Annotated in this window: 38 protein-coding genes, 1 rRNA gene and 2 riboswitches (1 of these 41 cut by a window edge); of the genes, 20 read left to right on the top strand and 19 right to left on the bottom strand. The window is 71.0% G+C overall.

Features of this window, described 5'->3' with window-relative positions:
- Positions 1–79: ribosomal RNA gene (gene rrf, locus ACW9TB_RS30290) — 5S ribosomal RNA — on the top strand; the annotation flags it as partial.
- 229 nt (positions 80–308) lie between these two features.
- Here rrf and ACW9TB_RS30285 read toward each other — a convergent pair.
- Entirely contained in the window at positions 309–1,463 is a 1,155-nt protein-coding gene (locus ACW9TB_RS30285; protein ID WP_472751495.1) for a serine hydrolase domain-containing protein, read from the bottom strand.
- Between the two features lie 847 nt (positions 1,464–2,310).
- Here ACW9TB_RS30285 and ACW9TB_RS30280 point away from each other — a divergent pair.
- A complete protein-coding gene (locus tag ACW9TB_RS30280) occupies positions 2,311–3,480 on the top strand; it encodes a sugar phosphate isomerase/epimerase family protein (protein ID WP_472751494.1) in 1,170 nt (389 codons plus the stop codon).
- A gap of 180 nt (positions 3,481–3,660) precedes the next feature.
- Positions 3,661–6,996, top strand: coding sequence for a PQQ-dependent sugar dehydrogenase (locus ACW9TB_RS30275; RefSeq protein WP_472751493.1), 3,336 nt, complete (start codon positions 3,661–3,663; stop codon positions 6,994–6,996).
- 217 nt (positions 6,997–7,213) lie between these two features.
- On the opposite strand, the gene mctP is transcribed toward ACW9TB_RS30275, so the two are convergent.
- From mctP to ACW9TB_RS30250, 5 genes are all read right to left on the bottom strand, one after another.
- A complete protein-coding gene (mctP, locus tag ACW9TB_RS30270) occupies positions 7,214–8,848 on the bottom strand; it encodes a monocarboxylate uptake permease MctP (RefSeq protein ID WP_472751492.1) in 1,635 nt (544 codons plus the stop codon).
- Positions 8,849–8,852: 4 nt separating this feature from the next.
- Complete coding sequence (locus ACW9TB_RS30265; protein ID WP_472751491.1) at positions 8,853–9,065, bottom strand: DUF3311 domain-containing protein; 213 nt, start codon at positions 9,063–9,065, stop codon at positions 8,853–8,855.
- A gap of 467 nt (positions 9,066–9,532) precedes the next feature.
- On the bottom strand, positions 9,533–10,087 hold the full coding sequence (locus tag ACW9TB_RS30260; RefSeq protein WP_472751490.1) for a VOC family protein: 555 nt from the start codon (positions 10,085–10,087) through the stop codon (positions 9,533–9,535).
- Between the two features lie 34 nt (positions 10,088–10,121).
- Complete coding sequence (locus tag ACW9TB_RS30255) at positions 10,122–10,763, bottom strand: TetR/AcrR family transcriptional regulator (protein ID WP_472751489.1); 642 nt, start codon at positions 10,761–10,763, stop codon at positions 10,122–10,124.
- A gap of 42 nt (positions 10,764–10,805) precedes the next feature.
- Positions 10,806–11,999, bottom strand: coding sequence for a cytochrome P450 (locus ACW9TB_RS30250; RefSeq protein WP_472751488.1), 1,194 nt, complete (start codon positions 11,997–11,999; stop codon positions 10,806–10,808).
- A gap of 249 nt (positions 12,000–12,248) precedes the next feature.
- On the opposite strand from ACW9TB_RS30250, the gene ACW9TB_RS30245 reads away from it, so the two are divergent.
- The gene (locus tag ACW9TB_RS30245) at positions 12,249–13,163 is read left to right on the top strand and encodes an SDR family oxidoreductase (protein WP_472751487.1); all 915 of its coding nucleotides are present in this window, start codon (positions 12,249–12,251) and stop codon (positions 13,161–13,163) included.
- Positions 13,164–13,231: 68 nt separating this feature from the next.
- Here the strand turns inward: ACW9TB_RS30245 and ACW9TB_RS30240 are convergent, their stop codons facing one another.
- Both ACW9TB_RS30240 and ACW9TB_RS30235 read right to left on the bottom strand, forming a co-directional pair.
- Positions 13,232–14,347: a helix-turn-helix transcriptional regulator gene (locus ACW9TB_RS30240; protein ID WP_472751486.1), complete on the bottom strand. Its 1,116-nt coding sequence runs from the start codon at positions 14,345–14,347 to the stop codon at positions 13,232–13,234.
- Positions 14,348–14,481: 134 nt separating this feature from the next.
- Positions 14,482–16,125 (bottom strand): CocE/NonD family hydrolase, encoded by a 1,644-nt coding sequence (locus ACW9TB_RS30235; RefSeq protein WP_472751485.1) that lies wholly within the window; start codon positions 16,123–16,125, stop codon positions 14,482–14,484.
- Between the two features lie 323 nt (positions 16,126–16,448).
- Between ACW9TB_RS30235 and ACW9TB_RS30230 the strand changes: the two genes are divergently transcribed.
- The 3 genes from ACW9TB_RS30230 to thyX all read left to right on the top strand — a co-directional run bounded on the left by ACW9TB_RS30230 (position 16,449) and on the right by thyX (position 21,681).
- Positions 16,449–18,590 (top strand): anthranilate synthase component I, encoded by a 2,142-nt coding sequence (locus tag ACW9TB_RS30230; RefSeq protein WP_472751484.1) that lies wholly within the window; start codon positions 16,449–16,451, stop codon positions 18,588–18,590.
- A gap of 117 nt (positions 18,591–18,707) precedes the next feature.
- Positions 18,708–20,195 (top strand): amidohydrolase, encoded by a 1,488-nt coding sequence (locus ACW9TB_RS30225; protein ID WP_472751483.1) that lies wholly within the window; start codon positions 18,708–18,710, stop codon positions 20,193–20,195.
- Positions 20,196–20,268: 73 nt separating this feature from the next.
- A complete protein-coding gene (gene thyX / locus ACW9TB_RS30220) occupies positions 20,269–21,681 on the top strand; it encodes an FAD-dependent thymidylate synthase (RefSeq protein WP_472751482.1) in 1,413 nt (470 codons plus the stop codon).
- 82 nt (positions 21,682–21,763) lie between these two features.
- On the opposite strand, the gene ACW9TB_RS30215 is transcribed toward thyX, so the two are convergent.
- On the bottom strand, positions 21,764–22,093 hold the full coding sequence (locus ACW9TB_RS30215; protein ID WP_472751481.1) for a ubiquitin family protein: 330 nt from the start codon (positions 22,091–22,093) through the stop codon (positions 21,764–21,766).
- 509 nt (positions 22,094–22,602) lie between these two features.
- The gene (locus tag ACW9TB_RS30210) at positions 22,603–23,718 is read right to left on the bottom strand and encodes a globin domain-containing protein (protein WP_472751480.1); all 1,116 of its coding nucleotides are present in this window, start codon (positions 23,716–23,718) and stop codon (positions 22,603–22,605) included.
- 488 nt (positions 23,719–24,206) lie between these two features.
- Between ACW9TB_RS30210 and ACW9TB_RS30205 the strand changes: the two genes are divergently transcribed.
- Both ACW9TB_RS30205 and ACW9TB_RS30200 read left to right on the top strand, forming a co-directional pair.
- Positions 24,207–24,893 carry a gamma-glutamyl-gamma-aminobutyrate hydrolase family protein gene (locus ACW9TB_RS30205; protein WP_472751479.1) on the top strand — a complete coding sequence of 229 codons (687 nt, stop codon included), beginning with the start codon at positions 24,207–24,209 and terminating at the stop codon, positions 24,891–24,893.
- A 279-nt stretch (positions 24,894–25,172) separates the two neighbouring features.
- Entirely contained in the window at positions 25,173–26,087 is a 915-nt protein-coding gene (locus tag ACW9TB_RS30200) for an alpha/beta hydrolase (protein ID WP_472751478.1), read from the top strand.
- 92 nt (positions 26,088–26,179) lie between these two features.
- On the opposite strand, the gene ACW9TB_RS30195 is transcribed toward ACW9TB_RS30200, so the two are convergent.
- Both ACW9TB_RS30195 and ACW9TB_RS30190 read right to left on the bottom strand, forming a co-directional pair.
- The gene (locus ACW9TB_RS30195; protein ID WP_472751477.1) at positions 26,180–27,361 is read right to left on the bottom strand and encodes an acyl-CoA dehydrogenase family protein; all 1,182 of its coding nucleotides are present in this window, start codon (positions 27,359–27,361) and stop codon (positions 26,180–26,182) included.
- A gap of 69 nt (positions 27,362–27,430) precedes the next feature.
- Positions 27,431–28,039, bottom strand: coding sequence for a class I SAM-dependent methyltransferase (locus ACW9TB_RS30190; RefSeq protein ID WP_472751476.1), 609 nt, complete (start codon positions 28,037–28,039; stop codon positions 27,431–27,433).
- 384 nt (positions 28,040–28,423) lie between these two features.
- Between ACW9TB_RS30190 and ACW9TB_RS30185 the strand changes: the two genes are divergently transcribed.
- Positions 28,424–28,843 (top strand): hypothetical protein, encoded by a 420-nt coding sequence (locus tag ACW9TB_RS30185; RefSeq protein ID WP_472751475.1) that lies wholly within the window; start codon positions 28,424–28,426, stop codon positions 28,841–28,843.
- A 97-nt stretch (positions 28,844–28,940) separates the two neighbouring features.
- On the opposite strand, the gene thiC is transcribed toward ACW9TB_RS30185, so the two are convergent.
- Positions 28,941–30,674 (bottom strand): phosphomethylpyrimidine synthase ThiC, encoded by a 1,734-nt coding sequence (gene thiC, locus ACW9TB_RS30180; protein ID WP_472751474.1) that lies wholly within the window; start codon positions 30,672–30,674, stop codon positions 28,941–28,943.
- A riboswitch (TPP riboswitch) is annotated at positions 30,667–30,779 on the bottom strand. Its footprint overlaps the gene before it by 8 nt.
- Positions 30,780–30,909: 130 nt before the next feature.
- Between thiC and ACW9TB_RS30175 the strand changes: the two genes are divergently transcribed.
- The 8 genes from ACW9TB_RS30175 to ACW9TB_RS30140 all read left to right on the top strand — a co-directional run bounded on the left by ACW9TB_RS30175 (position 30,910) and on the right by ACW9TB_RS30140 (position 40,780).
- Positions 30,910–31,470 carry a CDP-alcohol phosphatidyltransferase family protein gene (locus tag ACW9TB_RS30175; RefSeq protein WP_472751473.1) on the top strand — a complete coding sequence of 187 codons (561 nt, stop codon included), beginning with the start codon at positions 30,910–30,912 and terminating at the stop codon, positions 31,468–31,470.
- A gap of 3 nt (positions 31,471–31,473) precedes the next feature.
- Positions 31,474–33,975 (top strand): sugar phosphate nucleotidyltransferase, encoded by a 2,502-nt coding sequence (locus ACW9TB_RS30170; RefSeq protein ID WP_472751472.1) that lies wholly within the window; start codon positions 31,474–31,476, stop codon positions 33,973–33,975.
- Between the two features lie 253 nt (positions 33,976–34,228).
- Entirely contained in the window at positions 34,229–34,741 is a 513-nt protein-coding gene (locus ACW9TB_RS30165) for an FHA domain-containing protein (RefSeq protein WP_436763237.1), read from the top strand.
- A 26-nt stretch (positions 34,742–34,767) separates the two neighbouring features.
- Positions 34,768–35,418, top strand: coding sequence for a transcriptional regulator FtsR (gene ftsR, locus ACW9TB_RS30160; RefSeq protein WP_472751471.1), 651 nt, complete (start codon positions 34,768–34,770; stop codon positions 35,416–35,418).
- Positions 35,419–35,497: 79 nt separating this feature from the next.
- Positions 35,498–35,968 (top strand): bifunctional nuclease family protein, encoded by a 471-nt coding sequence (locus tag ACW9TB_RS30155; protein ID WP_326639501.1) that lies wholly within the window; start codon positions 35,498–35,500, stop codon positions 35,966–35,968.
- Between the two features lie 144 nt (positions 35,969–36,112).
- On the top strand, positions 36,113–36,733 hold the full coding sequence (locus ACW9TB_RS30150) for a MerR family transcriptional regulator (RefSeq protein ID WP_472751470.1): 621 nt from the start codon (positions 36,113–36,115) through the stop codon (positions 36,731–36,733).
- A gap of 15 nt (positions 36,734–36,748) precedes the next feature.
- Positions 36,749–36,841, top strand: a riboswitch (glycine riboswitch).
- A gap of 185 nt (positions 36,842–37,026) precedes the next feature.
- Positions 37,027–39,882, top strand: a complete 2,856-nt coding sequence (gene gcvP / locus ACW9TB_RS30145; RefSeq protein ID WP_472751469.1) for an aminomethyl-transferring glycine dehydrogenase — start codon at positions 37,027–37,029, stop codon at positions 39,880–39,882.
- 115 nt (positions 39,883–39,997) lie between these two features.
- On the top strand, positions 39,998–40,780 hold the full coding sequence (locus tag ACW9TB_RS30140) for a hypothetical protein (protein WP_472751468.1): 783 nt from the start codon (positions 39,998–40,000) through the stop codon (positions 40,778–40,780).
- A gap of 77 nt (positions 40,781–40,857) precedes the next feature.
- On the opposite strand, the gene ACW9TB_RS30135 is transcribed toward ACW9TB_RS30140, so the two are convergent.
- Positions 40,858–41,208 carry a hypothetical protein gene (locus ACW9TB_RS30135; RefSeq protein ID WP_472751467.1) on the bottom strand — a complete coding sequence of 117 codons (351 nt, stop codon included), beginning with the start codon at positions 41,206–41,208 and terminating at the stop codon, positions 40,858–40,860.
- Positions 41,209–41,339: 131 nt separating this feature from the next.
- Here ACW9TB_RS30135 and ACW9TB_RS30130 point away from each other — a divergent pair, with 131 nt between their 5' ends.
- The gene (locus ACW9TB_RS30130) at positions 41,340–41,972 is read left to right on the top strand and encodes an alpha/beta hydrolase family protein (RefSeq protein ID WP_472751498.1); all 633 of its coding nucleotides are present in this window, start codon (positions 41,340–41,342) and stop codon (positions 41,970–41,972) included.
- Positions 41,973–41,978: 6 nt separating this feature from the next.
- Here ACW9TB_RS30130 and ACW9TB_RS30125 read toward each other — a convergent pair whose 3' ends face one another.
- Positions 41,979–42,170: a DUF5999 family protein gene (locus tag ACW9TB_RS30125; RefSeq protein WP_472751466.1), complete on the bottom strand. Its 192-nt coding sequence runs from the start codon at positions 42,168–42,170 to the stop codon at positions 41,979–41,981.
- Positions 42,171–42,597: 427 nt separating this feature from the next.
- Positions 42,598–43,185 carry a TetR/AcrR family transcriptional regulator C-terminal domain-containing protein gene (locus ACW9TB_RS30120; RefSeq protein WP_472751465.1) on the bottom strand — a complete coding sequence of 196 codons (588 nt, stop codon included), beginning with the start codon at positions 43,183–43,185 and terminating at the stop codon, positions 42,598–42,600.
- A 183-nt stretch (positions 43,186–43,368) separates the two neighbouring features.
- On the opposite strand from ACW9TB_RS30120, the gene ACW9TB_RS30115 reads away from it, so the two are divergent.
- Positions 43,369–43,770 (top strand): hypothetical protein, encoded by a 402-nt coding sequence (locus ACW9TB_RS30115; protein ID WP_472751464.1) that lies wholly within the window; start codon positions 43,369–43,371, stop codon positions 43,768–43,770.
- Between the two features lie 96 nt (positions 43,771–43,866).
- Here the strand turns inward: ACW9TB_RS30115 and ACW9TB_RS30110 are convergent, their stop codons facing one another.
- The 3 genes in view from ACW9TB_RS30110 to ACW9TB_RS30100 are tightly spaced (at most 47 nt apart) and all read right to left on the bottom strand, a layout consistent with a single transcriptional unit that may run on beyond the window.
- Positions 43,867–44,526 (bottom strand): isochorismatase family protein, encoded by a 660-nt coding sequence (locus tag ACW9TB_RS30110; protein WP_472751463.1) that lies wholly within the window; start codon positions 44,524–44,526, stop codon positions 43,867–43,869.
- 47 nt (positions 44,527–44,573) lie between these two features.
- On the bottom strand, positions 44,574–45,797 hold the full coding sequence (locus tag ACW9TB_RS30105; RefSeq protein WP_472751462.1) for an isochorismate synthase: 1,224 nt from the start codon (positions 45,795–45,797) through the stop codon (positions 44,574–44,576).
- A 20-nt stretch (positions 45,798–45,817) separates the two neighbouring features.
- Positions 45,818–46,142, bottom strand: the final stretch of a protein-coding gene (locus ACW9TB_RS30100; protein ID WP_472751461.1) for a 2,3-dihydro-2,3-dihydroxybenzoate dehydrogenase. 443 nt of this gene lie beyond the right edge of the window; 325 of the gene's 768 nt are visible here — the last part of the coding sequence; its start codon lies beyond the right edge, outside the window; it ends in the stop codon at positions 45,818–45,820.

The raw sequence follows: 46,142 nt of genomic DNA, 5'->3' as shown, positions 1-46,142 counted from the left end.
TCCGAACCCGGAAGTTAAGCTCTTCAGCGCCGATGGTACTGCACCGGGGACGGTGTGGGAGAGTAGGTCACCGCCGGACAATCTTTCACGAAGGGCCCCCACCACGCGGTGGGGGCCCTTCGTGCTTTCCTGAGCCTTTTCAGGCGTTCCAGGCTCTTCACTCCACGCTTCCCGGGGGCTCGTTTTCCCGGCGAGATCCCGGGGCCCCGGACTGTCGAGGGCTCTCAGGTAAGACTTCCGGGTTTCGTGGTTCATCGACACACTCGCGGCCTACCGGTACGTTCACTGCTTATCGACGCCTGCACGGTTCACCGGCACATGAGTCTTCCCGCCGCCGCGATCGCCTGGCCCGCAGCCGGGGAGTTGAGCTGGACCACCACCTGGCGTCGGCCGTCCTCGCTGCTCATGGCGATCCCCGAGTATCCGTAGACCATCCCGGAGTGGTTCCATACCCGGGTGCCGCACGGCAGCCTGTCGGCGAAGACGCCCAGGCCGCCCGCGCGCTTCAGCGCGACCCCCTCAGGCAACCGCTTCGGCGCCGGGCCCCCGGTGGGTTCGCCGTCGTGCGTGGCCCGTTTCGCGCCGAACAGGGCCTCGTAGAAGACGCCCACGTCTCCCGCGGTCGACACCAGCCCGCCCGCGGACCAGAAGATCGAGGAGTTCACGACCGTCGCCCCGGGACCGTCGCCCTGTCTCCCCGCGGCGAGCCCGGACGGCCGCAGATCTCGCGGCAGTTCGGTGTCGCGCAGTTTCAGCGGCTCGATGACGCGCTCGCGGAGCGCTTCGGCGTAGCTTTGCCCGGTGATCTTCTCGATGATGAGGCCGAGAAGGATGAAGTTGCCGTTGGAGTAGCGGTTCACCCCGCTCTTGCCGGGGCTGCCGCCGTAGCCGAGCAACTCCCGGGGTGGCCAGTCGCGCGTGTGCATGCCGCCGTCGACGATGGCGTCCATGAAGCGGGAATCGGTGAGATAGTCCGGTATTCCGCTGGTGTGGGTGAGCAGCTGCTCCACGGTTACCCGGTTGGCACCGGGAAGGACGCCGGGGAGCAGCTTGCCGAGCGTGTCGCGGAGGGCCAGCCGCCGTTCGCGTATCAGCTGGAGCGCGATCGTCGCGGTGAACGTCTTGGTGATGCTCGCGATCCGGAAGCGGTGGTCGACCCGCATCGGGGTGCGCGTCGCGGGATCGGCGAACCCGGAGGCGGCCTCCTGGACCCTTCCGTCGTCACGGACGTGCACGACGGCCCCCGGGGATCCGGACGCCATCACCAGATCGTCCGCGATCTTCTGGAGGGCGGAGGCCGAGCCGGGCGGCTTCGGCGTCGCGGGAGTGGGAGTGGGAGTGGGAGTGGGAGTGGAGGACGCGGGCACGGAACTCGTTCGCGAAGGAGAGGGAGACTCGAAGGCCGGGGTGCAGGCGGTCAGCGCGATCATCAGCGAGATGGCTCCGAGTCCGGTCGCGCGCATCCGGCGTTTCCCTTCTCGCTCCACGTGTTCCCCGCCGAGATCATCGATTCTCCCTGAACACGGACTGAACACGGAAACGAACGCGAAAACGACCGTGGAAACGAACACGGAAGCGAGTGCGAGTACGAACGCGGCGACCTCCGCCTCCGGGTGGGAAGGACTGGAAGGACGCTACAGGCACCGTAGCGAACGGGAAAGAACGAGAAAGGACGGGAAGGATAGCGAAGACGGGAAAGACGTAAGTCCGAAGCCTGGCCACGGCTCCCGCCCCTTCGCCCTCAGCCGCCCGACCCATCGACCCTTCTGTCGATTATGAGCGAAAGTTTCACGTTTCTCAACCAAAGTACGCGCCGAACGGGTCCGTGACCGTTCGGGGCGAGCGGGCTCGCGGGTTGGTCGGCGCGTCGCAGGTCCGGCCGGGTGGGGGCGTCGAGAGGGTCCGTCCGTTGGGACTATCTGCTCATATCGTTACAAACCCAGTCTATTGCCGCATCCCAGAGTCGGCCACCCCGATCTACCAGGGAAGATCCTCCGGTCGGGGGTGTGCCGGGGGCCGCTGGGCGGGGCTGTGTGCCGAGGCGACTTCGGGCGCTTGTCGTAGAAAGTTCAAGTGATCATGACAAAAGTTCTTCCAAAAAGGGCAGAAGACGCGTAACTTCCACGCCAAGTTCTCCGCACAACATCAAGAGGGCGAAGTGAGTCGGTCGGCGGCGTCCGAGGGCGGATCCCCTCGGAGGGACGATCCAGCGGACAGGGCCGCCGACCTGCGGCGGAAAGGAGTCGGCGGTCACCCGGCCGAGGCGTCGGGGATCACGGGCTCCGTCCCCCCACATGGAGGTAGGAAACCATGAGTGCACACGAAGAAGAGTTCGACGAGGTCTCGGTCGCGCTGCGCCGCAGGCTCGGGCTGAACCGCCGTCAGTTTCTCGCCGCCACGACGGGAGTCACCGCGGTGGCCGCCGTGTCCGCGGTGGGCCCGCTCGCGTCGGCCGCGTACGCGTCCCCCGGTGGCGAGCAGGAGCGCGGTCACGGCCGCGACCCCCTGGTGCCCGAGGCGAAGCGGGGCATCATCCTCTACACGGTTCGTGACGTGATCTCCCGCGACCCGGCGGCGAACCCGAACCTGCCGGCCGGTTTCCGGCGTGTGTTCGAGGAGCTCTCGCGGATCGGCTACAAGCAGGTGGAGTTCGCCGGTTACGGCCAGCACGCGAACGCCGAGGGCGGCGCGAACCTGGAGAACGTCGAGGGCGCCAGGCTGCTGCGCCGGTGGCTCGACGACAACGGGCTCAAGGCCCAGGGCAACCACGGCTTCATCCCCGGCTCGTGGCCGCTCACCCAGGCCGACCTCGACCGCTTCAAGCAGACCCTGGAAATCGCCAACATCCTCGGCATGGAGCACGTGGGCACCGGCGGCGACCCGACCAACAGCGCCTACAAGGCGGACTGGGACCTCGCCGCCCAGAAGTGGAACTTCCTCGGCTCGATCGCCTCGTCCGCCGGGATCAAGCTGTACACGCACAACCACGACGCGGCGTACGGCTTCCTGCTCGACACGGGCCCGCTCGACGAGCTCGGCCGGCCCACCCGCTCGTCGGGTGTCAGGAAGCTGGAGTACTTCCTCGACATCACCAGCCGCAGGCACGTCTACCTGGAGATGGACATCTTCTGGGCGCACGTGGCGCAGTACAAGCACCGCTCGTACGTCGCGCGCAACGGCTCCACCCGCACCGACATCTTCGACCCCCTGAAGCTCGTACGGCAGAACGAGAAGCGGTTCCCGCTGTTCCACGCCAAGGACGGGAAGACCAACACGGCCACCGGCAACGGCTACGACATGGTCCCGTTCGGCACCGGTGACATCGACTACGGCGCCTTCTTCTCCAAGCTGGACGTCGAGCGGCGCCACAACCCGATGTACGAGCAGGACAACGCGCCCGGAGGGGCCGAGGAGCCGGGCCGCTCGCTCCAGTACGCCGACCTCAGCTACAAGAACCTGGCCGCCCTGCGCCGCCGCTGAGAGAACCGCCCTGCCGTCGTCGCTGAGAGACCGGCGGACGATTAGGGGCCACCCCCTCACAACACCCCGGAGAAGGACCCGGCCGGGGTCGGCGGACCGCCACGTGATCGAAGCCGTTGCCGCGGCACGCGTGGCGGCCCGCCATGTCCTGACACCCCCCTGAAGAAGAGGCTCAGGAAGTTGAAGCGTACCCGCGCCATGCTCGGTGGAGCACTGGCCGCCCTGCTGTTTCCCCTGGCGGTGCCCGGCGCCGCGCCCGCGCAGGCCCAGGTCCTGGACGGGCCCACCGACTGGTCGAACTACGAGAAGATCACGCTGACCAAGAACGTCGGCGAGCCGATCGACCTGGCGGTCCTGCCCGACAAGCGGGTCCTGCACACCGCACGCAACGGCGACATCCGCCTGACCGACGGCGCCACCGGCGTCACCAAGGTCATCAACACGATCCCCGTCTACGCGAACTCCGAGGACGGTCTCCAGACGATCGCGATCGACCCCGGGTTCGCCGAGAACAAGTGGGTCTACGTCTACTACGCGCCGAAGACGATGACGGCGCCGTACCCGGCGACGACCCCCACCGGGTCGGCGCCCAACTCGCTGCCCGCGGGCGCGGACGAGTCGTACTGGAACCAGTGGAAGGGCTACAACCAGCTGTCGCGGTTCAAGTGGACCGGTGACGCGCTGGACCTCTCCACCGAGCAGGTCATCATCAAGGTCGAGACGCAGCGCGGGCAGTGCTGCCACGTCGCGGGCGACGTGGACTGGGACGCCGAGGGCAACCTCTACCTCGTCACCGGTGACAACACCCCCGCGGGCACGCCAGGGGCCAACGGCATGGCGCCCAACAACGACGCCCCCGGGATGAACCCCGGGCTCGACGCGCGGCGCGGCGCGGGCAACAGCAACGACCTGCGCGGCAAGATCCTGCGGATCACCGTACGGGACGACGGCACCTACACGGTCCCGGACGGCAACCTGTTCCCGCCGGGAACGGCCAGGACGCGCCCCGAGATCTTCGTGACGGGTGTGCGGAACGCCTTCCGCATGGACGTCGACGACGTGACCGGTACGGTCTCCTGGGGCGACTACGGCCCCGACGCCGGGGCCGCCGACCCCGCCCGCGGGCCCCTGGGCTACGTCGAGTGGAACGTCACCCCCATCGACAGGCCGATGAACAGCGGCTGGCCCTACTGCACCGGGAACAACTTCAACTACAACGACTGGAACTTCGCGACCTCGACGCCGCGCGAGTGGTTCGACTGCGCGGGAGGGCCGACGAACACCTCCCGCTGGAACACCGGCGTCGACAAGCTGCCGGCCGCGACCCCGGCGGACCTCTACTACGGCGACAACGCCACCCACCAGCCCGCGGAGTGGGCCGGGCTCACCGACTTCGAGCCGGCGGGTGGCCAGGGGCCGATGGGCGGTCCCGTCTACCACTACGACGCGGCGAACCCGTCGACGACGAAGTTCCCCGCGTACTGGGACAAGAAGTTCTTTTTCGGCGAGTTCTCCCAGGACTACCTCGCGGCGTTCACCGTGACGGGGGCGGACGGGCCGGTGACCAAGCTGGAGCACTTCCTGCCCAACAGCGCGCTGACCATGGCGGCGATGCCGATCACCGACAGCCCGATGGACATCGAGTTCGGCCCCGACGGGTCGCTGTACGTGCTCGACTACGGCGACGGCTTCTTCCGCGCGAACCCCGACGCGGGCCTCTACCGCATCGACTACGCCGAGGGGAACAAGACGCCGCAGGCGAGGATCGTCGCCAAGCCGACGTCGGGCAGCGCCGCGCCGCTCACCGTCGCGTTCAGCGCGGAGACGTCCACCGATGCCGAGCCGGGCGCGCTGACCTACGAGTGGGACTTCGACGGCGACGGCACCTTCGACGCCACCGGCGTGACGGCCTCGCACACCTACCCCGCGCTCGGGCAGTACGCCGCCAGGCTCCGCGTGACCGACGCGCAGGGCAGGTTCGGGCTCACCTCCACCGAGATCACCGTGGGCAACACCGCGCCCGAGGTGACCATCCAGACGCCGGGCGACGGCGCCTTCTTCGACTGGGGCGACGCGGTGCCGTTCCAGATCAAGGTCTCCGACAGGGAGGACGGCGACACCCCGGTGTGCGGCCGGGTGCAGTGGACCTTCGGTCTCGGGCACGACACGCACGCGCATCCGGAGACCCTCGGCTCGGGATGCTCGGGCGCGTGGCCGACACCGGCCGACGCCCCCGAGCACGGCGAGACCGAGAACATCTTCGGCGTCGTCGTGGTGAGCTACCGCGACAACGGCGCCGGTGACATCCCCGGAGCCCTCGGCGACGCCACGCTCATCCTCAACCCCAAGGAGCTGCAGGCCGAGCACTCGGACGCGAGCAGCGGCGTCACCAGGGTGGAGGACGAGGGCGCGTCCGGCCTGGCGAAGATCACGTCGTTCGACGCCGGTGACTGGATCGCGTACGACCCGGTGAACTTCGCCGGGGTCACCGGGGTGAGGACCCGCGCCTCCGGTGCGGGGACGCTGTCGCTGCGCTGGGGCTCGGAGACGGCGGAGCCGTTCGCCACCGTCACCGTGCCCGCCGGATCGGGCTGGCAGAGCGTGGACACCTCGCTCACCGGCGCCCCGGCCGGCAGCGGGAAGCTCTACGTCACCTCGACCGGCGGTGTGGAGGTCGACGGGTTCACCTTCCAGGGCGGCGGGGTCGCCGACGAGACGCCCCCGACCGTGTCGGCCACGCTCGCCCCGGCCGAGCCGGGCGGGGAGAACGGCTGGCACACCGGCAACGTCACGCTGACGGTCACCGCGACCGACAACGGCACGGTGGCGAGCCGCCAGTACTCGCTCGACGGCACGACGTGGCTGAACGCCAACAACCCGGTCACCCTGACCGCCGACGGGACGGCCGTCGTGCGCTACCGGGCGACCGACAACGCGGGCAACGTCTCGCAGGTCGGCACCGTCACGGCGAAGATCGACAAGACCGCCCCGGTCCTGTCCGTGAGCGGGGTGGAGCCCGGCAAGTACGGCGACTCCGCGTCCGTCACGCCCGTTTTCTCGGCGGCCGACGCGACGTCGGGGGTGGCGAGCGTGACGGCGGCCATCGGCGACCTGGAGGTGGTCTCCGGCGAGCCGCTCGCCCTGTGGAAGCTGGCGCTCGGCGCGCACACGCTGACCGTCACCGCGAAGGACAGGGCGGGGCACGTCACGAGGCGGACCGTCGCGTTCGAGGTCACGACCTCTGTCGCCGACGTGGAGAGGCTCATCGACCTCTTCGAGGCGGCCGGGCAGCTGTCGGCCTCCGGCGCCGCGAAGCTCCAGGACAAGATCTCCAAGGTCATGGTGTCCGAGGACAAGGGGCGCGAGCGCGACAAGAAGAAGATCGTCAAGAAGCTTGAGCGCTTCGTCGAAGCGGTCAACGACCCGAAGATCGTCTCCAACCCGGCGGTGAAGGCCACGCTCCTGCGTGATGCCAACGCCCTGATCGCGCAGTTCAGCGCTCCGGCCGCCGGATAACGCCGACGCGCTGACGCCGCCACGTTGACGGCGACGCGCTGATGCCGACGCGTTGACGCCGACGCGCTGACGACGCGGGGGGAGAGCCTGTCAGGCTCTCCCCCCGCGCTCGTTTCCGGGACCCGGTGGTGTGCCGGGAGGCTCGTGGCCACGTCGCCCGGGACCGGGGTCTCGGAGCCGGGGTGGGTACGGTCCGTGTGCCGGCCGATCCCGGAGCCTAGGGCTTGGGGCTTGGAACCGGATCCGTCCCGTGGGTTCCGGGGGCGGCGAGGTCGAGGTCCTTGATCCTGGGGTCGCCCTCGTCGGCGAAGTAGTGGTCGGGCTGGGTGGTGTCGACACCCTCGGCCGTCTTGGTGGCGCGGGCGATGACGGTGCCGAGCGCGGCGACGGCCAGGTTGGCCGCGAGCGCGAGGACGCCCGCGTAGATCGTCATCTTGGTGTCCAGGCCCAGCTTCTCCAGCGGGAACGCCGACCCGGCGAAGTGCAGCTTGCCGGTGACCGGGTTGCCGATGTTGTAGAGCAGGAGCATCCCGGCGCCCATCCCGGCGACCCATCCGGCGATCAGGCCGCCGGGGTGGAACCAGCGGGTGTAGAGGCCGAGCGCCACCGACGGGAGCGTCTGCAGGATGATGACACCGCCGATGAGCTGCAGGTCGATGGAGAAGCCGGTGTCCAGGAACAGGATGCACAGCACCGCGCCGACCTTGACGAGCAGCGAGGTGATCTTGGAGACGCGGGCCTCGTCGGCGTCGCTCGCGTCCGGCTTCAGATACTCCTTGTAGATGTTGCGGGTGAACAGGTTCGCCGCGGCGATGGACATGATCGCTGCGGGGACCAGCGCGCCGATGCCGATCGCGGCGTACGCGACGCCGGTGAACCAGTCGGGGAACATCTTGTCGAACAGCTGCGGCACGATCGTGTTGTTGTCGGTGCCGATGGGCGTGATCCCGGCCGCGATGGCCATGAAGCCGAGCAGCGCGATCAGGCCGAGCAGCAGGCTGTAGGCGGGCAGTGCCGCCATGTTCCGCTTGATCACGCCGCGGTTCTTGGAGGCGAGCACGCCGGTGATGCTGTGCGGGTAGAGGAACAGCGCGAGCGCCGACCCCAGGGCCAGCGTCATGTACTGCAGCTGGTTGTTCGCATTGAGCAGGATGCCGTCGCCGGGCGCGGCGCTGGCGGCGAACTTGTCCTGGGCGGCGCCGAAGATGCCCGACCAGCCGCCCTCGATCTGGGCGGGGATCGCGAAGATCGCCACCAGGATCACGATGTAGATCAGCGTGTCCTTGACGAACGCGATCAGCGCCGGGGCGCGCAGGCCCGACTGGTAGGTGTACGCGGCCAGGATCGCGAACGCGATGATGATCGGCAGGTGGCCGGTCACGCCCATCGACTTCAGCACGGCCTCGATGCCGACGAGCTGGAGCGCGATGTAGGGCATCGTCGCGACGATGCCGGTGATCGCGACCAGCAGTGCCAGCGTGGGGGAGCCGAACCTGGCCCGGACGAAGTCGGCCGGGGTGACGAAGCCGTGCACGTGCGAGACCGACCAGAGGCGGATCAGCACCAGGAAGACGATCGGGTAGACCACGATCGTGTACGGCACCGCGAAGAAGCCCATCGCGCCCGCGCCCCAGATCAGGGCGGGCACGGCCACGAAGGTGTAGGCGGTGTAAAGGTCGCCGCCGATGAGGAACCAGGTGACCCACGAGCCGAAGTTGCGGCCGCCGAGCCCCCACTCGTCGAGGCTGGCCAGGTTCTCCGGGCGGCGCCAGCGCGCGGCCACGAACCCCATGCCGCTGACCACCAGGAACAGCACGGAGAAGATGATGATCTCTGTCAGGTGAGCTTCCATCGGGTCACCGCCGCCGCTTCGTCATCTGGTAGACGATCGTGGTGCACGTGACACCGACCGCGATGAACGCGAGCTGGAGCCAGTAGAACAGCGGGAAACCGAAAAGCCGGGGTTCATTGGAATTGTAGAGAAAGGGGAGTAAAGGTAGGATGATCGGCACGATAAGCAGCCAGTTCCATGGGCTGCGGTCGCTCCGGTCCCCGTTTGGAGTGGTCAACACGTTCTCCTTGAGCTGGAGAAGGGACGCCCGAGCAAGGATCATCCCCTTCGGCTGACCGGCAGCGTAATTACGCGGCCGTTTCATTCGGGTCACCGAGCGCCGAGTGGCACGGGTGGCGCGACGAACGGTAGTCCGGCTCCATCGTCGAGGCTCCCGGCCAGGTCACGGGTGTCGTGCCTTTCGGGTGGCCCACTTCGCCGCCGGGTTCCCGCCGGTCACCGCATCCCCGGCGTGGCTTCCTTGACATGATCGAGTGCATCTCGTAAAGGCGTGCCGGACAGGCTGGCCGGGCGGTACGCGGCACCTCGCCGGCCCGCCGACACCGGGCCCGCCTGACACCGGGCCCGCCGGTGTGCCGCGTCACGCGGTGCTGTCGATCCTGCCGGTGTCCGCGCCGTACGGTGCCGTCGACCGTGCCGGTGTGCCGCGTCGCGCGGTGTCGCCGGTCGGGGCGGCGCGTGGGGTCACACGATCCTGTCGGCGGCGGTTCTCGGCTCGTGCCGTACGTCCTCGGGCAGGCCGAGGTCCCTGGTCCAGGCGGCGAACTCCACCAGGATGCCGTCGGGGTCCTTGAAGTAGATCGACCGGACGAACACGCCCTCTCCCATGGTGGGCGCCACGCCGAACTCGCTGTCGTCGTGGTTGAGGATCACCCCGACGTCCACGCCCTTGGCGATGAGCTTGTCGCGGTACTCCTCGATCCTGTCCGGGGCGACGTCGAGGGCGATGTGGTTCATCGAGCCGACCGCCGAGAGCAGTTCCCCCCGGTCGGGCAGGTTCTTCGGCGCCGAGACGCCGGGAACGCCCTCCGGCGCGTCGGGGAACCAGAAGAACGCCAGCGCGTTGCCGCCGCCGCAGTCGAAGAAGAAGTGCTGCCCCCAGCCCAGCGGCAGCTCGATCGTCTTGATCAGGGGCATGCCCAGGACACCGGAGTAGAAGTCGACCGTCCGCTTCATGTCCGAGCACACCAGCGCGAGGTGGTTGATCCCGCGCAGCTCGAACTCGGTGTTGTCCGCCATGTTCTCCTCGCTCCTTCGGGTAGTGAACTGCCTATCACAGGAGGGCGGACGGCTCTTCCCCGTACGCGCGTTCCTCCTCCCCGCCGACGCGGCGGGGGGACGAGAGACGGGGGAGCGGCTCGGCCGACGGGCGGATGCCGTCCATGAGGAGCGCCAGGTAGCGCCGGTGGTCGGCGATGTCGTGGTCGGCCCGGTAGACGGTCGCCAGCGCCATCACCACGATCGCCGCCAGGTCGCGGACCTGAAGGTCGGCACGGACCAGCCCGCGCCGCTGGGCGCGGGCCAGCACGTCGCCGAGCGGCTCCGCGAACCGCTCGGTGACGGCGACCGTGAACGCGCCCGCCTCCTTCGCGGCGGTGAGCAGCGACCGGTGGGCGGCCAGCGTGTCGGTGATGGCCGCCAGGGCCTCGGTGAGCCCCCGGCCGGGGTCGGCGGCGTCGCGGGCGGCCAGCGCGAGAGGCTCCACCTCCTCGGCGAAGTACGTCTCGAAGCAGGCCAGGATCACCCCGTCGCGGTCACCGAACCGCCGGTAGACGGTGGCGATCCCGACACCGGCCCGGCGGGCGATCTCCTCCAGGGAGACGGCCGCGCCGGTCTCCCGCAGAGCCGTGATCGCCGCCCGGACGATCCTGTCGGAATTGCGCAGGGCATCGGCGCGATGTCGCTGCTCTGGCACACGCCAAACGCTAGCAGCCCGCGTACGGCCGTCCGGTGGTGGTCACCAGGCGACGCGCAGGGACGACAGGCCGTACACGACGCTGAAGGAGCGGAAGTGCGCGTCGGGGTCGACCGCGCGCAGCTCGGGGAAGCGCCTGAGCAGCGCGGGGAAGGCGATGCGCATCTCCATCCGCGCCAGTGGCGCCCCCAGGCAGTGGTGCACGCCGTGGCCGAAGGCGACATGGCCGGCCGCGCCCCTGGTGATGTCCAGCGCCTCCGGGTCGGGCAGGAACCCGGGATCGCGGTTGGCGGTGGGCAGCGCGCACATCACCAGCTCGCCGGGCCCGATCCGCTGACCGGCGATCTCGACCTCCGTGGTGGTCGTCTTGACGGTGCCGGAGTGGACGATGCTGAGCCAGCGCAGCAGCTCCTCCACCGCGGCGTCGATGCGGTCGGGCTCCTTCTTGAGCAGCTCCAGTTGCTCGGGGTTGCGCAGCAGGGCCAGCGTGCCCAGCCCGAGCATGTTGGCGGTCGTCTCGTGACCGGCCACCAGCAGCAGGCCGCCGATGCCGACGAGCTCCGCCGCCGTCACGTCGTCGCCGTGCTCGCGCACCAGCGTGCCGAGCAGCTCCTCGCCCGGGTCGGCCTGGGCGCGGGCGACCAGCTCGGCCATGTAGGCGCGCGCCTCCGCCTGCACCGCCATCCGCTCCTCGATGGGCACCGACACGTCGAGCAACCGGCCGGTCCTGCGCTGGAAGTCCGCCCGGTCGGCGTACGGCACGCCCAGCAGCTCGCAGATCACCAGGGAGGGGACCGGCAGCGCGAACGACGACACCAGGTCGGCGGGGGACCCGGCGCTCTCCATCGCGTCCAGGTGGTCCTCGACGATGCGCGTGATCCGCGGCTCCAGCCGGCGCATCCGGCGGATCGTGAACTCCGGCGTCAGCATCCGGCGCAGCCGGGTGTGCTCGGGAGGGTCGAAGGCGAGCAGGTTGCCCGCGCGGATCGCGGCCAGCTCCTCCTCGCTCCTCTGGACGCCGGGCATGTGGAAATTGACCATCTGGGCGTTGCTGAACCGCTCCGCGTCGCTCAGCACCGCGCGCACGTCCTCGTGGCGGGTCACCAGCCAGGCGTCGACGCCCAGCGGTGTCTTGGTGAGCCTGATCCCCTCCCCGTCCCGCAGTGCTCCCAGCTCCGGATCCGGGTCGAACCCCGCCCGCCGCATGTGCAGCGGTAGCGTCGGAGACTCGCTCATACAACCCCCTGGATGACTCGTCGTCCTGACTGCTCCAAAAAAACGATAGCAACCTATCGATTAGGTGGAAAGGATCTCGGCGGTCGTTTGACGCCCTGTGTCGTGCCGGGACGGCGCCGACCGGCTGTTATCTCACGGGAGGGGGAATCTTCGCGTCGGCACGCTCGGCTTCGAACTCGGCGCCGGTAATCCGATGGGTGCGGTGAAAACATGACAGGAGATGTCCTGTTTTCGCGCCACGCTGGTTTCATGACAAGAACGCTGGAAGGAAAGGTCGCCCTGGTGGCGGGGGCGACGAGGGGGACCGGCAGGGGGATCGCGGTCGAACTGGGCGCGGCCGGCGCCACGGTCTACTGCACCGGGAGGAGCACGCGGGCGCGACGCTCGGAGATGGGCAGGCCGGAGACCATCGAGGACACGGCCGACCTCGTGATCCGCGGGGGCGGTCAGGGCATCGCGGTCCAGGTGGACCACCTGGACCCGGAGCAGGTCCGCGCCCTGGTGGAGCGGATCCGGAACGAACAGGGCAGGCTCGACATCCTCGTCAACGACGTCTGGGGCGCCGACTCGCTCACCGAGTGGCACGTCCCCGTCTGGAAGCACTCCCTCGACGACGGCCTGCGCATCCTCCGGCTGGCGGTGGACACCCACCTCATCACCAGCCACCACGCCCTGCCCCTGCTGGTCGAGAACCCCGGGGGCATGGTGATCGAGGTGACCGACGGCACCCTGGAGTACAACCTCGTCAACTACCGGCTCTCGGCCTTCTACGACCTGGCCAAGATCTCGGTGAACCGCCTGGCGTTCAGCCAGGCCCACGACCTGCGCCCGCACGGCTGCGCCGCGATCTCGCTCACCCCCGGCTGGCTCAGGTCGGAGAACATGCTGGAGCACTTCGGCGTCACCGAGGAGAACTGGCGGGACGCCACCGCCAAGCAGCCGCACTTCGTGATCTCCGAGACACCCGCCTTCGCCGGCCGCGCGGTCGTCGCCCTCGCCACCGACGAGGACCGGATGCGCTGGTCGGGGCAGTCGGTGTCCAGCGGGCAGCTGGCCCAGGTGTACGGCTTCAACGACGTCGACGGCAGCAGACCCGACGCGTGGCGCTACATCGAGGAGGTCGAGAGCAAGGGCAAACCCGCCGACGCGACCGGCTACCGCTGACCACCACCGGGCCGCGGGTTGCCCGACTGGGGGGTCACCGGACTGAGGACCGCTGGTTGAGGTCGCCTTCAGGGGCGGCGGCCTGACGCGTCGGCGTCTGTGGCATCTGCGGTGTTCGCGGAGGAGTCGGAAGAGCCGGGGGAGGCGTACAGGTCGCGCAGGCGGGCGGCGGCTTCGGCGAAACGAGCCCGGAGGCCGGGCGGGTCGACGACCTCGGCCTCCGGACCGAAGCGGAGGATCTGGCCGTAGGCGATCTCCGGCGACTCGACGGGCAGGCGGAACGTGACCCACCCCTGCTCGTCGGGCTCACCGGCGGAGGCCAGGGCGGCGTCGAGGGCCGCGGGGTCGGCGACGGCGGGAAGCGCGCGGCGGCCGGCGGGGCTGAGCCGTACGGTGACGTGCGCGGTGAGCAGGGACCCGGCGAACTGCGCAGCCCTCTCGCTCCAGAACGCGGCCAGGTCGAAGGTCCCGTCCCGCTCGAAGCGCGCGCCGGAGTGGATCTCGACCTCGTCGAAGCGGTCGACCCGGTAGATGGCGAACCGGGTCGCCAGATACCAGACCCCCGCCTTCAGCACGAGCCCGTACGGCTCCAGGCGCCGGGCGGCACCGGCCTGTTCGGCCCGTCCCGCCTGCCCTGCCTGCTCTGTCTGCCCTGCCTGCTCTGTTTGTCTGGGCTGTTCGCCCGGCCGGGGGCGTGTGGCACGCCGGTAGATGGCGGTGACCGGGTGGTCGCCCCACACCGCCCTGGCCAGGGGCGCCAGCGCCGCCGGTGGGGGACGTTCGCTCGCGAACCAGCCGGGGGCGTCCAGGTGGAAGCGCTGAGCCGCGGTCGCGGGGGCGTCGCGGAGTCCGGGGGAGAGCGCGGCCGAGGCCTTCAGCCGCGCCGTGGCCGCCACCTCGCTCAGTCCCATCTCCCGCAGCGCCTCCGGCACGCCCGACAGGAACAGCGCCTCCGCCTCGGCGCGGTCCAGCCCGGTGAGGCGGGTGCGGTATCCGTCCAGCAACCGGTAGCCGCCACCCCGCCCGCGGTCGGCGTACACCGGCACACCGGCCTCCGACAGGGCCAGCACGTCACGGTGGACGGTCCGCTCGGAGACCTCCAGCTCCTGGGAGAGCTCCGCCGCGGTCATGCCACCCCGGGCCTGGAGCAGCAGGACCAACGACATCAACCTGGCCGCACGCATCCCCCGACCCTAGCCCGGCCCACCCGTGACACCGCCGGTACGGGATGGGGGCGAGGGAGCCCCGGAGAGGTCAGGAGGGGACAAAGGGACCCGAAGGGCTTGGGAAGGGGGACGAGGGAGCCCCGGAGGAGAGGTCAGGAGGGGGCGAGGGGGAGCACGATCGCGGACGGGTGGGACGGGTCGTGGAAGATCTCGTGGTCGGTCGCGACCATCGCGCTGCCCGTGCCCAGGGGCTCGCCGGTGCCGAGGTTGCGGGCGATCCGGGGATACGCGCCTCCGGCCACGTGCACGCGGATCCGGTGGCCGCGCCGGAAGCGGTGCCCGATCGGCCACAGGTCCACCCGGATCCGGCGGATCCCGTCGTCCCCGGCGGGCGGGTCACCGGGGGCCAGGCGGCGTACGCCCTCGCACACGTTGTAGGAGGCGCCGTCCGGGTGTACGTCGCAGACCCGGACCACCACGTCGGCGTGTCCCGTGCTCGGGCGTACGTACAGGTCGGCGAAGACCGGGCCGATCATCTCCGTGTCCTGCCGCAGCTCGGGGCCGGTGTAGACGAGAACGTCGCGCCGGGCCTCCAGCCTGCGGTTGTCGCGCGGTTCCGAGTTGCCCAGCAGGACCGGGCCGCCGAGCGCGGGCGTCGGGTGCGCGGGACTGTAGCGGAAGCGGTCGGCCCCGGAGGGGTCCCGGGAAACACCGGGGACATCAGAAACATCAGGGACATCGGGGGAGAGCGCGAAGCCGGGGTGCAGGTGCCAGCGCTGCTCCCGCATGCCGGGCACCGGCCAGTCGGGATAGTCGCGCCACTCGTCCGCGCCCGTCACGTACAGCCTGACCGGCTGCTCCCGCAGTCCCGACGGGTCGCCGAGCAGGTGCGCGCGAAACCAGGCGAGCGCCTCGGCGTTGGCCACCCGGCCGTGCCGCACGTCCGCGTGGTACCAGGGGCCGATCGTCAGGTACGGGCGCCGCCCCGCGGCCCGCATCGCCACGTAGTCCTTGACCTGCCAGGGCAGGAAGACGTCGTACCAGCCGCCGACCATGGTGACCGCGGCCTCCACCTCGCCCACGGAGGCGGAGAAGTCGCGCCTGCCCCAGTAGGCGGCGGGCTCGGCGTGGTGGGTCAGCAGGTCCTGGAAGAACGGCATGCCCCGGCCGGCCGACAGCACGTCCAGCTCCCCGAGCGGGCGCCCCGACAGGGCCGCGCGGCGCGTTCTGCGCGGGATGAGCAGCGCGGCCACCCCGCCGAACAGCCGTTCCATGGAGGCGGTCAGCGTGGTCCACATCAGCGACGACTCCAGCGCGAACGCCCCGCCCACGTAGGCGGCGTCCCGGAACTGGGAGGCGGTCACCGAGGTGGCCATGGCCTTGAGGTCCGGGCCGGCGAACGGGGCGATCGCCCACTGGGTGTACCCCAGGTAGGAGGGGCCGTGCATGGCCAGGCTCCCGCCGTACCAGTCCTGGTCGCGCAGCCAGGCCAGCGTGGCCAGCCCGTCGTCGTGCTCGTCGCCGAGCGGGTCGAGCAGCCCTCCCGAGCCGAAGCTCCCCCGGCAGCTCTGCATCACGACCTGGAACCCGTGCTTCGCGAACCCGCGCCCGAAGGTCCGCCCGAACATGCCGCGCCTTCCGTACGGGGAGCGGACCAGGATCGTGGGCGGGCGCACGGCGCCGACCGGCGCGTAGCGGTCGGCCAGCAGGGTGACCCCGTCGGGCATCGGTACCGGCAGGTCGCGTTCGACCGTGACCCGGTGGATGGCCGTCCGCGGCCAGGTGATCGTCGCCATGTGCTCTCCTCGCGCCGCCCCGTCACTACCCACTGGTAACAGAACATGACTCGCGATGGCCAGAGCGGGCCGGTGTGAGGCTCGCCATCCTCGCCCCCCGCCTCGCGAGGGCCGGGGCGGACCCGCCGAGGTGTCACGTTGCATGATCACGGTCGCCGCCGGTACTCTGGCCCCATGCGACACCCGATTACCCTTCAGTGGTGGCGCCGCTTCTAGGCGGCGCAGGTTTCGCATTCGCGAGCAGACAGACGGCCGCCCGGGGAGGCGGCCTTTTCTGTGTCCGCTCCCTCAGGGCATCAGTAAACAAGAGGGGCGATACCGCAGTGGAGACGAGCCGATATACCACGGCCGGCGGCATAGGGGTCGAGGTCACCGCGTCCGACGTGCCCGAGACGGTGCTTGAGGACGTCGTCACGACGCTCGGCGAGCGTCGTGGCGGAGTGCTCTCCTCCGGGATGGAGTATCCCGGCCGCTACAGCCGATGGCACCTCGCCTACGTCGACCCCTGCCTGGAGATCGTGGCCAGGGGGCGCAAGATCTCCGCCCGCGCGCTGAACGCCCGGGGCAGGGTCGTCCTGCCCGCCATCGTGTCCTGCCTGCTGGCGGCGGGCAAGCCCGTCGAGGAGCCGACGGCCGACCACGTCGAGGTCCACGTGGCGGAGTCGGAGGACATCCTCCCCGAGGAGATGCGCAGCCGCCGCCCCACGGTCTTCACCGCGATCCGCGAGGTCATCGCCGCCTTCAAGGGCGAGAACGAGCACCTGGGCCTGTACGGCTCCTTCGGCTACGACCTGGCCTTCCAGTTCGAGCCGATCAGGCAGGTCCTGACGCGGGCCACCGACCAGCGCGACCTCGTGCTGCACCTGCCCGACCGGGTGATGGTGATCGACCGCAAGCGGGAGACCAGCAAGGAGTTCCGCTACGAGTTCACCGTGGACGGCGTCTCCACCCACGACCTCGCCCGCGAGGGGGAGGTCGTGCCGCTCACCCCGCCGCCGTCCGAGCTCCCCGCCGACCCCGAGAGGGGCTCCTACGCCAAGGTGGTCGCCGCGGCCAAGGAGAAGTTCGTCCGCGGCGACCTGTTCGAGGTCGTCCCCGGGCAGGTCTTCCACGCTCCCTGCACCGACCCGGCCGCCTTCTACCGGGGGCTGCGCAAGGTCAATCCGGCGCCGTACGAGTTCCTGTTCAACCTCGGCGAGGGCGAGCACCTGGTCGGCGCCTCCCCGGAGATGTACGTCCGGGTCAGCGGTGACCGCGTCGAGACCTGCCCCATCTCCGGCACCATCGCCCGCGGCGGCAACCCCATCGAGGACGCCGACGCGATCCGGACCCTCCTGTCCAGCGTCAAGGAGGAGTCGGAGCTGACCATGTGCACCGACGTGGACCGCAACGACAAGTCCCGCATCTGCGTGCCGGGGACGGTCCAGGTGATCGGCCGGCGCCAGATCGAGATGTACTCCCGGCTCATCCACACCGTCGACCACATCGAGGGGCGGCTGCGGCCGGAGTTCGACGCCCTCGACGCCTTCCTCACCCACATGTGGGCCGTCACCGTCACCGGGGCCCCCAAGACCTGGGCGATGCAGTTCATCGAGGACCACGAGGCGACCACGCGGCGCTGGTACGGCGGGGCGGTCGGCTACATCGGCTTCGACGGCTCGATGAACACCGGCCTCACCCTGCGCACCGCGCAGATCCGCGGCGGGGTCGCCACCGTCAGGGCCGGGGCCACGCTGCTGTTCGACTCCGACCCCGAGGCCGAGGAGCGGGAGACCGAGCTCAAGGCCAGCGCCCTGCTGGGCGCCCTGGCGGCGATCGGCGCGGTCCCGCGGGAGCGGGCCGAGGCGGAGGTGGCCGCCGAGCAGCCGGGAAGCGGCATGAAGGTGCTGCTCGTCGACCACGAGGACTCCTTCGTCAACACCCTCGCCGACTACTTCCGCCAGCAGGGCGCCGAGGTCGTCACGCTCAGGCACGGCTTCCCCGTCACGATGATCGACGAGATCGCGCCCTCCCTGGTGGTGCTGTCGCCCGGCCCCGGCTGGCCCTCCGACTTCGGCCTGCCCGCCCTGGTCGGCGCCCTCTACGAGCGCGACCTGCCGGTGTTCGGCGTCTGCCTCGGCCTGCAGGGCATGGTGGAGCAGGCGGGCGGCACCCTGGAGCTGCTGTCCTACCCCGAGCACGGCAAGCGCGGCCAGGTACGGCGGCTGGGCGCCAGCGCCCTGCTCGACGGCCTCCCCGAGGAGTTCACCGCCGCGCGCTACCACTCGGTCCACGCCAAGCCGCCGGGCGTCGCCGGGTTCACCGCCACCGCGCTCACCCCGGACGGCGCGGTGATGGCGATCGAGGACGTGGAGCGGCGCCGCTTCGCGGTGCAGTTCCATCCCGAGTCGATTCTCACCGCCGGGGGAGGCGCGGGAGCGAAGATCATCGCCAACGTTCTCCGGCTCTGTCGCACGACGGGGTAAAGAACCCGTACTTCGCGCCCGGCGGTCACGCCGGGTGACCCTAGAGTTCTCCCCGTCGTGAAGATCGCGGGCGTACCGGGCCAGGTCCAATACGCCCGCGACGGGGGAGGAGCGGGCATGAGGTCGGACGGCGTGCTGCCCGTCGAGCTGCCCGACGCCGTACGGGAGGCGCTGCTGGCGCCGCTGGTCGACCACAACTGCCACGGCGTGCGCCGCGACGACCTGACCCGGGCCCGGTTCGAGACGCTGCTCACCGACGCGGGAACCCCGGCGCCGCCGGGCACCACCCACTTCGACACCCCCGCGGGCGCCGCGGTCCGCCGCTGGTGCGCGCCCGTTCTCGGCCTCGCCCCGCACGTGCCGCCCGCGGTCTACCTGGCCCGCAGGATGGAGCTCGGCGCGGCCGAGGTGAACCGGCGGCTGCTGGGCGCCGCGGGGATCGCCACCTTCCTGTTCGACGGTTCCGACGACCCCGATGCCTCCGACGGCTCGGGAGACTCGGGTGGTTCGGCGGGCTTCGGTGACTTCGAGGGGTCCGGCGTTCTCGGCGCTCTCGGTGGTTCCGGTGGTCGTGAGGGTCCGGGAGGTCATGGTGGCCCTGGCGGTCGTGGGGGCGTCGGCGGCCTTCGCGGTCCCGAGGGCCCCGGCGTTCTGGACCGTCTGGGGCGTCCGGACCGCTTCGCCACCGGCCTCGGCGGGGCCGAGGTGCTGCCACCGGCCGGGATGGGCCACGCGGGCGGCGCGGACACCGCGCGGGTCGTCCACATCGAGCGGGCCGAGGAGGAGGTCGCCGGGACCGCCGTCTCGGGGGTCGCCTACATCTCCGCCCTCGCCCAGAACCTCGCCGGGCGGGCCGCCCGCGCCGTCGCGCTGAAGTCGGTCACGGCCCACCGGTCAGGACACCACCTCGATCCGGCCAGGCCGAGCCGGGGAGCGGTGATCGCGGCGGCGACCCGGCGGCTGGCCTGCCCGGGGGAGAGGCTCACCGATCAGGTACTGCTGCGCCACCTGCTCTGGACGGCCGTCGACGTGGCCAGGGAGTACGGGCGGCCGCTGCAGTTCCACACCGGCCTCGCCCGCTACGGCGGCGGTACGCGCCACGGCGCTCCCCCGGCGCGCGGTGGCCGCGTCACCCCCGGCGGTCGCGGCCCCGGCGCCTCCGGGGGGACCGGGGGTTCCGGCTGGGGGCCCGGTCCGCACGGCGCGGGCCCGGCGCCGGTGGCCGGTTTCATCGTGGCCGTACAGCCGGTGGGCGTCCCCGTCGTCCTGCTGCACTGCCACCCGTTCCACCGCCAGGCGGCCAGCCTGGCGGGCGCCCTCCCGCACGTCTACGTCGACGTCGGAGCCGCCCTGACCCGCAGCGCCACCGGGTCGGCCGCGGTCATGGCGGAACTGCTGGAGCTCGTGCCGTTCCACAAGCAGCTGTTCGGTTCCGGTGGCCACGGCGTGGCCGAGACCTGCCACCTGGGGGCCCTGCACTACCGGCGCGGCCTGGCCGGGGCGCTCGCCGCGCGGCTGGCCGACGGCGAGTGGAGCGCCGCCGACGCCGCCCGGGTGGCCCAGATGATCGGCTCCGGCAACGCCCGGCGGATCTACCGGTTGTGACGGGTGCCCGACCCCGGGACGCCTGGGCCCCTGGAATAATGTGGCGACTGCCGGTACGACGAGGGGGAGCAAGTTGACGGACGACGGGGCAGAGGCGCGTTTTCTCGACGACGTGACCGTGGAGCTGGTCAAGCACAGCGCCTCCGACACCGACGTGCTCTGGGCCGCACGGGTCTCGACCGCCGGGGAGCAGTCCCTGGAGGAGGTCGGCAAGGACCCCGAGCGCTCGAAGGGGCTGCTCAACTTCCTCATGCGCGACCGGCACGGCAGCCCCTTCGAGCACAACTCGATGACCTTCCTCGTCAGCGCGCCGATCTTCGTCTTCCGCGAGTTCCACCGCCACCGGGTCGGATGGTGCCTCGCCGGTGACTCCGAGATCACGCTGGTGGGCGAGGAAGGGCATGTCCGCCGCCGGACGATCGAGGAGCTGTACGACCTCTGGCATCACGGCGTCGAGGACACCCCGTCCCGGACCGGGGGAGGGGTGTCATGGCACAGGAGAGTGGGCGGGGGAAACCTCCAGCGGCCGCTTCACCCGGGGGCGCGCGACACCCGTGAGCCCGCCTTCGGGGCGGAGCATTCCTTCAAGCGGTCGCGAAAGCCCGACTCGGTCCGCCGTAGCCATGTCCGCTGCTACGACGAGACGACCCTGCGGGCCGCACGGGCCAGGATCCTGGACGTCATGGAGTCCGGGGTCAAAAAGCTCATCCGCCTCACCACCGCGAGCGGGCAGCAGCTCAGGTGCTCGGTGGACCACGCGGTTCTCACCCCCCACGGATGGCGGAAGGCCGGGGAGCTGGGGGCCGGGGACGCCCTGATGGTCGGGGCCACCGTCTCCCGTACCTCCCCGGCGGCGATCCCTCCGGGCCCGCGTACCGGATCGGAACGGGCGGCGGCCGGGCGTGGGGAGAGGATCTCCGTGGCCGAGCCGGACCTGATCACTTCGGTCGAGGACGGCGGCGAGGAGATGACCTACGACCTTTCCGTCGAAGGTCCCTGGCACAATTTCCTGGCCAACGGGATCGTCGTTCACAACTCGTACAACGAGGAAAGCGGGCGTTACCGCGAGCTTCAGCCCAATTTCTACGTTCCGGGGGCGGAGCGGAAGCTGGTCCAGGAGGGCCGTCCGGGCAAGTACGTCTTCGCCGAGGGCAGCGCCGAGCAGCACAAGATCGTCACCGAGGCGATGGAGTCGTCGTACCGGCAGTCCTACGCCGCCTACCGGGAGATGCTGGAGGCCGGGATCGCCAGGGAGGTGGCGAGGGCGGTGCTGCCCGTCGGTCTCTTCTCGTCGATGTACGCCACCTGCAACGCGCGCTCGCTCATGCACTTCCTCTCCCTGCGCACCAAGAACGAGCAGGCCAAGGTGCCCTCGTTCCCGCAGCGTGAGATCGAGATGGTGGCGGAGAAGATGGAGGCGGCGTGGGCGGAGCTGATGCCTCTCACGCACGCGGCCTTCGTGGCCGCGGGCAGGGTCGCTCCCTAGCGGCGTCGTCCGCCGGGCGCGCGGGCCGGAGGGGCTCCTTCCCCCCTGCCCGCCGTCTCTCCGTTCGCCGGTCTCCCGGCCGTCAGCCCGTGGTCTCCTGACGGCGGGAGAGGGCGGGCAGGACGAAGATCTCGGCGCCCGGGGGGAGCGCGCAGTCGAGGCCGCCGAGATGCCGGGCGTTCTCGCCGCAGACGAACATGCTGATGTGGCGGCGGATGCATCCGTAGTCGTCGCGGAGCCGCTGCTCCAGGGACGGGTGCGTGCGGCGGAGCATGTCGAGGGCGGAGCCCAGCGTGGGGAGGCCGTCGTCGTGGTCGGCGATGGCGAAGACGCGGATCTCGGTGGTCTCGCCCGCCCAGTGCCGCAGCGTGGGGGGAAACATGAAGGTCACGAGGGTGACGGGTCTGGCCATCGGCTCAGAGCACCGTGACGCGCGGGCCGGGCGTCGGTCTGCCGGTCGTCCGGGGTGGTGTGACACGCGGGCCGGACATCGGTCTGCCGGTCGTCCAAAGCGGTGTGACGCGCGGGCCGGTCGTCCGGGGTGGCGTGACGTGCGGGCCGGGGGCCGATCCGCCGGTCGTCCGGGGCACTGTGACGCGTGGGCCGGGCACGGCCGGGATGCCGGGACCGGCCGGGGGCCGGGGAGGGGTGTCCTGGCCTCTGGGGATCCGCCGCCGGTGGAGGGGACCGGGGACGAGATCGTGCGGATGACCGACTCCGGCCGGGGGGCCGGACGGATGACGATGGTGGCGGACGGGGCCGTGCGAATGGCGGTCGAGAGGGAGGCACGGGCTGGGAGGGGGGCCGTCGTGCATGACCATCTCCTTTCGGATTGGGCCTCATGCTGCCATGTCACGCCGCGTCCCGCCGTACTCTATGAAATTTGCGTGATCAGTTCGGGGCGTTAGTCCCGAATGTCGTTCAGGGCTCGCCCTGCACGATGTCCCGGTGGATGTGAGCCATGGGCATTCCGTTCTGTTGGAGTCTGCGGACCGTCTCGTTGACCATGGAGGTCGGGCCGCAGACGTAGGCCTCGTGGTCGGCCCACGAGTGGAACCGCTCCATCACCTCGGGCACCCGGCCCCGCATGCCGTCGTAGCCCGGTTCCTCGGAGACCACGGGCAGCACCCGCAGCCGGGGGAAGGCCGCCTCCATCCGTGTCAGGTCGGTCAGGTCGTAGAGCTCGGCGGCCGTGCGGGCTCCGTACAGCAGATGGACGTTGGGGCGGTGCCCGGAATCGATCACGTGCTCCAGGATGGCCTTGATCGGGGCCAGGCCGGTTCCGCCCGCCACACACAGGATGTCGCGCCCCGATTCGGCGGGCACCATGGTGCCGACCGGAGGGCCCAGCATCACGGTGTCGCCGATCCGGGTGTGCCGGACCAGCGTGGTGGAGACCCAGCCGCCGGTGATCGCGCGGACGTGCAGGCGGACGGTGTTGTCGTCCCGGGGCGCGTTCGCGATGGAGAACGTGCGCCAGACGCGCGGCCAGCGTGCGGTCTGCACGTTGACGTACTGGCCGGGTGTGTAGGGCAGGTCCCGGTCGAGCCGCAGGGTGACCACCGCGATGTCGGGCGTGCGGAGCTCGTGGTCGATCACCTCCGCCAGCCACCAGGCGGGCGACACCCCCGCGTCCGACTCGGCTGAGTCGATCATGAGATTGGCGGCGGCGGTGTACGCGGCCACCCACGCCGCCTCGATCTCGTTGTCCCAGATCTCGGCGGCGAAGCGCCTGATCGTGGCGAGGAGCGCGTTGCCGACCGCGGTGTAGTGCTCGGCGAGCACCCCGTACTTGCGGTGGTCACGGCCGAGCTGACCGAGGAACGAGGCCAGGCTGCCCGGACTGTCCAGGCTCCAGACGATCCTGGTCAGCGCGCTGAACAGACGGTCGCGCTGGACGTCCATCGCCGGAGGGAACATCGCCCGCAGATGCGGGCTCTCGGCGAACAGGCGTCCGTAGAAGTACGCCGCGGCCTTGTCCGCGACGGGTTCGATGACGGCGAAACTTTCCTTGACGAGACGCGGATTCAAAGACATTTAACGAACCCACCCTAATTGATCGGCTTAAAGTCCGATCACGCAGACCCACCTCCTGACGGCTCCGGGTGCGAGCGATCGGGAGCCCCGGCTCGCCTGATCTCTCGAATTTGAGTCTTCCATCACCATGTAGACGTCACAACCGTTTCTCAGCAATATGGTGGGAAATCTAACTATCCGTAATTGGAAAGTTATTTTGTGTGACCAACTAATCCACGATGAACGAGATAGGCGAATAATAATCACGTTCTTTTTGAATGGAGAATTTACCGGTCGTAAGGCTCGCGGTCATGACGGGGTCCCGGCTCGCGGACGCCGGGAACCCCCCTGGCGGTGAGGGTTGCGGACTCCTGGCGAGACGACACTGATACCTCGGATGTGTGACATGACCGAAATGGAGTGCGCCATGATAGAGGAGCTGTTGCAGATGGGATCGGTGCTGTCCGAAACAGGCGGCACCCACCTCGCGCACGCCCCCTGGAGAACGCATGCCCCGACCCTTGATCGGTATCACCGCCTACCTTGAGGCCGCCCGCTGGGGCGACTGGGTCAGGGAGGCCGTCCTGTCACCGCCCTCCTACGCGCGAGCCGTCGAGAAGGCGGGCGGCGCCCCGGTACTGCTGCCCCCGCTCAACCTCGGCGGGATCGACGACTACGTCCGCGGTCTGTCCGGCGTGATCCTCGCCGGAGGCGGCGAGCTCGACCCCTCCCTGTACGGGGCCGCCCGGGAGGAGCGCGTCAGGGACCCCCAGCCGCACCGCGACCGTTTCGAGCTGGCGCTGGCCCGCGCCGCCGTCAAGGCCGACCTGCCGCTGCTCGCCTCGGGGCGGGGCATGCACGTCCTGAACGTCGCCCAGGGCGGGACACTGATCCCCTGGCTCCCCGAGGTGGTCGACCACAACCGCCACTCCGCCTCCCAGGCGCACCGCATCCAGATCAGCGTCTCCAGCAAGCTCGGCAAGACGCTGGGCGACACGGCCGAGGTGACCGCGCCCCATCACCAGGCCGTCAAGCGGCTGGGCACCGGCCTGTTCGCCGTGGCCTGGGCCGACGACCAGATCGTCGAGGGCGTCGAGCTGCAGGGGCACCGGTTCGGCGTCGGCGTGCAGTGGAACCTCGCGCGCGCCGGGGACAACCGGCTCGTCGAGGCCCTGGTCGAGGCCGCCCGGCACTGAACGTACATCCGGAGGGCCGCGCTCATCCTCGTCCCGGACCGGCACTGATACGCGTCCAGGGTCCCGCGCTGCCGATATGGCGGGCGGCGCCAAGGTCATCCCGGATACCCGGAGTCCCGGACCGGCACTGGCACTGGCACGCGTCCGGGTCCTGCGCTGCCGGTATGGCGAACGGCGCCAAGGTCATCCCTGAATCCCCGGGTCCCCGAGTCCCGGACCGGCGCTGACCCGCGTCCAGGGGTCCGCGGTGCCGGGGACCCGGCGGGTAAAGTGCTGATCATGCCGTTGCACCCGCAGGCCGAGGCCTACCTGAAGCTCTTCCAGCCAAACCTCGGTGTCCCTCTCTCCACGCTCACACCCGACATGATCGCTGAGCTGCGGACCTTCGACGGTTTCGCCGAGCAGCGCGGCCCGGTCGTCTCCCTCCCGCTGGTCAGGGACGACGTCGCCGCGGGCGTGCCGGTTCGCGTCTACCGGCCGGAGGAGGGCGACCGTCCCCTCCCCGCGATCGTCTACTTCCACGGCGGAGGCTGGGTCTTCGGAAGCGTCGAGCGCAACGACGCCCTCGGCCGCGATCTCGCGGTGCGCAACGGGGCGGTCGTGATCTCGGTCGACTACCGGCTCGCGCCCCACGACCCCTTCCCCGCGGCGGCCGACGACGCCTGGAGCGTCGTCCAGGACGTCTTCGCCCGTCCCGGCGTCTACGGGGCCGACCCGGAGCGCGTCGCGGTCTGCGGCGACAGCGCCGGGGGCAACGTCGCGGCCGTGGCCGCCTGGCGGGCCAGGGACGCCGGGCTCGGGCTCGCCCACCAGCTGCTCATCTATCCGGTGGCCGACGTGGCCATGGACACCGAGAGCTACCGCACCTACGCCACCGGGTTCGGCCTCGGCGCCGCCGAGATGGCCTGGTTCGTCGAGCAGTACGGCGGCGACCCGGCCGACCCCCGGCTGGCCCCGGCCCGGCTGGCCGACAAGTCCGGCCTGGCCCCGGCGACGGTGATCGTCGCCGAGTGCGACCCGCTCTGTGACGAGGGCGAGGAGTACGCAGCCCAGCTCGCCGCGGCCGGGGTGCCGGTCGAGCTCAGGAGGTACGAGGGGGCCATCCACGGCTTCTTCGACCTGCCGGGCTTCTTCGACCAGGCGACCGAGGCGCGCGAATACGCCGCGGCCCGTCTCACGGAGGCCTTCCGGTAGGCGACGGGGACCCACCGGACTCGGACGGTCAGGTCGCCCGGAGGCGCTCGCGTGGAGAGACCGGGCGCCCGGAAATATCCGGAAATGTCCGGTCAGAAGCTCCTGGGCAGCCCGAGCACCTGGGTGGCCAGATAGTTGAGCAGGAGCTCCTCGGTGACGGGGGCGACCTTGCCGATGCGGGCGTCGGCCAGCAGGCGGGCCACCGGGTACTCCAGCGAGTAGGCCATGCCGCCGTGCGTCTGGAAGGCGTGGTCGGCCGCCTCCCACGCGGCCTGCGAGGCGGTCAGCTTGGCGATGTTGGCCTCGGTGCCGCAGGGCAGCTGCCTGTCGAACAGCCACGCGGCCTTGTAGAGCATCAGCCTGGCCAGCTCGATCTTTGCCTTGACCTGGGCGAGGGGGAAGGCGATCGCCTGGTTGGCGCCGATCGGGCGGCCGAAGACCTCGCGCTCCTTGGCGTACCGCACGGCCACCCGCAGTGCCACCTCGGCGCCGCCGAGAGCGGAGGCGGCGAGCAGGACGCGCTCGGGGTTGAGGATGTCCCACAGCACCAGCGCGCCCTGGTCGACCTCGCCGACGACGTTCCGCTCCGGGACCCGCAGGTCGTCGATGAAGACCATGTTGGACGGGGTGGTGTTGGCGCCCATCTTCGGGATCGGCCGGAAGGACAGCTGCCCGGCGGCGACCGCCTCGGGGACGTTCACCAGCAGGACCGTCAGGCCGTTGGAGCGGGGTTTGGCCTCGGCGGCCGGGATGGTCCTGGTGACCAGGAGCATCCAGGTGGCGCGCTGCACGCCGGTGATCCAGATCTTCTGGCCCTTGACGACGAACTCCGCGCCGTCGCGGCGGGCGAAGGTGGAGATGCCCAGGGCGTTGGAACCGGCGTCGGGCTCGGTCAGCGCGAAGCAGGTCTCCACCTCACCGGTGGCCAGCCCGGGCAGCAGCTCGTCGCGCTGCCACCGGCTGCCGTGCCTGGCCAGGGTCATGGCGCCGAACCCGGGCGTGAGCACGTACGTGAACGCCGAGCCGCCCGCGGAGCCGGAGGCCGACAGGGTCTCCGTGGCCACGGCCAGCTCCAGCAGGCCCTGGCCGCCGCCGCCGTACTCCTCGGGCACCGCCAGGCCGAGCCAGCCGCCCTTGGCCAGGTCCTGCCAGACCTCCTCGGGCCAGCGTTTCTCGTTCTCGCACCGCTGCCAGTAGTCCAGGTCGTAGCGCGCGCAGATGTCGCCGATGCCGCGTTGTACGGCGACGGCGCTCTCGGGGAGGGTGAAGTCCACGATGATCAACTCCATTCTCGTTGCGAGCGCAATCGTAGAACGGAGTTCGGTATCTCCGTGGCTCCGGGGTCAGGCTTCCCCGGCGGGGTCCAGGCGGGGCCTGCGCGCGTGGTAGACGAAGGCCGGGGGCACGTTCCCCCACACCGTCCGGCCCGCGACGACCTCCTCGAAGGTGTCGGCCAGGCGCCTCCTGAAGCGCCGCGCCGGGGGGAGGTGCTTGGCGAAGCTGTACGCGAAGGTGGTGAAGGCCGTGTGCGGCCCCATGATCGCGGTGACCGCGTCCAGCAGGCGGCCCTGTGTCTCCGCGGAGAACGCCGCCCAGGGGAGCCCGCTCACGATCGCGTCGGCCTTGGACAGGCCGCGCTCCTTGAGCAGCTGGGGCAGCCGTGCCGCGTCGTCGACCACGACGTCCACCCCCGGGTGCCCGGCGGCGAGGAACTCGGCCAGCTTCGGATTGATCTCGACGGCCACGTGGTGCCCCCGGCCGTTCAGCCGGCGCTGGATCTCCGCCGTGAACGCGCCCGTGCCGGGGCCCAGCTCGATGATGACCGGATCTCCCCGATGGGGGACCGGCGAGGCCACCGCCTCGGCGAGCCGCCGCGAGCTCGGCGCCACCGCTCCGACGGTGCCCGGCGAGCGGATCCACTGCCCCAGGAAGAGCGCGGTGTCATTGGTCATGGTTTGAAGGGTAGAGGGTGCGAGGGGCCCGGAAGTACGCCGTCCGGAGGAGCCCCTCCCCACCCGTGGGATGACGGGGTCCGGTGCGGGGCCGTACCTCCCGCCCCCTGAGACCCCGCGCCCCGGTCTCCGTACGCGTCCTTCCGCGCGTCTCCTTCCGTACGCCTCCGTCTTCCCGGCCGGGATCCCGCGTCCCGCTGCCTCCGTACGCCTCCGGGTCCAGGTCCCGTGCCGCGAATCCTGTACGTCCTCCGGCGGGGAATCCGCCACGCGGTGGACTCGAAGGTCATTCCCCAGGCTGACGACCCGGACCGTACCCCGCGGCCACGATGTGCTCCGAACCAAGCCTCTTTGGAACCGATCACCTGAGGAAGGACACATCTCATGCAGGAGGTCATCGCCCAGCCCGATCCGACGCGGGGCCGCCCGGTCTCCACGGGCCTGCTGTACGGCGTCCGCGTTCTCGTCGTCGCCCAGGCCGCCGGGCTCGTCGTCGCCGCCTCGTTCGCCGGACAGGCCGTACGGGGCGGGGGAGAACTGGGCGAGACCCACGTCATGGCCGGGATGGTGGTGCACCTGATCGCCCTGCTGCAGATCGTCGCGGCCGTGCTGGTCTGGCGTCCTGGACGGGGCGCGGGCTGGCCCGCCCTGGCCAGTCTCGGCCTGTTCCTGATCGGCATGGGCCAGCACTTCAGCTGGGACGCGCTCGGCACCCACGTGCCCAGCGGCCTCGCCCTGTTCGGCCTGACCGTGGCGGTGCTCATCTGGGCGTGGTCACCCCGCGCCGCCGTACGCCGATCCTGAGGCCGAAGGCACAGGGGGAGGCACGGGAGGGCGACGGCGCGAAGGCGGTGCCCCCTGGCATCGCCTTCGACGGCGTTCCTCCCGTGCCCCCGGAGTCTCAGATACCCTCCACGGGCAGATAGACCCGCCCGCCCTCGCGGGAGAACTCCTCCGACTTCTCCCGCATCCCGGCCTCCAGGGCCTCGGCGCCGGTCAGGCCGCGCTCCTCGGCGAACCTGCGCACATCGTGGCTGATCCTCATCGAGCAGAACTTCGGGCCGCACATCGAGCAGAAGTGCGCGGTCTTGGCTGGGGCGGCGGGCAGCGTCTCGTCATGGAAGGACCGGGCGGTCTCAGGGTCCAGGGAGAGGTCGAACTGGTCCTCCCAGCGGAACTCGAACCGGGCGTCGGACAGGGCGTCGTCCCAGGCCTGCGCGCCCGGATGGCCCTTGGCGAGGTCGGCCGCGTGCGCCGCGATCTTGTAGGTGATCACGCCGGTCTTCACGTCGTCCCTGTCCGGCAGGCCCAGGTGCTCCTTGGGCGTGACGTAGCAGAGCATGGCCGTGCCGTACCAGCCGATCATCGCCGCGCCGATGGCCGAGGTGATGTGGTCGTAGCCGGGCGCGATGTCGGTCGTCAGCGGGCCGAGGGTGTAGAACGGGGCGTCGTCGCACAGCTCGCGCTGCAGGTCGACGTTCTCCTTGATCTTGTGTATGGGGACGTGGCCCGGCCCCTCGATCATCACCTGGACGTCGTGCGCGTGCGCGATCTCGGTAAGCTCGCCCAGCGTCCTGAGCTCGGCGAACTGGGCCTCGTCGTTGGCGTCGGAGATCGACCCCGGGCGCAGGCCGTCGCCCAGCGAGAACGCCACGTCGTACCGGGCCATGATCTCGCAGATGTCGGCGAAGTGCTCGTAGAGGAAGCTCTCGCGGTGGTGCGCCAGGCACCAGGCCGCCATGATCGAGCCGCCCCGGGAGACGATCCCTGTCCTGCGCCGCGCGGTCAGCGGCACGTGGGCCAGGCGCACCCCCGCGTGGACGGTGAAGTAGTCGACGCCCTGCTCGCACTGCTCGATCAGGGTGTCGCGGTAGATCTCCCACGACAGGGCGGCCGCGTCGCCGCCCGCCTTCTCCAGCGCCTGGTAGAGCGGGACGGTCCCGATCGGCACCGGGGAGTTGCGGATGATCCACTCGCGGGTGGTGTGGATGTTGCGCCCGGTGGACAGGTCCATCACCGTGTCGGCGCCCCACCGGATCGCCCAGGTCATCTTGTCCACCTCCTCCTCGATGCTGGAGGCGACGGCCGAGTTGCCGATGTTGGCGTTGACCTTCACGAGGAAGTTGCGGCCGATGATCATCGGCTCGCTCTCCGGGTGGTTGACGTTGGCCGGGATGATCGCCCGCCCGGCGGCCACCTCGGCGCGGACGAACTCCGGCGTCACGCCCTCGCGGACCGCGACGAACTCCATCTCCCTGCTGACCAGGCCGCGCCGGGCGTAGGCGAGCTGGGTCACCGGCGCCCCCGTCGCGCGCAGCGGCCGGTCGCCGCCGCCGGTGAAGACCGCGTCGAGGGAGCGGAGGTCGCGGGCCCAGGCGTCGCGGTCGCGGTAGCCGTCGTCGCCGGGAGCGCCGGGACGGCCGCCGTACCTGGCCGTGTCGCCCCGCCCCAGGATCCACTCCTCGCGCGGGCGCGGCAGGCCGCGGGTGATGTCGACGGTCACGGACGGGTCCGTGTAGGGGCCCGAGGTGTCGTACAGCGTGACCGCGTTCCCGTCGGTCAGGCGCACCTCGCGCATGGGGACGCGCAGGTCGCCGTGGTAGGTCTTGGAGCTGGAAATACGCGCGTCGTTCATCGCGCAAACTCCCTTCGCCGGCATTACCCGGAGCAGGTTCTGGCGGTCGGCGGCCGTCTCAGCCGTCCTCTCAGCCCGGTTCCCCGGGCTCCCGCGTTGGTCGAGCGGAACGATAGCGCGTCTTCCCCGCGCCCACCATCCACCCGGCCGCACCGGACGCAGTAGTGTCACCATCAGGTACGGGGAGGGAGATCAGCCGGTGAGTCCGGAGGCATCGGGGGCCGAAGATCGAATCTTGACGGTCCCCAACGCGTTGAGCCTGGCCAGGCTCCTGGGGGTGCCGGTCTTCCTCTGGCTGGTGCTGGGGCCGAAGGCCGACGGCTGGGCGGTGGCCCTGCTGATGCTGGCCGGGTTCTCCGACTGGCTCGACGGCAAGATCGCCCGGGCCTGGAACCAGACCAGCAGGCTCGGCCGCCTGCTCGACCCGCTGGCCGACCGTCTCTACATCCTGGCCACCCTGTTCGGCCTCGCCATGCGCGAGATCATTCCCTGGTGGCTGGCGCTGGCCATCCCGCTGCGCGACGTGATGCTGCTGGGCATCCCGCTCATCCTGCGCCGCCTCGGGTACGGTCCCGCGCTGCCCGTGCACTTCCTCGGCAAGGCCGCCACCGCCAACCTGCTCTACGCCTTCCCCCTGCTCTTCCTGGCCCACCACCCCTCCTGGTACGCCGAGGCGGCCGGGATCGTCGGCTGGTCCCTGGCCATCTGGGGCACAGGTCTGTACTGGTGGTCCGGAGTGCTGTATTGGGTACAGGTGCGTCAGCTGACAAGCGAGGCCAAACGCCTTAAGAGGTGATCTGTGAAGGCCGTCGTCATGGCGGGCGGGGAAGGGACACGGCTCCGGCCGATGACCGCGAACCAGCCCAAACCTCTCCTGCCCGTGATCAATCGGCCGATCATGGAGCATGTGCTCCGCCTCCTGAAACGGCACGGCTTCACCGAGACGGTGGTCACCGTGCAGTTCCTGGCCGCCCTGGTCCGCAACTACTTCGGCGACGGCGACGAGCTCGGCATGAGCCTGTACTACGCCACCGAGGACACGCCGCTCGGCACCGCGGGCAGCGTCAAGAACGCCGCCGACCGGCTCCGCGACGACCGCTTCCTGGTCATCTCCGGCGACGCGCTCACCGACATCGACCTGACCGACATGATCCGCTTCCACCGCGAGAACGGCGCGATGGTCACGATCGGGCTCAAGCGCGTCCCCAACCCGCTGGAGTTCGGCATCGTCATCGTCGACGACCAGGGCAGGGTGGAGCGCTTCCTGGAGAAGCCGACGTGGGGCCAGGTCTTCTCCGACACCGCCAACACCGGCATCTACGTGATGGAGCCCGAGGTCCTCGACGAGATCGCGGCCGGGGAGTCCGTCGACTGGTCGGGCGACGTGTTCCCGAAACTGCTGGAGCGCGGCGCCCCGCTGTACGGCTACGTGGCCGACGGCTACTGGGAGGACGTCGGCACCCACGAGAGCTACCTCAAGGCCCAGGCCGACGTCCTGTCGGGCCGGGTCAAGGTCGACATCGACGCCTTCGAGGTCTCGCCGGGCGTCTGGGTGGCCGAGGGCGCCTCGGTCGACGCCGACGCCGTCCTCAAGGGCCCCCTCTACGTCGGCGACTACGCCAAGGTCGAGGCGGGGGCCGAGCTGCGCGAGTACACCGTGCTGGGCAGCAACGCGGTGGTCAGGGAGGGCGCCTTCCTGCACCGCGCGGTCGTCCACGACAACGTCTACGTCGGGCCCAGCGCCCACCTGCGCGGCTGCGTGATCGGCAAGAACACCGACCTGATGACCGCCGCCAGGGTCGAGGAGGGCGCCGTCGTCGGCGACGAGTGCATCATCGAGGCCGAGGCGTACATCTCCTCCGGCGTCAAGATCTACCCGTTCAAGACCATCGAGGCCGGGGCGGTGATCAACAACAGCGTCATCTGGGAGCCGCGCGCCCAGCGCAACCTGTTCGGCCCCCGGGGGGTCTCCGGGCTGGTCAACGTGGAGATCACCCCCGAGCTGTGCGTACGGCTGGCCAGCGCCTACGCCACCACCCTGAAGAAGGGCGCCTCGGTCATCACCTCCCGCGACTCCTCCCGCGCCGCGCGGGCGCTGAAGCGGGCCGTGATCAGCGCCCTGAACGCCAGCGCGATCAACGTGCTCGACCTGGAGGCCTCCCCGCTCCCGGTGGCCCGCTTCCACACCGCCAGGGAGAACGCCGTCGGCGGCATCGCGCTGCGCACCACCCCCGGCGACCCGCAGAGCGTCGACATCGTCTTCATGGACGAGCACGGCGCGGACCTGTCACCGGCGGCCCAGCGCAAGCTGGACCGGGTCTTCTCCCGGCAGGAGTTCCGCCGCGCCTTCCCCGGGGAGATCGCCGAGCTGAGCTTCCCCGCCAGGGCGGTGGAGGACTACACGCACGAGCTGCTGCGCCTGGTCGACATCAGCGGGGTGCGCGACGCCGACATGAAGGTCGTGGTCGACTGCGCGGGAGGCACCTCCTCGCTGGTGCTGCCCAGCCTGCTGGGCCGGGTCGGGGTGGACGTGCTGACCGTCAACAACCGGCTGGACGACGCCTCGCCCACCGAGACCCTCGCCGAGCGCCGCCGCGACCTGCAGCGCCTCTCGGAGCTCGTCAGCTCCTCCAGGGCGGCCTTCGGGGTGCGCTTCGACCCGGTGGGGGAGCGGGTCGCGCTGGTGGACGAGATGGGCCAGCTGATCAGCGAGGAGCGCGCCCTGCTGGTGGTGCTCGACCTGGTCGCCGCCGAGCGGCGCGGAGGCCAGGTGGCGCTGCCGGTCACCACCACCCGGGTCGCCGAGCAGGTCTGCAGGTTCCACGGCGTCCAGGCCGAGTGGACCTCCACCGCGATCGACGCGCTCACCGCCGCCGCCAGGGGGCCAGAGATGATCTTCGCGGCCGACGGGCGCGGCGGTTTCATCGTGCCCGAGTTCGGGCCCACGGTGGACGGCCTGGCGGTGTTCCTGCGCCTGCTGGGCCTGGTCGCCAGGACCCGGCTCTCGCTCAGCCAGATCGACGCCAGGATCCCCGAGGCCAAGCTGCTGCGCCGGACCGTGCCGACCCCGTGGGCGGCCAAGGGCGCGGTGATGCGCTCGGTCATCGAGGCCGCCGAGCACTACCGCATCGACACCACCGACGGGGTCCGGGTCGTCGCAGAGGACGGCAGCTGGGCCCTGGTGCTGCCCGACCCGACGGAGGCGGTCACCCACCTGTGGGCCGAGGGGTTCGACGTCGACTCCGCGCAGACCCTGATCGAGCACTGGGCGCGGGTGGTCGAGGAGGCCGCGGGCGGCTGAGACGGCCTCCGTAGAGGCGTCCGGGGCGAGTCGATGCGACAAACACAGCGCGGCGCCATGGACCGGGGACAGTGCCCCACTGTAACTTTGTCACCGACCGTACCCGCGGTTCAGCGTCAGCCTTGACCTTCGCGCCTCATCACTGTATGTTGCGGCATTCGCAGTCCGAGAAAACACTTGAGAAGCGAAGAAGCGAGGCGCGCATCACTGAGCACCGTTGCCGCGTCTTCGCGGTAGGAGGCCGAGCCGATCGATGCCGAGCGTCTACTGCACGCAGTGCGGTCATGCCAATCCTGAGGATGCCCGTTTCTGTTCACGATGCGGGTCGCCGCTTACCAAAGCCGAGACCCCCGGAGACAGCACATCGACGATCTCCCTCTCCGGGATCGAGGCCTACGAGGCGGAGACAGGTGAGACGCTTCTCGCCGAACGGCAGGCCGTCGAGCAGTTGCCCCCGGGCACCGCGCTGCTGGTCGCGATGCGCGGTCCCAACGCCGGCAGCAGGTTCCTGCTCGACAGCGACCTCACCACCGTGGGCCGCCATCCCGAGAGCGACATCTTCCTCGACGACATCACGGTCTCGCGCCGCCACGTGGAGTTCTACCGGCGCGGCGGCGGGGTCTTCACCGTCCGCGACATCGGCAGCCTGAACGGCACGTACGTGAACCGCGAGCGCATCGAGGAGGTCCCGCTGTACGGCGGGGACGAGGTGCAGATCGGCAAGTTCCGCCTCGTCTTCCTCACCCGCGGCGCCGCTGGAGGATGATGAGCTCGCAGGCCGCTCGTGCGCACATGAGCATCGGGGAGGTGCTCGCTCTCCTGCAGGGCGAGTTCCCCGACGTCAGCATCTCCAAGATTCGTTTCCTGGAGGGCGAGGGGTTGATCGAGCCGGAGCGCAGTCCCTCCGGCTACCGCAAGTTCAGCTACGCCGACGTCGAGCGGCTGCGCTACATCCTCAGCGAGCAGCGTGACCGCTACCTGCCGCTGAGGGTGATCAAGGACCATCTGGCGGCGGCCGACCGCGAGGAGCGCCCGGCCGCCCGGCCGCGCGCCGTCCCCGACGACGCGCCCCCCGAGATCCGGCTCACCCGCGAGGAGCTGATCGCCGCCGCCGAGCTGGACGAGGAGACCCTCGCCGAGCTTGAGGACTACGGCCTGCTCGCCGCCGTGGCCCGCTACTACGACGCCGAGGCGCTGGCCGTGGCCCGCAGCGTCGGGGCCCTGGCCGCCTTCGGCCTGCGCGCCCGCCATCTGCGGGCGGTCAAGGCCGCCGCCGAGCGCGAGGCGGGCCTGGTGGAGCAGGCCGTCGCCCCGCTGCTGCGCCGCCGGGGGCCGGGCGCCATCGACCAGGCCGACGAGACGGCGAGGGAGATTTCCGGCCTGCTGCTGGAATTGCACGCCTCGCTGCTGCGTTCCGGCGTTCGTGGGGCCCTGGGCCGGTGAGAACCTGACCAGGCACTCGTACCCTCACGAGTGTTACGTTGAACAAACCGGTCGGAATCCAGCGAAGACGGAGCAGCCCGTGTTGCAGATGGAGGTCGTGGGCGTTCGAGTTGAGATGCCCTCCAACCAGCCGATCGTCTTGCTGAAAGAGACACATGGGGAGCGTTATCTACCTATCTGGATCGGCATGACGGAGGCCACGGCGATCGCCATGGCCCAGGCCGAGGAGCCACCGCCCCGGCCGCTCACCCATGACCTGTTCCGCGACGTGCTCGAAGGGCTCGGGGTCCGGCTGAGCACGGTCAACATCGTCGCCCTGCGCGACGGCATCTTCTTCGCCGATCTCGTGTTCTCCAACGGGGTGGAGGTGAGCGCGCGTCCCTCGGACTCGATCGCCTTGGCACTTCGTACCGGCGCACGTATCTTCGCGAGTGAGGACGTGGTCCGGGAGGCGGGGGTGATCATCCCCGACGACCAGGAGGACGAGGTGGAGAAGTTCAGGGAGTTCCTTGACACGATCACGCCCGAGGACTTCGGCCGCGCGGGGTAGGAATTTCGGTGCATTTACGCTTCACGACGCGCCGGGTGGGGTCGTTGACTGGACTTGGCCCCAGTCCTACGGTGCAAGTGAAACCCGCGGTCGTGCGTAAACCCCCAGATCAGGCCGTGGGATGAGAGAAAGCCGGAGGTCCGCGTGGCGGTCAGCAGCGGCGAGGGTAGAAACGCCGATCAGGATGACCCGGAACGGCGCCAGTCGGCACGTCAGCGCGCGGGTGAAGAGGGTCTGCTGTTCGACGGGCAACCGGTGAAAGTGCCCGCCGACATCGGCTACCGGGGCCCGACGGCCTGTTCGGCGGCCGGCATCACCTACCGGCAACTCGACTACTGGGCGCGCACCGGCCTGGTCGAGCCCACCGTGCGCGCCGCCCACGGCTCCGGCACCCAGCGGCTGTACGGTTTTCGCGACATCCTGGTCCTCAAGGTCGTCAAGCGGCTCCTCGACACCGGCGTCTCCCTCCAGCAGATCCGCATCGCCGTGCAGCACCTGCGCGACAGGGGGGTCAACGACCTGGCCGGGATCACCCTGATGAGCGACGGGGTGAGCGTCTACGAGTGCACCTCGCCCGACGAGGTCATCGACCTCCTCCAGGGCGGTCAGGGAGTCTTCGGCATAGCACTGGGACGGGTGTGGCAGGAGGTGGAGGGCTCCCTCGCGGATCTGCCCGGCGAACGTGCGGAGTCGGGCGAGGGCCCTTTAGGCGATCATCAGGCCGATGAGCTGGCCCGCCGTCGCAGAGCACGACGAACCGGGTAAACTCGGACCTGCCACTGACCCTGTGCGGGAGAGACCCCGACCAAGATCGGGGCGCCGAAGGAGCAACCTCCCCGGAATCTCTCAGGCACCCGGTACCGCACGGACGAGGCAACTCTGGAAAGCAGGCGCGCTCGCCAGGCGCGACTCACCGACGGTGCAAGCCTCCCGGAAAATGGGGCAGGTGAAGCTCTCAGGTCACGACCCGCGAACGACGGTCGTGATGACAGAGGGGGAGACCAGGCATACGCCCGCGCCCAGCGCCGGTCTCCACCCCGTCCCGGGAGGCTTCACCAATGACCGACCTGTCATCGCTCAGCGAGCTCAGCTCCCCGCCGTTCGCGACCCGCCACATAGGGCCGGACGACGCCGCCCAGACCCGCATGCTGGAGGCGGTCGGATTCGCCTCCGTCGCCGACCTGGTCGCGGTGGCCGTGCCCGAGGCGATCCGCTCCTCGGCCAGGCTGAGCCTGCCCCCGGCGGCCGGGGAGTCCGAGGCCCTCGCGGAGCTGCGGGTCCTCGCCGGGCGCAACACCGTGCTCACCTCGATGATCGGCCTGGGCTACCACGACACGATCACCCCGGGCGTCATCCGCCGCAACCTCCTGGAGAACCCGGGCTGGTACACCGCGTACACGCCCTACCAGCCGGAGATCTCCCAGGGCCGCCTGGAGGCCCTGATCAACTTCCAGACCGTCGTCTCCGACCTGACCGCGCTCGACGTCGCCGGGGCCTCCCTGCTGGACGAGGCCACCGCCGCCGCCGAGGCGATGACCCTGGCCCGCCGCGCGGGCCGCGGCCCCTCGAAGGTGTTCGTGGTCGACGCCGACGCGCTGCCGCAGACCAAGGCGGTGCTGCGCACCCGCGCCGAGCCGCTCGGCATCGAGCTGGTCGAGAGCGACTTCACCGCCGAGCTTCCCGAGTGCTTCGGGGTGCTCGTGCAGTACCCCGGCGCCAGCGGCAGGGTCCGCGACTTCCGCGCCGTCGCCGACGCCGCCCACGCGCGCGGCGCCCAGGTGGTCGCCGCGGCCGACCTGCTGGCCCTCACCCTCCTGGCCGCGCCCGGCGAGCTCGGTGCCGACATCGCGGTCGGCTCCTCGCAGCGCTTCGGCGTCCCCCTCGGGTTCGGCGGCCCCCACGCGGCCTACATGGCGGTCCGCGACGGCCTCCAGCGCCAGCTGCCGGGCCGCCTGGTGGGCGTCTCCCAGGACGCCGACAAGCGTCCCGCGTACCGGCTCGCGCTGCAGACCCGCGAGCAGCACATCCGCCGCGAGAAGGCCACCAGCAACATCTGCACCGCGCAGGTGCTGCTCGCCGTGATCGCCGGCATGTACGCCGTCTACCACGGCCCCGAGGGGCTGCGCAGGATCGGCAGGCGCACCCACCGGCACGCCGTCGTGCTCGCCGAGGCCCTGCGCCAGGGGGGTGTCGAGGTCGTGCACGACACCTTCTTCGACACCGTGCTCGCCAGGGTGCCCGGCCGCGCCGAGGGGGTCGTCGCCGCGGCCCGCGACAACGGGGTCAACCTGCGCCTGGTCGACGCCGACCACGTGGGCGTCACCTGCGACGAGAGGACCGAGCCCCTCCACCTGGAGCAGGTCCTGGCCGCCTTCGAGATCAGCGGCACCGTGCTGGCCGACCTGGACGCCGCCGCGCACGACGCGCTGCCCGCCACGCTGGCGCGGACCGGCGACTACCTGACCCACCCGGTCTTCCACAGCCACCGCTCAGAGACGGCCATGCTGCGCTACCTGCGCAGGCTCCAGGACAAGGACATCGCGCTCGACCGGTCGATGATCCCGCTGGGCTCCTGCACCATGAAGCTCAACGCGACCACCGAGATGGAGCCGATCACCTGGCCGGAGTTCGCCGGGCTGCACCCCTACGCGCCCGAGGACCAGGCCGCGGGCTACCTCGAGCTGATCGGGGAGCTGGAGCACTGGCTGGCCGAGGTCACCGGCTACGACGCCGTGTCGCTCCAGCCGAACGCGGGTTCCCAGGGCGAGTTCGCCGGGCTCCTGGCGATCCGCGCCTACCACACCGCGCGCGGCGAGTCGGGCCGCGACGTCTGCCTGATCCCCTCGTCCGCGCACGGCACCAACGCCGCGAGCGCCGTCATGGCGGGCATGCGCGTGGCCGTGGTCGCCTGCGACGACGAGGGCAACGTCGACCTCGACGACCTCGTCGCGAAGATCGGCAAGCACCGCGAGCAGCTTGCCGCGATCATGGTGACCTACCCGTCCACGCACGGCGTGTACGAGGAGACGATCGTCCGGATCTGCGAGCTGGTGCACGAGGCCGGTGGCCAGGTCTACGTCGACGGCGCCAACCTCAACGCGCTGGTCGGCCTGGCCAGGCCGGGGGAGTTCGGGGCGGACGTCTCCCACCTCAACCTGCACAAGACCTTCTGCATCCCGCACGGCGGCGGCGGCCCCGGCGTCGGCCCGGTCGCGGTCCGCGCGCACCTGGCCGGATACCTGCCCGGCCACCCGCTGCGCGAGGGCGGCCCGGTGGGCCCGGTCTCGGCCGCCCCGTACGGCTCGGCGGGCATCCTGCCCATCTCCTGGGCCTACATCCGGATGATGGGCGCCGACGGCCTGAAGGCGGCCACCGAGCAGGCCATCCTGTCGGCCAACTACCTGGCCCGCAGGCTCAGCCCCCACTACCCGGTCCTCTACACCGGCCGCGGCGGCCTCGTCGCCCACGAGTGCATCGTCGATTTGCGCCAGATCACCAAGGAGACCGGGGTGACGGTCGACGACGTGGCCAAGCGCCTCATCGACTACGGCTTCCACGCCCCGACCATGTCCTTCCCGGTGGCCGGCACGCTGATGATCGAGCCGACCGAGAGCGAGGACCTGGCCGAGCTCGACCGGTTCTGCGAGGCGATGATCGCGATCCGCGAGGAGATCGCGAAGGTCGCCTCCGGCGCGTACGACAGGACCGACAACCCGCTGCGCAACGCCCCGCACACGGCCGACAGCCTCGTCGCCGACGAGTGGGGCCACCCCTACGGCCGCACCGAGGCGGCCTACCCGCTGCCGTCGGTGCGCGAGGGCAAGTACTGGTCGCCGGTCCGCCGCATCGACCAGGCCTACGGTGACCGCAACCTGGTCTGCTCCTGCCCTCCCCTTGAGGCGTACGAGGACTGACCTCCGCGAGGGCGGAAACCCCGCGCCGAGCGCGATATTCGCCGGGAATGCGACAGGACGGAGGGCGCCCCGAGTCGTTAGGCTCGGGGCGTCTCCGTATCCGGAAGGATCCCGCATGCCTGAGGTGGACACCCGTCCCTTGGACACCGCGCGAAGACTGGCCGAGTCCGGCGATCTCGACGGCGCCGCCACGATCTTCGCCGAGCTGGTCGCCGATCCCGCCGAGCCCGACCGGGCCCAGGCGGCGGTGGGTCTCGCGGTGGTGCTGGAGCAGGGCGGGGACGTTCCGGGCTCCCGCTCGGCCGCGCGCACCGCGCTGGCGACCGGGCACCCGGAGTTCGCCGCCCAGGCCGCCTGCCTGCTCGCGGCGAGCTTCGAGCGGGAGGGCCTGGCCGACCAGGCCCGCGCCGCCTGGCAGGCCGCGCTGGGCGTCGGCCATCTCGCCTACGTCCCGCTGGCGCACATGGCCCTCGCCAGGCTCGCCACGGGCGAGGAGGAGGCCGAGCGGTCGCTGCGTGACGCGCTGGCCACCGCCGACCCGGAGATCGCTCCCCGTGCCGCTCAGCGGCTGGCGGAGGCGTTCCTTGAGGAGGGGGAGCCGGGGGAGGCCGCCCAGGTGCTCCTGGAGGCGCTCTCGGTGCCCGACGCGGCCGAGGTGCCGAGACTGCGGGTGATGCTCGGCATCGCCCATCTGGAGCTGGCCTGCGCCGAGTTCTCCGGCGCGATCGAGGAGGGCGGCGACGTCGAGACCGGCGCGCTGGCGATCGAGCTCCTGGCCCGCACGCTGCCGCTCAGGGGGCGCGACGAGGACGCCGAGCGCGTGTGGCGCTACGGTCTGGAAAGCGCCGACGAGGATCTCGCCGGTGAGGTCCGCCTGCGCCTCGACCGGGACCTCTGAGGCCGGGACTCCTGGCCGGGACCTCTGAGGGGCCGGGGCCTCTGAGGGGCCGGGGCCTCCGAGGGGTCCCGCGGGGGTCAGTCGCGCTCCCGCCAGCGGCTCAGGGCGTGGGCGAAGTTGATCGCGACGATCCCGCCCCAGGCCAGCAGCAGCCCGGCGGTGCCGGCGTTCTGCACGGCGATGGCGGTCAGCGGGATCCCGATGCCCATCGAGCCGAGGGCGATCGGGATCGAGGAGTTGCCGCCTTTGCGTGGCCTGGCCCTCGGCGCCCCGGCGGCGTGCATCTCGGCGCGCACCCGGTGGGCGATGGTCGCGTCGAGGCGCGACACGAACGACTCGATGAGCGCGGTCTCGTACTCCGGGCCGAGGTCGCGGCGGGCCTCGACGGTGGCGCGCATGTCCTGGCGGATATCTTGATAGTCCTGCACGCTTCGATTGTTTCCTCCGCCCCTGCCGCCAGGCATCAGTCATTAGGACGAGATCCGTGTCCACCTCCGAGCCAACCTCCGCCGCACGGCCCTCCGCCCCGGGGACCACACCGGCGTCCCGGCCCGCGCCCCTGGAGATCGCGACCCCGCACGGCCCGGCCCTGGTGGAGATCGACGAGGTGGCCGCCCCGCGCTTCCTGCTGGTGCTCACCCACGGCTCGGCGGGGGGAGTGGACGCCCCCGACCTGCTGGCCGTACGGGACGCCGTGACGGCGATCGGCGGGACGGTCGCGCGGGTGCTCCAGCCGTTCCGGGTACGCGGCGCCCGCGCGCCGGGATCGGCGGTCAGGCAGGACGAGGCGTGGGAGACGCTGGTGGCCGGGCTGCGCGGGCGCTATCCGGGGCTGCCGCTGGCGCAGGGCGGGCGGAGCAACGGGGCCAGGGTCGCATGCCGTACGGCCGGGAGGGTCGGGGCCCGCGCGGTCGTCGCGCTGGCCTTCCCGCTGCACCCGCCGAGGAAACCGGAGCGGTCACGGGCCGGGGAGCTGCGCGCGGCGGGGGTGGACGTGCTGGTGGTGAACGGAGACCGTGACCCGTTCGGCGTGCCCGAGGCGGCGGACGCCGCGCGCCTGGTGGTGCTGCCGGGAGAGGGTCACGACCTCGGGAGGAATCCCGCCGGGGTGGGCGAGGTGGTCGCCGAGTGGCTCGACGCGAGGATGCGGCCGGACTCGGCGGACCCGCTCAGCGTGACCGGCCAGAGGTGACGGGTTTCAGGCGACGCCGGCCAGTGGCCGGTGCGGCTCGATGACGGCACCGTCCGGGAGGAGCTCGCCGGTGTCGTCGAACAGCACCACACCGTTGCAGAGCAGGCTCCAGCCCTGCTCGGGGTGGGCCGCCATGGTGCGGGCGGCTTCGCGGTCCAGCGCGTCGGCGGACGGACAGGACGGCTCGTGCGGGCACATCGGCGTGCCTCCGGATCTCTCGTGTCGGCTCGCCCGGGTCACACCGGGCACGGGTGGGCATCGGACATCCGGCGGCACCGTCACCGATGGGTCTCCGTTCCCACGTATGACGGGGACGAGCATCTGAATGTTGACATATGGCCGTGCGACCCCCTAACAGAACGAGGACCGCACATCAAGCAGATCAAGTGTGCGATCGATCGCACCTCGGCGACATAGCCCGTTAGGACTGTTTGAGAACTGGTAGAGGGTCAGTCCGTCAGGGCTTTATCAGGGGATGTGACCTATAACACAGCATGCCTTATATAAGGATATTCGACCAAGTGCGACACGCCGCCAGGTAGGTAAACGATCGGTTACAAGTTTCTGACGTGCGCCGATACGGGTTTCCCCGGCCCTCTGACCGGCCCTGACCGAAACCCCGTGCTCACCGCGCGCCCAGGCCGGCCAGGAGCGCGTCCAGCCCGTACTCGAAGTCGGTGTCCGCCCCCGGGCTGCCGCCTCCCCTCGACGGGGGACGCCAGGGCTCGTCCCCGTCGTCCGGGGGCTCGGCCCAGCCCGACTGCTGCACCTCCACCGCCACCGCGCCGAAGACGTAGGCCCGCAGGGCTCGTACCGCCCCCGCCGGGTCGGCCAGGCCCGCGTCGGCCAGCTGGTCGGTCTGCTCCCTGATCGCGATCGCGGCCCTGCCCCTGGGGGGCTTGGTCAGGGCGAGGGCCAGCACCCCGGGGTGCTCCCTCAGCGCGGCCCGGCTCGCCCGGCACCAGGCCCTCGCGCTCTCCTGCCAGCTCTCGCCGGGCTCGGCGTGGACGGTGGTGACGTGCTCGGCCAGCGCGTCCATGAGGGCGTCCTTGCCGCGCGGCAGGTGGTGGTAGATGGCCATCGCCTCCACCTGGAGCGCGTCGCCCAGCCGCCGCATCGTCAGGCGCCGGAGCCCCTGGCCGTCGGCGATGTGGAGGGCGGCGTCGATGATCCGTTCCCTGGAGAGCGGGACGGGTGGTCGTTTGGCAGGCATGGGAGGCATCCTGCCACCGTCCACCTTACTGCGTAAAGGACGGCGCGCCGGACAGAACGGACGTTCACTGGGCCCCCGCGGGGGAGGTCCGCTCCCTGAGTACGTGGGCCGGCGGCGGACCGCGTAGGCTACGAGCGATGATCCGCCGGAGGAGACCCGGCGACCGGCGAGAGAGGGAAGAAGATGGCGTTTTTCCGACCGCGCGTGAGCCGGGAGGCGGAGGTTCGTCACCACGCTGACCAGGAGGTCGGGAAGAGCTTCCCCGAGCTTCTGGAGAGGGCGCGCGAGGCCGAGGCCGAGGTGCGCCGGGCGCAGGCCGCCGCGGCCCCCGTGGGGGAGCTGCGAGCCGCCGGGCTCGCCTTCGACGGCGCGCTCACCGAGGCCCTGCGCGCGGCCGAGGCCAACCAGCGCGCGACGTTCGGGATCAAGTCGTACGACGACCGGATCCGCCGCCGCAAGGGCAGGGCGACCCCCCGGGGCGCCGAGTGGACCGCCGAGGTCAACCGCCTGCGTACCCTTCGCGAGCAGAACCGGCTGACCGGCATCCCCCGGGTCCCGCGCCCGGTCACCGCCTCCGCCCGCTGACCCCCGCGCCCGGCGTCCCCGGCACCCCTGGTCCTCGACCCGCGGGGGCTTTCCCCCGCGGGCTCGGTCCGGGCGGCCGGGACCGGGCCGCCGGGCTCAGTGGGTGACGCGGGCGGCCGAGGCGGCGAGCAGCCGCCGGACGCGGGCGGCGGGCAGGACCGCCGCGCACCGCTCGGCCGCGTAGGTCTGGGCCATCCGGTGGTGCTCGGCGGAGAAGTCGGCCACCCCGTCGGCGACGAAGAACACCTCCACGTCCCCCATGAAGGCGTCGCAGGCCGTCATCAGGCAGCCGATGTGGGCGTAGATGCCGGTGACGATGAGCTGGTCGCGGCCCTGTTCGGCGAGCAGGGTGCGCAGCGGGGTGCGGTGGAAGGCGCTGTAGCGCCACTTGGTCAGCCGGATGTCGCCGGGCCCCGGGGTGAGCGCGGCGACGATCTCCTGGGCGCTCGGGTCGGTGCCGACCCCGGCCCCCCAGAAGTCCTCCAGCAGGCCGCGCTGGGCCGAGGTCTGGCCGCCGGGCTGGGCCGAGTACACCACGGGGACGCCGAGCTCCCAGGCCGTCTCGCGGAGGCCGGTGATCGCCGAGACCAGCTCCACGATCGGCGAGGTTCCCGGCGCGAACGCGTTCACGAAGTAGTTCTGCATGTCGTGGACGAGCAGCACCGCCCGGCGGGCGTCCGGTGTCCAGGAGACGCGGTTGACGGGCATCTCGTCCTCGCGGGGCATCGGATAGGGGGTGATTGCGGGTATGGCCACGACTGTCTCTCCTTCTGCTGTGTCTCGGCGTCTCGACGTGCTGGGGGTCACACCTGTCCTGTCCCGGTCTTCTCCCCGGTGACGGTGACGGCCTCCCTGCCGGAGACCGCGTCCGCGTCCGGGTCCAGGTCCACATCGAGGTCCGGGGCCAGGCCGAGGGCCTGCAGGAGGGTCCGGAACTTCGCGGAGGTCTCGGCCAGCTCCTCCTCGGGGACCGAGCCCGTGACGATCCCGCCGCCTGCGAACAGCCGGACGCCTCCGGCGGTCACCTCGGCGCAGCGGATCGCCACCGCCCACTCGCCGTCCCCCGAGGCGTCGCACCAGCCGACCATGCCGGTGTAGAAGCCCCGGTCGAAGGGTTCGATGCGGGCGATCGCGGCGCGCGCCGCGGGGGTGGGCGTCCCGCAGACCGCGGGGGTCGGGTGCAGGGCGACGGCCAGGTCGAGCGCGGTGGTACGGGGGTCGGCGAGCCGCCCGGTGATCCTGCTGGACAGGTGCCACATGGTCGAGGTGCAGATCAGTGACGGCTCGGCCGGGACGCTCAGTGTCCGGCAGTGCGGGGCGAGCGCGGCGGCCACGGCCTGGACCACGACCGCGTGCTCGTGCTGCTCCTTGGCCGAGCAGAGCAGCGCCGCCGCGCGGCGGCGGTCCTCCACGGGGTCGCCGCTGCGCGCGGCGGAGCCGGCCAGCGGGTTGGCGACGACGGCGGGCCCGTCCCTGGAGACCAGGAGTTCGGGGCTGGCGCCCACCAGGGTCCGGCCGCCGGGCAGGTCGACGGCGAAGACGTGGCCGTGCGGGTCGCGGACCGCCAGGCGCCGGACCATCGCGGCGATGTCGACCGGTTCCGGCCTCGTCAGTTCCAGGGATCTGGCCAGCACCACCTTCTCCACCGCGCCGGTGCCGAGGAGTTCCAGCACCCGGCGTACGCCCTCCAGGTGGCCGGAGGGGGTGGGGACGGGGGTGATCCGCCACGGTGGCGCGCTCTCGCGGGGTGGTGGCTCGCCGGGGACGAAGGGGTCGGCCCAGCGGGCGCGCACCGGGGTGATCAGCCGTGCCGAGGCGGGGTCGTCGAAGGGGATCGCGCCGAGGACCAGGTCGCGGTGTTCGCGTACGCGTTCGGCCAGCTCCCGCATGGTCCAGGCGGGCGCCACCACGTCGGCGACGCCTCCGGCGAGAAGGGTGTGCCGGGGAGAGGAGAAGATCGATGAGGAGCCCGGCCGGTACTCGTCGAGAAGCTCGGCGGCGCTGACCGCCTCGTATGCGATAGTCAAGGCTGACCTTTCGGGGGTTCTCAGGCCCTGAGCGTGGCGCCGCCGTCCACGTACAGGTCTTGCATGGTGATGTGCCGGGCACGGTCCGAGGCCAGGAAGATCACGGCTTCGGCGACGTCCTGGGGGTCGGCCAGCCGGCCCAGCGGGATGCCCACGCGGTAGGAGGAGGGGTCTCCCATGAGCACCGCGCCGGGATCGAGTCCCGCCTGCATGGCGGTGTCGGTCGATCCGGGCGAGACCACGTTGCAGCGGATGCCGTGGCGGGCGAGCTCCAGCCCGGCACACCGGGTGAACATGACCGCGGCGGCCTTGGACGCCGCGTACGCCGCCATGCCGACGCGCGGC

The sequence above is a fragment of the Streptosporangium sp. H13245 genome, from assembly GCF_055690525.1.
The sequence above is the reverse complement of the archived record's forward strand: the minus strand, read 5'-3'. Positions and strand labels throughout refer to the sequence as shown.

Coding starts and splice junctions, on each gene's coding strand:
- ACW9TB_RS30285 (WP_472751495.1), bottom strand. CDS start 1,463: ATGCGCGCGACCGGACTCGGAGCCATCTCGCTGATGATCGCGCTGACC.
- ACW9TB_RS30280 (WP_472751494.1), top strand. CDS start 2,311: ATGAGTGCACACGAAGAAGAGTTCGACGAGGTCTCGGTCGCGCTGCGC.
- mctP (WP_472751492.1), bottom strand. CDS start 8,848: ATGGAAGCTCACCTGACAGAGATCATCATCTTCTCCGTGCTGTTCCTG.
- ACW9TB_RS30260 (WP_472751490.1), bottom strand. CDS start 10,087: ATGGCGGACAACACCGAGTTCGAGCTGCGCGGGATCAACCACCTCGCG.
- ACW9TB_RS30250 (WP_472751488.1), bottom strand. CDS start 11,999: ATGAGCGAGTCTCCGACGCTACCGCTGCACATGCGGCGGGCGGGGTTC.
- ACW9TB_RS30245 (WP_472751487.1), top strand. CDS start 12,249: ATGACAAGAACGCTGGAAGGAAAGGTCGCCCTGGTGGCGGGGGCGACG.
- ACW9TB_RS30240 (WP_472751486.1), bottom strand. CDS start 14,347: ATGCGTGCGGCCAGGTTGATGTCGTTGGTCCTGCTGCTCCAGGCCCGG.
- ACW9TB_RS30235 (WP_472751485.1), bottom strand. CDS start 16,125: ATGGCGACGATCACCTGGCCGCGGACGGCCATCCACCGGGTCACGGTC.
- ACW9TB_RS30225 (WP_472751483.1), top strand. CDS start 18,708: ATGAGGTCGGACGGCGTGCTGCCCGTCGAGCTGCCCGACGCCGTACGG.
- ACW9TB_RS30215 (WP_472751481.1), bottom strand. CDS start 22,093: ATGGCCAGACCCGTCACCCTCGTGACCTTCATGTTTCCCCCCACGCTG.
- ACW9TB_RS30210 (WP_472751480.1), bottom strand. CDS start 23,718: ATGTCTTTGAATCCGCGTCTCGTCAAGGAAAGTTTCGCCGTCATCGAA.
- ACW9TB_RS30205 (WP_472751479.1), top strand. CDS start 24,207: ATGCCCCGACCCTTGATCGGTATCACCGCCTACCTTGAGGCCGCCCGC.
- ACW9TB_RS30200 (WP_472751478.1), top strand. CDS start 25,173: ATGCCGTTGCACCCGCAGGCCGAGGCCTACCTGAAGCTCTTCCAGCCA.
- ACW9TB_RS30190 (WP_472751476.1), bottom strand. CDS start 28,039: ATGACCAATGACACCGCGCTCTTCCTGGGGCAGTGGATCCGCTCGCCG.
- ACW9TB_RS30185 (WP_472751475.1), top strand. CDS start 28,424: ATGCAGGAGGTCATCGCCCAGCCCGATCCGACGCGGGGCCGCCCGGTC.
- thiC (WP_472751474.1), bottom strand. CDS start 30,674: ATGAACGACGCGCGTATTTCCAGCTCCAAGACCTACCACGGCGACCTG.
- ACW9TB_RS30165 (WP_436763237.1), top strand. CDS start 34,229: ATGCCGAGCGTCTACTGCACGCAGTGCGGTCATGCCAATCCTGAGGAT.
- ftsR (WP_472751471.1), top strand. CDS start 34,768: ATGAGCATCGGGGAGGTGCTCGCTCTCCTGCAGGGCGAGTTCCCCGAC.
- gcvP (WP_472751469.1), top strand. CDS start 37,027: ATGACCGACCTGTCATCGCTCAGCGAGCTCAGCTCCCCGCCGTTCGCG.
- ACW9TB_RS30140 (WP_472751468.1), top strand. CDS start 39,998: ATGCCTGAGGTGGACACCCGTCCCTTGGACACCGCGCGAAGACTGGCC.
- ACW9TB_RS30125 (WP_472751466.1), bottom strand. CDS start 42,170: ATGTGCCCGCACGAGCCGTCCTGTCCGTCCGCCGACGCGCTGGACCGC.
- ACW9TB_RS30120 (WP_472751465.1), bottom strand. CDS start 43,185: ATGCCTGCCAAACGACCACCCGTCCCGCTCTCCAGGGAACGGATCATC.
- ACW9TB_RS30115 (WP_472751464.1), top strand. CDS start 43,369: ATGGCGTTTTTCCGACCGCGCGTGAGCCGGGAGGCGGAGGTTCGTCAC.